The sequence below is a fragment of the Mycobacterium sp. 236(2023) genome (genome assembly GCF_029623955.1).
Taxonomy (GTDB): Bacteria; Actinomycetota; Actinomycetes; order Mycobacteriales; family Mycobacteriaceae; genus Mycobacterium.
The window spans coordinates 1-56240 of record NZ_JARSBP010000003.1 but is presented as its reverse complement, the minus strand read 5'-3'; the positions used below and the strand labels follow the sequence as shown (position 1 = coordinate 56240).

Annotated in this window: 55 protein-coding genes and 2 pseudogenes (1 of these 57 running past the window's edge); 28 read left to right on the top strand and 29 right to left on the bottom strand. The window is 66.2% G+C overall.

Annotated features, from left to right (window positions below):
* On the top strand, positions 1–637 hold the end of the coding sequence (locus P9A17_RS11365) for a DUF58 domain-containing protein (RefSeq protein ID WP_278038749.1). The gene continues 686 nt to the left of window position 1, outside the view; 637 of the gene's 1323 nt are visible here — the last part of the coding sequence; its start codon lies off the left edge, out of view; the stop codon is at positions 635–637.
* Between the two features lie 162 nt (positions 638–799).
* Positions 800–1714: a hypothetical protein gene (locus P9A17_RS11360; RefSeq protein WP_278038748.1), complete on the top strand. Its 915-nt coding sequence runs from the start codon at positions 800–802 to the stop codon at positions 1712–1714.
* Between the two features lie 35 nt (positions 1715–1749).
* Here the strand turns inward: P9A17_RS11360 and P9A17_RS11355 are convergent, their stop codons facing one another.
* On the bottom strand, positions 1750–2742 hold the full coding sequence (locus P9A17_RS11355) for a stage II sporulation protein M (RefSeq protein WP_278038747.1): 993 nt from the start codon (positions 2740–2742) through the stop codon (positions 1750–1752).
* Positions 2743–2770: 28 nt separating this feature from the next.
* On the opposite strand from P9A17_RS11355, the gene P9A17_RS11350 reads away from it, so the two are divergent.
* Positions 2771–3640, top strand: coding sequence for an RDD family protein (locus tag P9A17_RS11350; RefSeq protein ID WP_278038746.1), 870 nt, complete (start codon positions 2771–2773; stop codon positions 3638–3640).
* A gap of 3 nt (positions 3641–3643) precedes the next feature.
* On the opposite strand, the gene P9A17_RS11345 is transcribed toward P9A17_RS11350, so the two are convergent.
* The gene (locus tag P9A17_RS11345) at positions 3644–4135 is read right to left on the bottom strand and encodes an anthrone oxygenase family protein (RefSeq protein ID WP_278038745.1); all 492 of its coding nucleotides are present in this window, start codon (positions 4133–4135) and stop codon (positions 3644–3646) included.
* Between the two features lie 85 nt (positions 4136–4220).
* On the opposite strand from P9A17_RS11345, the gene P9A17_RS11340 reads away from it, so the two are divergent.
* Positions 4221–5186, top strand: coding sequence for an AraC family transcriptional regulator (locus P9A17_RS11340; protein WP_278038744.1), 966 nt, complete (start codon positions 4221–4223; stop codon positions 5184–5186).
* Here P9A17_RS11340 and P9A17_RS11335 read toward each other — a convergent pair.
* Positions 5119–6462 carry a carotenoid oxygenase family protein gene (locus P9A17_RS11335; RefSeq protein WP_278038743.1) on the bottom strand — a complete coding sequence of 448 codons (1344 nt, stop codon included), beginning with the start codon at positions 6460–6462 and terminating at the stop codon, positions 5119–5121. The genes P9A17_RS11340 and P9A17_RS11335 overlap by 68 nt on opposite strands.
* 88 nt (positions 6463–6550) lie before the next feature.
* On the opposite strand from P9A17_RS11335, the gene P9A17_RS11330 reads away from it, so the two are divergent.
* Together P9A17_RS11330 and P9A17_RS11325 are read left to right on the top strand one after the other, a co-directional pair.
* Complete coding sequence (locus P9A17_RS11330; protein ID WP_278038742.1) at positions 6551–7252, top strand: GntR family transcriptional regulator; 702 nt, start codon at positions 6551–6553, stop codon at positions 7250–7252.
* A 61-nt stretch (positions 7253–7313) separates the two neighbouring features.
* Positions 7314–8870 (top strand): NCS1 family nucleobase:cation symporter-1, encoded by a 1557-nt coding sequence (locus P9A17_RS11325; protein ID WP_278038741.1) that lies wholly within the window; start codon positions 7314–7316, stop codon positions 8868–8870.
* A 20-nt stretch (positions 8871–8890) separates the two neighbouring features.
* On the opposite strand, the gene P9A17_RS11320 is transcribed toward P9A17_RS11325, so the two are convergent.
* Positions 8891–10405: an FAD-dependent oxidoreductase gene (locus P9A17_RS11320; RefSeq protein WP_278038740.1), complete on the bottom strand. Its 1515-nt coding sequence runs from the start codon at positions 10403–10405 to the stop codon at positions 8891–8893.
* Positions 10406–10485: 80 nt separating this feature from the next.
* Here P9A17_RS11320 and P9A17_RS11315 point away from each other — a divergent pair, with 80 nt between their 5' ends.
* From P9A17_RS11315 to P9A17_RS11300, 4 genes and pseudogenes are all read left to right on the top strand, one after another.
* Positions 10486–11154, top strand: a complete 669-nt coding sequence (locus P9A17_RS11315; protein WP_278038739.1) for a phosphodiesterase — start codon at positions 10486–10488, stop codon at positions 11152–11154.
* Positions 11155–11207: 53 nt separating this feature from the next.
* Positions 11208–11744: pseudogene (locus tag P9A17_RS11310) on the top strand (PadR family transcriptional regulator).
* A 107-nt stretch (positions 11745–11851) separates the two neighbouring features.
* Complete coding sequence (locus tag P9A17_RS11305) at positions 11852–12559, top strand: PadR family transcriptional regulator (RefSeq protein WP_278038738.1); 708 nt, start codon at positions 11852–11854, stop codon at positions 12557–12559.
* Positions 12560–12657: 98 nt separating this feature from the next.
* Positions 12658–13524, top strand: coding sequence for an oxidoreductase (locus tag P9A17_RS11300; protein WP_278038737.1), 867 nt, complete (start codon positions 12658–12660; stop codon positions 13522–13524).
* Between the two features lie 21 nt (positions 13525–13545).
* Here P9A17_RS11300 and P9A17_RS11295 read toward each other — a convergent pair whose 3' ends face one another.
* Entirely contained in the window at positions 13546–14463 is a 918-nt protein-coding gene (locus tag P9A17_RS11295) for an alpha/beta hydrolase (protein ID WP_278038736.1), read from the bottom strand.
* Between the two features lie 204 nt (positions 14464–14667).
* Here P9A17_RS11295 and P9A17_RS11290 point away from each other — a divergent pair, with 204 nt between their 5' ends.
* Positions 14668–16269, top strand: coding sequence for a peptide chain release factor 3 (locus P9A17_RS11290; protein WP_278038735.1), 1602 nt, complete (start codon positions 14668–14670; stop codon positions 16267–16269).
* 99 nt (positions 16270–16368) lie between these two features.
* Positions 16369–16926 carry a hypothetical protein gene (locus tag P9A17_RS11285; protein ID WP_278038734.1) on the top strand — a complete coding sequence of 186 codons (558 nt, stop codon included), beginning with the start codon at positions 16369–16371 and terminating at the stop codon, positions 16924–16926.
* 34 nt (positions 16927–16960) lie between these two features.
* On the opposite strand, the gene glpK is transcribed toward P9A17_RS11285, so the two are convergent.
* Positions 16961–18463, bottom strand: a complete 1503-nt coding sequence (glpK, locus tag P9A17_RS11280) for a glycerol kinase GlpK (RefSeq protein ID WP_278038733.1) — start codon at positions 18461–18463, stop codon at positions 16961–16963.
* 93 nt (positions 18464–18556) lie between these two features.
* On the opposite strand from glpK, the gene P9A17_RS11275 reads away from it, so the two are divergent.
* From P9A17_RS11275 to P9A17_RS11265, 3 genes are read left to right on the top strand one after another with little or no spacing between them, the layout of a single operon-like run.
* A complete protein-coding gene (locus P9A17_RS11275) occupies positions 18557–18895 on the top strand; it encodes a hypothetical protein (protein WP_278038732.1) in 339 nt (112 codons plus the stop codon).
* Between the two features lie 32 nt (positions 18896–18927).
* Positions 18928–19650: a class I SAM-dependent methyltransferase gene (locus tag P9A17_RS11270; protein WP_278039814.1), complete on the top strand. Its 723-nt coding sequence runs from the start codon at positions 18928–18930 to the stop codon at positions 19648–19650.
* 9 nt (positions 19651–19659) lie between these two features.
* The gene (locus P9A17_RS11265) at positions 19660–21138 is read left to right on the top strand and encodes a glutamate--cysteine ligase (RefSeq protein ID WP_278038731.1); all 1479 of its coding nucleotides are present in this window, start codon (positions 19660–19662) and stop codon (positions 21136–21138) included.
* 60 nt (positions 21139–21198) lie between these two features.
* Here P9A17_RS11265 and P9A17_RS11260 read toward each other — a convergent pair whose 3' ends face one another.
* Positions 21199–22674 (bottom strand): hypothetical protein, encoded by a 1476-nt coding sequence (locus P9A17_RS11260; RefSeq protein WP_278038730.1) that lies wholly within the window; start codon positions 22672–22674, stop codon positions 21199–21201.
* Between the two features lie 493 nt (positions 22675–23167).
* On the opposite strand from P9A17_RS11260, the gene P9A17_RS11255 reads away from it, so the two are divergent.
* The 3 genes from P9A17_RS11255 (at position 23168) to mftM (ending at position 25769) form a co-directional block, all read left to right on the top strand.
* Entirely contained in the window at positions 23168–24010 is an 843-nt protein-coding gene (locus P9A17_RS11255; RefSeq protein WP_278038729.1) for a MerR family transcriptional regulator, read from the top strand.
* 37 nt (positions 24011–24047) lie between these two features.
* Complete coding sequence (locus P9A17_RS11250; protein WP_278038728.1) at positions 24048–24722, top strand: class I SAM-dependent methyltransferase; 675 nt, start codon at positions 24048–24050, stop codon at positions 24720–24722.
* Between the two features lie 129 nt (positions 24723–24851).
* A complete protein-coding gene (gene mftM / locus P9A17_RS11245) occupies positions 24852–25769 on the top strand; it encodes a mycofactocin oligosaccharide methyltransferase MftM (RefSeq protein WP_347403839.1) in 918 nt (305 codons plus the stop codon).
* Positions 25770–25920: 151 nt separating this feature from the next.
* On the opposite strand, the gene P9A17_RS11240 is transcribed toward mftM, so the two are convergent.
* The 7 genes from P9A17_RS11240 to P9A17_RS11210 form a co-directional block, all read right to left on the bottom strand.
* The gene (locus P9A17_RS11240; protein WP_278038726.1) at positions 25921–26559 is read right to left on the bottom strand and encodes a response regulator transcription factor; all 639 of its coding nucleotides are present in this window, start codon (positions 26557–26559) and stop codon (positions 25921–25923) included.
* Positions 26556–27896, bottom strand: coding sequence for a histidine kinase (locus P9A17_RS11235; RefSeq protein ID WP_278038725.1), 1341 nt, complete (start codon positions 27894–27896; stop codon positions 26556–26558). Before P9A17_RS11235 ends, P9A17_RS11240 begins: the two co-directional genes overlap by 4 nt.
* The gene (locus P9A17_RS11230; protein WP_278038724.1) at positions 27893–29080 is read right to left on the bottom strand and encodes an iron-containing alcohol dehydrogenase; all 1188 of its coding nucleotides are present in this window, start codon (positions 29078–29080) and stop codon (positions 27893–27895) included. The genes P9A17_RS11235 and P9A17_RS11230 overlap by 4 nt, the downstream gene beginning before the upstream one ends.
* A 72-nt stretch (positions 29081–29152) precedes the next feature.
* On the bottom strand, positions 29153–30673 hold the full coding sequence (locus P9A17_RS11225; RefSeq protein WP_278038723.1) for a VWA domain-containing protein: 1521 nt from the start codon (positions 30671–30673) through the stop codon (positions 29153–29155).
* Positions 30674–30675: 2 nt separating this feature from the next.
* Positions 30676–31803 (bottom strand): MoxR family ATPase, encoded by a 1128-nt coding sequence (locus P9A17_RS11220; protein ID WP_278038722.1) that lies wholly within the window; start codon positions 31801–31803, stop codon positions 30676–30678.
* Positions 31803–33095 (bottom strand): NDMA-dependent methanol dehydrogenase, encoded by a 1293-nt coding sequence (mdo, locus tag P9A17_RS11215; protein ID WP_278038721.1) that lies wholly within the window; start codon positions 33093–33095, stop codon positions 31803–31805. The genes P9A17_RS11220 and mdo overlap by 1 nt, the downstream gene beginning before the upstream one ends.
* A gap of 132 nt (positions 33096–33227) precedes the next feature.
* Positions 33228–34631 (bottom strand): cation:dicarboxylase symporter family transporter, encoded by a 1404-nt coding sequence (locus tag P9A17_RS11210; RefSeq protein ID WP_278038720.1) that lies wholly within the window; start codon positions 34629–34631, stop codon positions 33228–33230.
* Positions 34632–34766: 135 nt separating this feature from the next.
* Between P9A17_RS11210 and P9A17_RS11205 the strand changes: the two genes are divergently transcribed.
* The 3 genes from P9A17_RS11205 (at position 34767) to P9A17_RS11195 (ending at position 37922) form a co-directional block, all read left to right on the top strand.
* Positions 34767–35342, top strand: coding sequence for a TetR/AcrR family transcriptional regulator (locus tag P9A17_RS11205; protein WP_278038719.1), 576 nt, complete (start codon positions 34767–34769; stop codon positions 35340–35342).
* Between the two features lie 13 nt (positions 35343–35355).
* Positions 35356–36549, top strand: coding sequence for a cytochrome P450 (locus tag P9A17_RS11200; RefSeq protein ID WP_278038718.1), 1194 nt, complete (start codon positions 35356–35358; stop codon positions 36547–36549).
* Between the two features lie 152 nt (positions 36550–36701).
* Positions 36702–37922 (top strand): EAL domain-containing protein, encoded by a 1221-nt coding sequence (locus tag P9A17_RS11195; protein ID WP_347403838.1) that lies wholly within the window; start codon positions 36702–36704, stop codon positions 37920–37922.
* Here the strand turns inward: P9A17_RS11195 and egtE are convergent.
* The 8 genes from egtE to P9A17_RS11155 form a co-directional block, all read right to left on the bottom strand.
* Complete coding sequence (gene egtE, locus P9A17_RS11190) at positions 37912–38991, bottom strand: ergothioneine biosynthesis PLP-dependent enzyme EgtE (protein ID WP_278038716.1); 1080 nt, start codon at positions 38989–38991, stop codon at positions 37912–37914. The two genes, P9A17_RS11195 and egtE, sit on opposite strands and share 11 nt — an antisense overlap.
* A complete protein-coding gene (egtD, locus tag P9A17_RS11185) occupies positions 38988–39950 on the bottom strand; it encodes an L-histidine N(alpha)-methyltransferase (RefSeq protein ID WP_278038715.1) in 963 nt (320 codons plus the stop codon). Before egtD ends, egtE begins: the two co-directional genes overlap by 4 nt.
* Before the next feature lie 2 nt (positions 39951–39952).
* Positions 39953–40642, bottom strand: coding sequence for an ergothioneine biosynthesis protein EgtC (egtC, locus tag P9A17_RS11180; protein ID WP_278038714.1), 690 nt, complete (start codon positions 40640–40642; stop codon positions 39953–39955).
* A gap of 2 nt (positions 40643–40644) precedes the next feature.
* Complete coding sequence (gene egtB, locus P9A17_RS11175) at positions 40645–41934, bottom strand: ergothioneine biosynthesis protein EgtB (RefSeq protein WP_278038713.1); 1290 nt, start codon at positions 41932–41934, stop codon at positions 40645–40647.
* Positions 41931–43205: an ergothioneine biosynthesis glutamate--cysteine ligase EgtA gene (gene egtA / locus P9A17_RS11170; protein ID WP_278039813.1), complete on the bottom strand. Its 1275-nt coding sequence runs from the start codon at positions 43203–43205 to the stop codon at positions 41931–41933. The genes egtB and egtA overlap by 4 nt, the downstream gene beginning before the upstream one ends.
* A gap of 111 nt (positions 43206–43316) precedes the next feature.
* Positions 43317–43934, bottom strand: a complete 618-nt coding sequence (locus P9A17_RS11165; RefSeq protein ID WP_278039812.1) for a sensor domain-containing protein — start codon at positions 43932–43934, stop codon at positions 43317–43319.
* 56 nt (positions 43935–43990) lie between these two features.
* Positions 43991–44422, bottom strand: coding sequence for an organic hydroperoxide resistance protein (locus P9A17_RS11160; protein ID WP_278038712.1), 432 nt, complete (start codon positions 44420–44422; stop codon positions 43991–43993).
* Between the two features lie 8 nt (positions 44423–44430).
* Positions 44431–45540, bottom strand: coding sequence for a GTP-binding protein (locus P9A17_RS11155; RefSeq protein WP_278038711.1), 1110 nt, complete (start codon positions 45538–45540; stop codon positions 44431–44433).
* Between the two features lie 107 nt (positions 45541–45647).
* Here P9A17_RS11155 and rpmB point away from each other — a divergent pair, with 107 nt between their 5' ends.
* The 4 genes from rpmB to rpsR are packed head-to-tail and all read left to right on the top strand — an operon-like array spanning position 45648 to position 46601.
* Positions 45648–45884, top strand: coding sequence for a 50S ribosomal protein L28 (gene rpmB, locus P9A17_RS11150; protein ID WP_278038710.1), 237 nt, complete (start codon positions 45648–45650; stop codon positions 45882–45884).
* Positions 45884–46048, top strand: a complete 165-nt coding sequence (gene rpmG, locus P9A17_RS11145; protein WP_278038709.1) for a 50S ribosomal protein L33 — start codon at positions 45884–45886, stop codon at positions 46046–46048. The genes rpmB and rpmG overlap by 1 nt, the downstream gene beginning before the upstream one ends.
* On the top strand, positions 46048–46353 hold the full coding sequence (rpsN, locus tag P9A17_RS11140) for a 30S ribosomal protein S14 (protein WP_278038708.1): 306 nt from the start codon (positions 46048–46050) through the stop codon (positions 46351–46353). The genes rpmG and rpsN overlap by 1 nt, the downstream gene beginning before the upstream one ends.
* A complete protein-coding gene (gene rpsR / locus P9A17_RS11135) occupies positions 46347–46601 on the top strand; it encodes a 30S ribosomal protein S18 (RefSeq protein WP_278039811.1) in 255 nt (84 codons plus the stop codon). The genes rpsN and rpsR overlap by 7 nt, the downstream gene beginning before the upstream one ends.
* On the opposite strand, the gene P9A17_RS11130 is transcribed toward rpsR, so the two are convergent.
* From P9A17_RS11130 to P9A17_RS11110, 5 genes are all read right to left on the bottom strand, one after another.
* Positions 46598–48043: a catalase gene (locus tag P9A17_RS11130; protein ID WP_278038707.1), complete on the bottom strand. Its 1446-nt coding sequence runs from the start codon at positions 48041–48043 to the stop codon at positions 46598–46600. The genes rpsR and P9A17_RS11130 overlap by 4 nt on opposite strands.
* A gap of 87 nt (positions 48044–48130) precedes the next feature.
* Complete coding sequence (locus P9A17_RS11125) at positions 48131–48583, bottom strand: hypothetical protein (RefSeq protein WP_278038706.1); 453 nt, start codon at positions 48581–48583, stop codon at positions 48131–48133.
* Positions 48584–48657: 74 nt separating this feature from the next.
* Positions 48658–49674, bottom strand: coding sequence for a DUF4185 domain-containing protein (locus P9A17_RS11120; RefSeq protein WP_278039810.1), 1017 nt, complete (start codon positions 49672–49674; stop codon positions 48658–48660).
* A 94-nt stretch (positions 49675–49768) separates the two neighbouring features.
* Positions 49769–50806, bottom strand: a complete 1038-nt coding sequence (locus P9A17_RS11115; protein ID WP_278039809.1) for an aspartate-semialdehyde dehydrogenase — start codon at positions 50804–50806, stop codon at positions 49769–49771.
* Positions 50803–52068 carry an aspartate kinase gene (locus P9A17_RS11110; RefSeq protein WP_278038705.1) on the bottom strand — a complete coding sequence of 422 codons (1266 nt, stop codon included), beginning with the start codon at positions 52066–52068 and terminating at the stop codon, positions 50803–50805. Before P9A17_RS11110 ends, P9A17_RS11115 begins: the two co-directional genes overlap by 4 nt.
* Before the next feature lie 84 nt (positions 52069–52152).
* Here P9A17_RS11110 and P9A17_RS11105 point away from each other — a divergent pair, with 84 nt between their 5' ends.
* Together P9A17_RS11105 and P9A17_RS11100 are read left to right on the top strand one after the other, a co-directional pair.
* Positions 52153–52734, top strand: coding sequence for a nitroreductase family protein (locus P9A17_RS11105; RefSeq protein WP_278038704.1), 582 nt, complete (start codon positions 52153–52155; stop codon positions 52732–52734).
* 99 nt (positions 52735–52833) lie between these two features.
* A complete protein-coding gene (locus P9A17_RS11100) occupies positions 52834–53694 on the top strand; it encodes a DUF559 domain-containing protein (protein WP_278038703.1) in 861 nt (286 codons plus the stop codon).
* 11 nt (positions 53695–53705) lie between these two features.
* Here P9A17_RS11100 and P9A17_RS11095 read toward each other — a convergent pair whose 3' ends face one another.
* On the bottom strand, positions 53706–54689 hold the full coding sequence (locus tag P9A17_RS11095; protein ID WP_278038702.1) for a linear amide C-N hydrolase: 984 nt from the start codon (positions 54687–54689) through the stop codon (positions 53706–53708).
* A gap of 147 nt (positions 54690–54836) precedes the next feature.
* On the opposite strand from P9A17_RS11095, the gene P9A17_RS11090 reads away from it, so the two are divergent.
* Complete coding sequence (locus P9A17_RS11090) at positions 54837–56096, top strand: ammonium transporter (RefSeq protein WP_278038701.1); 1260 nt, start codon at positions 54837–54839, stop codon at positions 56094–56096.
* 27 nt (positions 56097–56123) lie between these two features.
* On the opposite strand, the pseudogene P9A17_RS11085 reads toward P9A17_RS11090, so the two are convergent.
* Positions 56124–56240 (bottom strand): annotated as a pseudogene (locus P9A17_RS11085) (hypothetical protein); the annotation flags it as partial.

Sequence of the window (56240 nt, the reverse complement as noted above, 5' to 3'; positions counted from 1 at the left end):
GGTGATCGTGCTCGACACGGGGCGGACGTCGGCAGGCCGTGTCGGTGTTGACCCCACGGCTCTTGATCCGGGCGGCTGGCCCCGCCTCGACTGGTCACTCGACGCGGCGCTGCTGCTGGCGGCGCTGGCCGCGCGAGCCGGCGACCACGTCGACTTCCTCGCCCACGACCGCGAGACCCGCGCCGCGGTGGTCAATGCATCGCGCACGGAACTGCTGGCCCAGCTCGTCGCCGCGATGGCGCCGCTGGAGCCGTCGCTGGTCGAGTCGGACGCCCGGTCGATGGTGGCGGCGGTGCAGCGCCGGGTGCGACGCAGCGCGCTGGTGGTGCTGTTGACGGACCTGAACGCGTCGGCGATCGACGAGGGCCTGCTCAGTGTGCTTCCGCAGTTGACGGCCAAGCACCGGGTGATCGTCGCGAGCGTCGCCGACCCGCGCGTGGACAAGCTCGCGGCGGGCCGCGCCGACGCCGTCGAGGTGTATGACGCTGCGGCAGCGGAACGCTCGCGCAACGACCGTAGGGCTGTGGCAACGCTGCTGCGCAGGATGGGCGTCGATGTCGTCGACGCGCCGCCGGAGGAGCTGGCGCCGGACCTGGCCGACCACTACCTGGCGATGAAGGCCGCCGGCCGCCTGTAACTCACCCCTTCCCGCGAGCAGACACAAACTTGCACGTTTTCAGCTGAATTCGTGTGAGTTTGTGTCTGCTCGCCACAAGAACTTTGTCCACAGAAGCGATTTCATCCACAGGAACCCGAGTTACCGAGCCGCGAGGGTTCGACACCGGGTGACGATCCGAGTGTGCAGAAGGCTGTCGAAGACCTCTTCAGAAGTGGCGGAGGGTACCTGTCGTCGGCGGCGATTCTCGACGTCATAACCCGCCGGCAGCTTGATGTCCTGGTGCGCAGGCAGGAGGTGATCCGCGTCTGGCACGGCGTCTACGCGATGACGAAACCCAACTACCTGGGCAGGCTTACGTCGCTGGATACCTACCTCGGTCAGCCGGCCGTCGCCTGCATGGGCACAGCGGCCACGTTGTACGGCTTCGACACCGAAGGCACAGAAGCAATCCACATCTTCGATCCTGGGGTTCGGATCAGGCCGACCGTCGGCCTCATGGTGCATCAGCGGTTGGGGGCGCCCATACGCCGAATCCACGGTCGACTCGCGACGACGCCCGCCTGGACCGCGGTTGAGGTCGCCCGCACACTCCGCCGCCCACGTGCCTTGGCCACCCTCGACGCCGCCCTGCACTCCGAGTTGTGCACGCGGGCAGAGCTTGACGCCGCCGCCTTCGAACAGCGCGGCCGACGGGGCATCGTCGCGGTACGCGAACTGCTCGAGCTCGCGGACGGTCGCGCTGAATCTCCTATGGAGAGTGAGGCCCGGTTGGTGATGCACGACCACGGCGTCCCCGGTCCAGAGCTGCAGTACCTCATTGAAGGCGACGACGACTGCTGGCGTGTCGATTTCGCGTGGCCCGGGTGCTTGGTCGCTGCCGAGTACGAGAGCATCGACTGGCACGCCGGCCGGGTCGAGATGCTCAACGACAAGAAGCGGTTCGCTGGAATTCAGCATGCCGGATGGACAGTCATCCCGATTGTCGTCTCAGATGTGCGACTGCACCCCGAGCGCCTCGCCGCACGCATCAATGACCATCTGATGCGCGCCCGGTTCTCCTCGCGAGCAGACACAAATGCACACCATTTCGGCTGAATTCGTGTGAGTTTGTGTCTGCTCGCGGGAGAAATTCAGCCCGTCGGGACGACGTCGGGGGCATTCTCGATGTCGCCGGTCTCCCCCGCAGCGACCGCCTTACGGCCGAAGTAGACGACGTAGCCGAGGAACGCTACGAAGGCCGTGACGCCGATCGCCACCCGTACGAACGTCGGCAACGACGACGGCGTCACGAATCCTTCGATCACACCCGAAATCAGCAGAACCACAGCCAGTCCGATCGCCGCCGCGATCACCGCGCGGCCCTGCTCGGCCAGCACCTGACCGCGTGGGCGGTCGCCGGGCGAGATCACCGACCAACCCAGCCGCATGCCGACGCCGGCAGCCACGAACACCGCCATCAGCTCGAGCAGCCCGTGCGGTGTGATGAGTCCGAGGAAGATGTCACCCCGGCCCGCCTCGAACATCAGCCCCGCGTTCACGCCGAGATTGGCCGCATTCTGAAAGAGGATGTACGGGATGGGGATTCCCAGCAGCACGGCCATCGCGATGCACTGCGCGGCCACCCACGCGTTGTTGACCCACACCTGCAACGCGAACGACGTTCCCGGATGCTCGCTGTAGTAGTTCGCGAACTCGTGGTTGACGATCTGCTCGATCTCGCTGGGCGTCCCGATCGATGCCTGAACCTCGGGCGAGTGCGCGATCCACACCGCGATCACCGCGGCCACGAGATAGAACAGGACGCCCGATGCCAGCCACCACCGCCAGGAGCGGTAGACCACGACGGGGAAGGCCACCGTCCAGAACCGGATGAACTCACGCCACAGCGGAGCGTGCGCGCCGGTCACGACCGCCCGCGCGCGCGCCACGAGTCCGGAGAGCTTGCCCACCAGCACCGCGTCCGAGGATGACGACCGCACGATCGACAGATGCGTCGACACCCGCTGGTACAGATCGACCAGTTCGTCGACTTCCGCGCCGGTCAGACGCCGCTTGTTCTTGACCAGATACTCGAGGCGGTCCCACGTCGAGCGGTTCGCCAGGACAAACGCATCGACATCCACATCCGAGATTTTAGTAGCGTGGCTGATTATGGTCGGCCAGCAACAGCCCGTGGTGACCGGTGACGCGGTCGTCCTCGAGATCCAGATCGCTCAGTTGCCGGTCCGCGCGCTGTCGGCGTTGATCGATGTCTCCGTGGTGCTGCTGCTCTACGTCATCGGCGTCCTGCTGTGGGCGGTCACGCTTTCCGACACCGATCCGGCGTTCTCGGGGGCGGTGCTGATCATCTTCACGGTGATTGCGCTCGTCGGCTATCCGGTGATCTTCGAGTCGGCGACACGCGGCAAGACGCTGGGGAAGATGGCGCTCGGGTTGCGGGTGGTGTCGGAGGACGGCAGCCCGGAGCGGTTCCGTCAGGCCCTGTTCCGTGGGCTGGCCGGCGTGATCGAGCTGTGGACGCTGACGGGCGGTCCCGCGGTGTTGTGCAGCCTGCTGTCCGCGAAGGGGAAACGCGTCGGCGACGTGTTCGCAGGCACGGTCGTCATCAATGAACGCGCGCCGAAGCAGGCGCCTCCCCCGATGATGCCGCCGCAGCTGGCGTGGTGGGCGTCGACGCTCCAGCTGTCGGGACTGAGTCCGTCATTGGCCGACATGTCACGTCAATTCCTCGCTCGGGCATCGCAATTGGACCCTGCGGTGCGTGACCAGATGGCGTACCGGATCGCGTCCGACGTGGTGGCTCAGATTTCGCCTCCGCCTCCGCCCGGGACGCCGCCGGCGATGGTGCTGGCCGCTGTCCTCGCCGAACGCCACCGCCGCGAGCTGAGTCGTCTGCAGCAAGCTCCGGTGGGCCCGCCACCGCCCCAGTGGCCGCCGCCGGCGCCGCCCCCGCACCAGCAGCCTCCGCCACACCAGCCGCCGCCTCCGCAGTCCGGCGGCGGCTTCGCTCTCCCGTCCTGAGCGTCACCGCTGCAGCAGACCGACGAGGACGAGAGCCGACCCCAGCAGCGGCGCCACGGTCCGGACGTGGTTCCAGTTGGTCCACGGCACCAGGTAGGCCTGCCACTCCTGCGCGGCGTCGGCCATCGAGAGGGTTGCCGGGTCGAGTCGATCGAGCGCGTTGTTCAGCGGAATGTTGAACGTCACCGTGACGACGAACGCCACCACGCCCAGAATCGAGCCGGCCAGGATCCAGCCGGCGCCCGGCGTCCGCAGGTGGAACGCCGCGGCGATCCCGACGCCGAGCGCGAGCGCGGCGGATCCGAGGAACAGCGCCAGGAACGGGACATTGGCCTGCGCCTCGGCGTTCATGCCGCGCATCGCGGTGATGGCGTCGAGGGGTTCGGTGCGGTTCAGGCCGCGCATCACAAAGGTGGAGAAGGCGTAGAACAGTCCGCCGGTGGTGGCGGTGACGATCGCAGAGGCGGTCGCGGCGATCAGGAACGGGCTTGTCATGGCACTGAGTCAACCGGGTCCAATTGAGACGATCCATCGTCCATAATCCTGTCTACATACGTGATCGTCTCGTTAGACTGCCGGCGTGGATGCTCTGGGTGGCCTTCTTGATGGGGTGCGGGCACGGGGTGCGTTCGTGTTGCGGATGTCGCTGGACCCGCCGTGGTCGATGCTGATCCGCGACGACGCACCGTTGACGTTGATCTGCGTCACCGATGGATGCGCAGTCATCGTGACCGAATCGGGCCAGACGTTCGACCTGCAGCCCGGGGACGTCGCTGTGGCGCGCGGTATCGAGCACTACCGCTTCGCCGCCGACGCCGACACCGAACCGCAGGTGGTGATCCACCCCGGCAATCGGTGCACGACGCTGCGCGGTGACGATCTGCGCTTCGCGATGTCGGTCGGGGTGCGGACGTGGGGCAACTCCACGGACGGCGCGCACCGCAGCATCATCTGCACCTACGACGGGCACAGCGAGGTCAGCACCCGGCTGTTGGATTCCCTGCCGACGGTGCTGGTGCTGCGCTCCTCCGAGCTGCCGAGCCCGCTCGTGGGTCTGCTGTCGGTGGAGGCCGGCCGTGACGGTCCTGGGCAGGAGGCCTATCTCGACCGTCTGCTCGATCTGTTGCTGATGGACGTGCTGCGCACGTGGTTCGACCGCGACGAGCTGGCACCGACGTGGTGGCACGCCGAACGCGACCCGATCGTCGGCCCGGCGCTGCGGCTGATCTACAACAATCCCGAGCACCCCTGGACGGTTGCCAATCTTGCTGCCGCCGTGGGTAATTCGCGTGCCGTGTTCGCGCGGCGGTTCACCGAACTGGTCGGCGAACCGCCGATCGCGTTTCTGACCAGTTGGCGACTCGCGCTGGCCGCCGACATGCTGCGCGACGGTGACACGACGCTGACGGCGATCGCCCGTCGCGTCGGGTACGCGACCCCGTTCGCACTCAGCAGCGCCTTCAAGCGCGCCTACCGCGTCAGCCCTCAGGGTTACCGGAGATCCAGTTTCCGTGAAACCCGTACGGAACCCGCTGCGGGAGAGTGATTCTGGCGACAGGTGGGCCTGCGAAGTCGGACGCGTCGATGATGACGAGGTCGCTGCCGTTGCGTTCGGGGTCGTAGACGTACCCGAGGTACCAGCCGCTGCTCTCGTCGGCCGGGCCCGAGGCGGACGGCACGAACACTGCCTCGCCGGGTCCTCCGTCGGTGCCGAACCGGTGTTCCTCGGCCGTGCCGGTCGTCAGGTCGTGCCGGATGAGGCTGTGGTCGCCGACGGACACCGCGTAGCGGGCGGGCAGCGTCGCGAGACGGTCGTCGATACGCGGGAACTCGACGATGCGGTCGTCGAGTTGGCTTTCCCGCACCGCGCCGCTCTGCAGGTCGATCATCCACGTCCACATCACGCCATCGGTGTCGAATCCGCCGTTGTCCCGCCACAACTCGGGATACCGGACCGCTTGCACCACCAACGTCCGGCCGTCATCGTGCGCGTTGGCGACATGGAAGACGTAACACGGGTCGATGTCGAACCAACGCACCTCGCCGTACGGATCGTCACGGCGCAGGATGCCGAACCGGGCACCGTAGTCGTCGTCCCAGCGGTAAGGCATGGCACCGGCGCCACTGGTCGCGATGTCGAGGTTGAACACCACCGGCAGGTCCATGAACACGACGTAGTTCGCGGTCAGCGCGAAGTCGTGCATCATCGTCAGCGCGGGAACATCGAGCGGTCGGTCGATGATCAACTGCCCGTTGGCATCTGCCCGGTGATAGGTGACATGTGGAGCGGAGATGCTGCCGTATCCGAAGAAGTGCATCTCGCCGGTGGTCGGGCAGATCTTGGGGTGCGCGGTCATCGAGTCGACGAGCTTGCCGCCGAAATCGTAGGCCCCCACCGTTTCGAGGTCGTTGGTGATCTCGTAGGGCAGCGACGATTCGACGAGCGCCAGGGTCTTGCCCGCGTGGTTGACGATGTGGGTGTTGGCCACGCTGGCGCGCAGGTTGCGGGTGCCGTCTTCGTTGTAGAGCGGGAACGGGTCGACGAAGCTGTCGGTGCGCACCCAACGGTTGCGGTACCACGCGGCGCGGCCGTTCTCGATGCGCACGCCGTGGACCATGCCGTCACCGGTGAACCAGTGCCCGGTCGCCTCACGCGGGTTCGGTCCGTTGCGCAGATACCAGCCGTCGATTTCGGGCGGGATCGTGCCCACCACGGGCAGATCGAAGGCCGTGAGTTCGTCGGCGACGGGTGCGTAGTTGCCGACCTGGAAGAAGTCTCCGGTCCCGAACAAAGTCGAGTCGGTCTCAGTGGTCTCGCTCATGCCTCCACACTGACATCCCACAAATGACATGTCAATAGTGGAATGTCCAGGGCTCGCGGGGACTGTCCGAAGAGCGGAAGATCAGGTAGTGCCTGATCGCCGACACTCCGCAGCGCTGTTCAAGGCCGTGCTCGGTAGGGACGCGCAAAGCATCGTCGACGAGATGCGCCGCGTGATTCTCGACGGCGCGGTACCGCCGGGGACACCGATACCCGTCGGTGAAATCGCCGAGATGTTCGGGGTCAGCCACATTCCGGTGCGGGAAAGCCTGAAAACCCTCACCGGCGAAGGCCTTGTCCAGCACCGCCCTAACGCCGGCTACGCCGTGGCGCAACTGACCGCCAGCGAGCTCGCCGAGATGTACCTCGTGCGCGAGACGTTGGAGACCGCTGCGATGGCTGCCGCGATCACGAACGCCACCGACGCCGACCGCATCCACGTCGGCGATGTACACGAAACCCTGGAGCAGGCGCTGAAATTCGATGATGCGCAGGCCTATCACCGCTACAGCAGGCAGTTCCACATGGCGCTGAGCCGACCGTCGCGCATGCTGCGTCTCGTGCACATGCTCGAATCCGCCTGGAACATCACCGAACCGGTGCAGTTGATGGTGCATGTCGAGCCGTCGCAGCGGGCGCTGCTGCACGAGGATCATCGGGTCATGCTCGACGCGTTCCTTGCTGGAGACGCTGAATCTCTGTTGACAGCCGCGGCAATTCACAACAAACGCCTCAACGTGGTCGTCGAGTCCTTGCCCGCCGATTCCGGGCTCGTGATCCAAGACCGCTGATCTCGAAAATATATTCTGGGCGCAACGGCGGGGAAACACGGCGTTACTACTTTGCTCACCTATGTCAGACACCCGAGATCTGCCTCCGAGCGCCGTGGTCGGCGCCAACGACATCGTCGAAGCCGCGGGCCACCCTGTCGGTGCCGGAGTCATCAAGGACGACTACGACCCGCGCCTGACCAACGAGGACCTCGCGCCTCTGGGCAAGCAGTCGTGGACGTCGTACAACATCTTCGCGTTCTGGATGTCCGACGTGCACAGCGTCGGCGGCTACGTCACGGCGGGCAGCCTCTTCGCGCTCGGCCTGGCCAGCTGGCAGGTGCTCATCGCGCTGCTGATCGGCATCGTCATCGTCAACATCTTCTGCAACCTGGTGGCAAAGCCGAGCCAACAGGCCGGCGTCCCCTACCCCGTGGTCTGCCGCAGCTCGTTCGGCGTGCTCGGCGCCAACATCCCGGCCATCATCCGCGGCCTGATCGCGGTCGCCTGGTACGGCATCCAGACCTACCTCGCATCGGCCGCACTGGATGTCGTGCTGCTCAAGCTGTTTCCCGGCCTGATGCCCTACGCCGACGTCGACCAGTACGGCTTCACCGGCCTGTCGCTGCTCGGGTGGTGCAGCTTCACCGTCCTGTGGATCCTGCAGGCCTGTGTGTTCTGGCGCGGCATGGAGTCGATCCGCAAGTTCATCGACTTCTGCGGTCCGGCCGTCTATGTCGTCATGTTCATCCTGTGCGGCTACCTGCTGTGGAAGTCGGATTGGCATGTCAGCCTGAGCCTCGGTGGTGAGAAGCAGGGCAACACGCTGGTCGTCATGCTCGGCGCGATCGCGCTCGTGGTGTCGTACTTCTCAGGCCCCATGCTCAACTTCGGCGACTTCGCCCGCTACGGGAAGAGCTTCGAGGCCGTGAAGAAAGGCAACTTCCTCGGCCTGCCCGTCAACTTCCTTGTCTTCTCGCTTCTCGTCGTCATCACCGCTGCCGCAACGGTTCCCGTCTTCGGCGAACTGCTCACCGACCCGGTGGAGACGGTCGCGCGGATCGACAGCACCACCGCCATCGTGCTCGGTGCGCTGACGTTCACGATCGCCACGATCGGTATCAACATCGTCGCCAACTTCATCAGCCCCGCCTTCGACTTCTCCAACGTCAGCCCGCAGAAGATCAGCTGGCGGATGGGCGGCATGATCGCCGCCGTCGGTTCGGTGCTGCTGACGCCGTGGAACCTGTACAGCAACCCAGAGGTCATCCACTACACGCTGGAGACGCTGGGTGCGTTCATCGGCCCGCTGTTCGGTGTGTTGATCGCCGACTTCTACCTGGTCCGCAAGCAGAAGATCGTCGTCGACGACCTGTTCAAGATGTCCGAAAGCGGCAACTACTTCTACAAGAAGGGCTACAACCCTGCTGCCGTTACCGCGACGCTCATCGGTGCGGCCCTGGCCATGTTCCCGGTTCTCACAGGCGGCTCGGTGCCCGGCATGTCCGTCGCCGCGCAGTACAGCTGGTTCATCGGCTGCGGGGTCGGCTTCGGGCTCTACTACCTGCTCGCCACGCGTGGCCCGTGGAAGCTGACGGCGCTGCAGCTACCGCAGGGAGCCGAACTCGTCGAGGGGTAGTCGGAATCGGCCCGCGGACGTCAACTTCTGGTGAGTCCGCGGGTCGCCGGTCCTTCGAGCAGCGCCCCGTCCGGCGCGAACCGCGAGCCGTGCAACGGGCACTCCCATGCCTGGTCCGAATCGTTCCACTCCACGATTCCGCCGAGGTGAGGACAGACAGGTGAGACCGTGTTCTCTTCCCCGCCCACCACACTGGTGGCACGCAGGCGCCACGGCTTTCCGCTGACGACACCGTGCCCCTCCGACGGTGGCGATGGCGGGGATGCCAGCGGCGCGACCCAGCCCTTCGCCAGACGCAGGCCGACCTTGGCGTTGGCCTGCAGCATGGTCGATAACCCGCTCAGCTCGTGTGGGCTCCAGCTGGCGAAGGCCGCCGCCCAGTCCATTCGCCCGCCGAGGATGCGCGCCGACAGTGCCAGCGCCGCGGCCACCCCGTTGGTCATTCCCCACTTGTCGAAACCTGTTGCGACAAGGATGCTTTCCAGCCGCGGGAGGAGCGGGCCGACGTAGGGCACCTCGTCTGCGGGGTGATAGTCCTGAGCCGACCAGTAATGCGTCTGAACTGCGCCCGGGTAATGCAGCGTCGCCCAGTGGGCGAGCTCCTCGACGGCACGTCCGGGGTTGTCGCTGCGTCCGACGGGATGCCCGGCCCCGCCCACGATCAACTTGTTCCCCGACGGAGTCGGCGCGTACCGCACCGAGCGGGTGGGCGAATCCACCGACAGGAACATCGCGGTGGTGATGTCTCCGGGCACGTCAAATGCCAAGCAGTAGGACCGTTTCGCCTCCAGCCGGGCGAAGAAGAGGCCACGGTCCAGAATGGGCGTACCGGTGGCCAGCACACACGTGCGGGCGGTGATCGTGAAATGTTCGTCGCGGCTGTCGTCAGCCGGGGCCGTCATGCGCAGTCGCACCTTGACGGGATCGACTCCGTCGACCGTGGTCGCCCGGACACCTTGTAACACCGTGCCGCCGTGCGCCTCCAGTTCGGCGGCCAAGCTGCTGAGCAGCGGAAGGGGATCGATCTGAGCCTGATCGCGAACTCTGACGGCGCCGCGCAACGGGAACGGGACGTCCGCCTCGTCGATCCAGTCAGCCTCCACACGCGCTTCCCGGCAAGCCGCCAAAACCTCTCGGGCCGTGTCGATTCCACCGGGACTCTGTGCGTATGCGTGGTCATCCTCGCGTTGCACGCTCAGCCCGTGATCTTCGCAGTATCGGATCAACCAGTCGCGGCCTTCCTCGTTGCCCGCGACGTAGTCGCGAAGGAGTTCGGCGCCATGCTTGCCTGCGATGCGCGCAAGCTTTCCGCCCTGCAGGACAGTGGCCTTGCCGGTGGTGTTCCCGGTCGCACACGCACCGATATGACGCGCCTCGACGACGACGACCTTCTTCCCCGCGCGTGCCAGGAGCGTGGCGGTCGTCAATCCCGTGATACCGGCGCCGACGACCACGACGTCGGCCTCGGTCACCGCCGCGACCTCCTCTGGGCGCGAAGCGATTTCAGTACGGCCGTCGGCCCATAACGAGGACATGCCGCGCCGAATACCCTGGGGCGGCCGCGACAAACGCAGCTCACTGCGTTTGTCTGTCAGGAAACAGGGCAGTCGTTCGCATGACCATTTCGGAACTCGCGACCCTTCCCTTCCGGGCCGGAGCATCCCTTCGCGACAAGCGGTTCTTCCATCCGGCCGGTGTCCTGTGCGGCGGGACGGTGCGGCGCACCGCCGCGGACGGGGATGGCCTGCCACTCGTCGCCGGTGATGTCGTGGGTCGCATCTCCAAAGGTGTCGGAACCCCAGGATCAGCCCCGGATTTCGCGGGCCTTGCGTGGCGGATGTCCAGAGATGCGGACGGAGAGCGACGGTGGGACGTCCTGACGGTCTCCTCCGCAATGCGCGCCGCGCTTCTCCCTGCCGCTTCATGGCAGTCCGCGACGTTCTCGACGTTGATGCCCCTGGGATACCGCGGTGGTGTGTTCTGGTTGCGGGCTCAGATGATCACCCCATTGCCCGACGGCAAGCTGTCGCTCGACGTGATCGGTGACCGACTGGAGCAGGGCTCCATCGAGTTCGCGGTCGCGCAGGCGCGCGGAACGGGGCGGTTCACCGACCTCGCCACGGTGACGTTCGACCGCGAGTTGCGCGGCGATGAACCGGGTTGCGACGAACCCTTCGATCCGACGGTCCACAGCGGCACCGCCGTGTCTCTGCTGCCGCGGTGGCTCACCACGCTGCGTCGATCTGCCTACCGCAACAGCCGGGAGGGTCGAGGAGCGGAGTAAGCCCACGATCCCGATGCTCCATTTCTGGAATGTGGGGGCCGTACTATGCCGCCATGAGCCTTCGGATCGCAGCACTCGGCCTCCTCTCCGAAGGACCTGCGAGCGGGTATGACCTGCTCAAGCATTTCGAGAAGTAGATGGCCAACGTCTGGCCGGCGACGCAGAGCCAGCTGTATTCCGAGCTGAACAAGCTGTCCGACGGCGGATTGATCGAGGTCCGCGCGATCGGGCCGCGGGGCCGCAAGGAGTACCAGATCACCGACGCCGGCCGTGCCGAGCTGGTGCGATGGGTGACCAGCCCGCAGGACGATCCGCCGTTCCGCAGTGCGGCCCTGCTCCGGGTTTTCCTCCTCGGCCTGATCCCCGCCGACGAGGCTCGGACGCATCTGGAAGCCCTGGCCGACCATTCGGACGCCGAAATCCGCCGTCTTACCGAACTGCGCGAATCCCTGACTTGCGGACAGTTCGTCAGCCCCTCCGACGAGGCCTTCTTCGGTTTGACGGCGCTCGAATACGGGCTGCGGCTCAATGCGATGCAGGCGCAATGGGCCCGTTCTGTGGTCGACCAGATGGATGCTTCCCCCGGCTGATCCGGAATAGAACGTTGCATCACGATAGTTTCCGATATATCGTTGGCATATCGTCAACACATCGGAAGCGCAGATGGTGCTTCCTGTCAGCAAAGGACACAAACACAATGAACACCCCATTCACACCCCCGGAAAATCCCTTCGAGGGACGCGGTTTCGGATTCGGCTTCAGCCCCGAGGACCGCAGAACACTTCACGAACAGCGCAGGCAGGCCCGTCGCGAGTTCCGTGACCACGTCCGCGAACACCGCGGCGACGCCGGCTTCGGACCGGGCTTCGGCCCCGGTTTCGGGTTCGGCCCAGGTGGTCCCGGGCGCGGCTTCGGGTTCGGTCCCGGCGGTCGCCGCGGCGGTCCCCGTGGTGGCGGACGAGGCCGACGCGGCGACGTGCGGGCCGCGATCCTCAAGCTCCTGGTGGACCGGCCCATGCACGGCTACGAGATGATCCAGGAGATCAACGAGCGCAGCCAGCAGCTGTGGAAGCCCAGCCCCGGCTCGGTATACCCGACACTGCAACTGCTCGTCGACGAAGGACTGCTCGTCTCGACCGAGGCCGAAGGCAGCAAGAAGCTCTTCGAGCTGACCGAGGAGGGCCGCGCGGCGGCCGACAAGATCGAGACGGCGCCGTGGGACGCAATAGCTGCCGACCTGAAAGATGAAGCTCCCGGCGCCCTGGGCCTGCGCAATGCCGTCGGTCAGCTGATGGGCGCCGTGGCACAGTCCGCGCACGCGGCGACCGATGAGCAGCAGCAGCGCATCGTCGACATCGTGAACAACGCCCGTCGCGAGATTTATCACGTTCTCGGAGAGAACTGATTTGCCCCGTTTATCGGAGGACTGACGCTCTCCCCTTTCGGCGCGGTTTCTTCTCTGACACAGGAAGAAACCGCGCCGAATCCGTGTAAGCACGAAGTATGGAAACCTTTTCGCTCGGTTCGTACACCGTCGGCCGCGTCGGCTTCGGCGCCATGCAACTACCTGGGCCCGGCGTCTTCGGGCCGCCCCGTGATCACGACCAGGCCATCGCAGTGCTCAAACGCGTTATCGAATTGGGTATCAACCACATCGACACGTCGCAGTTCTATGGACCGAACGTCGCCAACGAACTGATCCGCGAAGCGCTCCACCCCTACCCGGCCGACCTGGCGCTGGTCAGCAAGGTGGGCGGCAAGCGAGACGATCAGGGCAACTGGCTGGCCGCCCAGCAGCCCGACGAGTTACGCGCGGGCATCGAGGAGAATCTCGCGACGCTGGAGACCGACAAGCTGGCCGCGGTGAACCTGCGGGTGTTCGCCGGTGACGACCCCAGCGCACCCGCCGCAGTCGACCGCGAGTTGTTCGACGCTCAGCTGTCGACGATGATCGCCGCTCGTGACGAGGGTCTCATCGACGGAATCGGCCTCAGTAGCATCAGCGTCGATCATCTGCGAATCGCGTTGGACCGCACTGACATCGTGTGTGTGCAGAACGCGTACAACATCGTCGACAGGACGTCGCAGCCCGTGTTGGATCTGTGCGCCGAGAACGGCATCGCGTTCGTGCCGTTCTTCCCGCTCGGTTCGGGATTCGTGCCGGACAACCCGGTGCTCAACCACCCCGCGGTGCTCAAGGAGGCCGAGAAGTTGGGCCGTACGCCGGCGCAGATCGTGCTGGCGTGGACGCTGTCCGTCGCCCCCAACGTGCTGCTGATCCCGGGTACGTCGTCGGTGGCACATCTTGAGGAGAACACCGCCGTCCGCGACATCGTCCTCGACGAAGAGACCAAACAGGCTCTCGCCTAAGCGATTTCGGCACCTTCCGGCTCAACGAGCCGGAAGGTGCCGCCGGTAGAAGTCGGCAAGCCGGTCGACAGCTTGATCGACGTACTGGGGAACGTCGTACATGTCGTAATGCCCGGCACCCTCGACGATCATCAGATCGATGGGATTCGGCGCCAGCCCCCAGAGCCTCATTCCCGCCTCATAGGATCGAGTGACCCCCTTACGGCCGGCGATGATGACCTGCAACGGTTGGGTGAGCAGCTCCTCGACGAGATGAAAGGCGTCGTAGCCCAACAGCATTGAATCACTGCGCGCAAGACGGCGATTGGTCGAGCGCCGGTGCGCCCCGCGCGGTGTCCGGTAGTAGCCGATTGCCTGCATGTTGTCGATGTCGGTGACCCCGGCAGCTGCTGCCTCATCGAGGGTGTCCGGCAACCAGTTGAGGCGGTCCAGTTCGCCGGTTTGATTCTCACGAATCCGCTCATCGGCGAGGCGGTCCAGCGCAGCGGCGGCGCCCTCAGGGGCGAATGCTGCGGAACGCCAGCTTGCACCCATGTTGCCGGCGACCACGGTGCCCACCGCCCGGATTCTGTGGTCGGTGCGCGCGGTATACACCGCGTACCCGCCGCCCGCGCAGATGCCAAGTACACCAATGCGGTTCATGTCGACGCCGGGTACAGCCGCGAGGGCGTCGATAGCGTAGGAGATGTCCTCGCCACGCCGATAGGGGTCTTCGAGGTCCCGCGGCTCACCGCCACTTTCACCCTGGTGTGCTGGATCGAAAACGAGAGCCCCGACTCCGCGGGCAGCCAGTCGTGACGCATAGTTCGCGCCGATCTGCTCTTTCACGCTGCTACCAGGGGTCGACAGCACCACCACGGGGAAGGACTGATTCTCAGCCACGTTGTCGGGACGGTAGAACACCGCCGCGAGGTCGAACGGTCCGCGCGGAATGTTCACCGGTGTCGTCGTCAAAGTTCCGATGGCCTTTCGATGGACGGTACCGGGGTAAACCTCGGTACCTGCTGATCCATTCCGGGCAGGGTCAGCCCTGGGATTTCGGCGTGCGCCGTCGCGCTCAGCGCAACCCAGCACGCCGAAATCACACGTCAGAGCGGTCGCGATTATCGGTTTCGGGGCCGCGGCCAATAAAATCGCCTGATCATGACAGATACCACCGTCACCGCCGAGGCGCGTCGCCGCAGGACGTTCGCCGTGATCAGCCACCCCGACGCCGGCAAGTCCACCCTCACCGAGGCTCTCGTGCTGCACGCCAAGGCGATCACCGAGGCCGGCGCCATCCACGGCAAGTCGGGCCGCCGGTCCACCGTCTCAGACTGGATGGAGATGGAGAAGGCGCGCGGCATCTCGATCACGTCGACAGCTCTGCAATTCCCGTATACGACGCACAGCGGCGACATCTGCATCATCAACCTCCTCGACACCCCGGGCCACGCGGACTTCTCCGAGGACACCTATCGGGTGCTCACCGCCGTCGATTCCGCCGTGATGCTCATCGACGCCGCCAAGGGTCTGGAGCCGCAGACGCTGAAGCTGTTCCAGGTCTGCCGCCACCGCCGCATCCCGATCATCACCGTGATCAACAAGTGGGACCGGCCGGGCCGCCACGCTCTCGAGCTGATGGACGAGATCCAGTCGGAGATCGGCCTGCGCCCGACCCCGCTGACATGGCCGGTCGGCATCGCCGGTGACTTCAAGGGTGTCCTGGACCGCCGGACCGGCAAGTTCATCCGCTTCACCCGCACCGCCGGCGGCGCGACCGCCGCCCCCGAGGAGCACATCGATCCGTCCCGCGCGCACGACGCCGCCGGCATCGACTGGGACACCGCTGTCGAGGAGTCCGAACTGCTGGAGGCCGACGGCGCCGACTTCGACGAGGAGACGTTCCTCGATTGCACGTCGACTCCGGTGTTGTTTACGTCGGCGGCGCTGAACTTCGGCGTCAACCAGTTGCTCGATGTCCTCGCCCAGTTGGCCCCGTCGCCGAGCGGACAGGTAGACATCGACGGACACCGCCGCGAGGCCGCTGATCCGTTCAGTGCCTTCGTCTTCAAGGTGCAGGCGGGCATGGATTCCGCCCATCGGGACCGGATCGCCTACGCCCGCGTGTGCTCGGGCACGTTCGAGCGCGGTGACGTCCTCACCCACGCCGCGACGGGCAAGCCGTTCGTCACCAAGTATGCGCAGTCGGTGTTCGGCCGGGAACGGTCGACGCTGGACACCGCCTGGCCGGGCGACGTCATCGGCCTCGCCAACGCCGCAGCGTTGCGTCCCGGTGACACGCTGTATCAGGACGTCGCCGTGAAATACCCGCCCATTCCCAGCTTCTCGCCCGAACACTTCTCTGTGGCCCGCGGCAAGGACCCGAGCAAGCACAAGCAGTTCCGCAAGGGTATCGAGCAACTCGACCAGGAGGGCGTCGTCCAGGTGCTGAAGTCGGACCGGCGCGGTGACCAGGCACCAGTCCTGGCGGCCGTCGGGCCGATGCAGTTCGAGGTGGCCAGTCACCGGATGGCCGCCGAGTTCAGTGCAGCGATTTCGCTTGAGCCACTTCCCTATACGGTGGCACGCATCTGTGACCCCGAGGACGCCGAGGTGCTCGCCAAGCTGGCGTCGGTGGAGGTGTTCACCCGCACCGACGGCGTCATGCTCGCGGTGTTCTCGACGAAGTGGCGCCTGGAGAACGTGGCACGGGAGAACCCCGACATTGAGTTGCGGTCCCTGGTCGCGGCCGGGAGCAACTAGTTCCTGCTAGCACCACCTCGGAAGTGCCGGTAGCGGCGACGCACGCGACCCCCTCGTCGCGAAAGCATTGACGCATCGACAACCCGAGAGGAATCAGCGATGCGTACCGATGTCCGAGAAGATCTGGTGCTTTCCCATGCGGTGGCGACCGCCGATGTTCAGGCCCCGTTCGACCACGTCGACATTGCCGAATGGTTGAAAACGCTTCCCACACATGAGTATCAGCGGTGCGCCCCCGGCGACCACAAGGCCGCGGGGTACACCGTCGACGACGACGGAACACCGATGTCGATCAACGTCGAGATGATCGGGACGGGTCTGGTGGTGCAGCAGTACCGTTTCGAGACCGCCGAAGCCCACTACTGCCGGATGGTGTCGCTCTCCGATGTGTTGACACCACACGGGTGGACCACCACGCAGGTCGTCTGGGAACTGCAGATGGAACAGATCGACGGAGATCACTGCCGCTATACCAACACGGTGACGTCGCACCCTACGACGCATTTCCTGCAGTTCATTGCCGACCACGGCCAGACATTCGCCGAAGCCGCTGAGGCACGGCAGGATTCGTCAGGCCGTCACTGCCGCGTCGAGACGCCGTTGTATGCGCAGAGCATCGCGCGGTGGGCCCAGGCCCGCCACATGATCTCGGCGTAGTTTGTCACGCAGAGGTTGACAGACCGCACCGAAATCAGTCGACGTCGACCCAGTCCAGGGTGCGCTGCACGGCCTTCTGCCAGCCGGCGTATCCGTCCGCGCGCTGTTCATCGGACCATTGCGGAGACCACCGCTTGTCCTCCTGCCAGTTGGCACGCAGATCGTCGGCGCCGGACCAGAATCCGACCGCCAGGCCGGCGGCGTAGGCAGCGCCCAGGGCCGTCGTTTCCGCCACCACCGGCTTGACGACGTCGACACCGATTACGTCGGCCTGGATCTGCATGCACAGATCGTTGGCGGTGATGCCGCCGTCGACCTTCAGAACCTCAAGGTGCACACCGGAATCGGCGGCCATCGCGTCGACGACATCGCGGCTCTGGTAACAAATCGCCTCCAACGTCGCCCGCGCGACATGCGCGTTGGTGTTGAACCGCGACAAGCCGACGATGGCCCCGCGGGCATCTGAACGCCAGTACGGTGCGAACAGCCCCGAAAAGGCGGGGACGAAGTAGACGCCGCCGTTGTCCTGGACCTGCCGCGCCAGAGCCTCGCTCTGCGACGCACCACTGATGATCCCCAACTGGTCACGCAGCCACTGCACTGCCGATCCGGTCACCGCGATCGAACCCTCCAGGGCATAAACGGGTTTCGCATCACCGAACTGGTAACAGACCGTCGTCAGCAGTCCGTTGTCGGACCGAACGATGTTTTCGCCGGTGTTGAGCAGCAGGAAATTACCTGTGCCGTAGGTGTTCTTGGCCTCGCCAGCCTCCAGGCACACCTGCCCCACCATCGCCGCCTGCTGATCGCCGAGGATGCCGGTGATCGGCAGTTCCCCGTCGGCAGTGACGCCGAACGGCTCCGGCGTCGACGACGGTCGGATCTGGGGCAGCATCTGGCGCGGAATGCCGAAGAACCCCAACAGTTCGTCGTCCCAGTCAAGCGTCTCCAGGTCCATCAGCATCGTGCGGCTGGCGTTGGTGACATCGGTGGCGTGCACGCCGCCGCGTGCGCCTCCGGTCAGATTCCACAGCACCCACGAGTCCGTCGTGCCAAAGATGGCGTCGCCCTTCTCGGCGTCCTCGCGCAGCCCGTCGACGTTCTCCAGCAGCCACTGCAGCTTGCCGCCGGAGAAGTAGGTAGCCGGCGGCAGGCCCGCTTTCTGCCGGATAACGTCACCGCGGCCGTCGCGGTCCAGCGCCGATGCGATGCGGTCGGTACGGGTGTCCTGCCAGACGATCGCGTTGTAGTACGGCCGCCCGGTCTTCTTGTTCCACACCAGCGATGTCTCGCGCTGGTTGGTGATGCCGAGCGCGGCGAGGTCGCCCACGGAGAGCTTGGTGGTGTTCAGCGCGGTCGCCAGCACCGATCCGGTGCGCTCCCAGATCTCGACGGGGTTGTGCTCCACCCAGCCGGCCTTGGGCAGGATCTGTTCGTGTTCGAGCTGGTGGCGGCCCACTTCGGCGCCGTCGTGGTCGAAGATCATGCACCGCGTGCTGGTGGTGCCCTGGTCGATTGCAGCGACGAAGTCGGCCATTGCTCCATGATGGACTACGTGGCTCGGGGTCACGTTAGAGTTCGCTCAGGCGCGACGGGAAAGGTGCCGATCATCAACACTTGTGCGTACAGAGTGGTCGGCGTTGCCGCCACACTCGGGGCCGCAGCCCTCTCGCTGGCCGGAATGGCCCACGCCCAGCCCGGTCCCATCGCCCCACCGTTGGACCCACAAGTGCAGTGCGAGTCGCCCGAGTTCGGTGGCGTCTTCGTTCCCGTGACAGCAACGCATTCCGAGTGTCAGTACATCGTCGCGGGCAACTTCTATTACGACAACTACGACGACGGCGTGTACTCGGGCACGCTCGTGTATCGCGACGGCGGGAAGGTTCCGACGAAGCGGCCGCAGATGCCGGAGACGTTCACCATGCCCGGTGGTGTCCCCCTTCTGGTGCCGTTCGCGGGGGCGCAGTGAAATCCGCTGCCCCCGACACCGACATCTCGACGATGCCGCGCGGCGGGCCTGACGCCTCCTGCCTGGACCGGCTGTTGCAGACGGATCGACAGGAGTACCTCGACCGCGATGATGTCGACGACCGCGTGAAGGCGGGCGTGGTCAAAGCGCTGGACTGGACCGGCGAAGTGTTCGGCAACCACGAGAAATTCGCGAAGATCGTGCTCGACGAGGTGGCCGACGTGCCAGACCCGAAGATCTTGGAATTGGGCGCCGGCCACGGTGCACTGTCCCGAAAACTACTGGACTGGCACCCGACCGCGCGTCTGACGGTCACCGACGTCGAACCCGCGTCGGTCGCGGCCATCGCGGCAGGCGATCTCGGCACGCACCCGCGGGCCGCAGTCCGGGAGATGGACGCGACGTCGCTGGACGCTGCGGATGGCGAGTTCGCGGTGGCGGTGTTCGTGTTGTCGTTCCATCACCTGCCACCCGAGGCCGCCGCCCAGGTCATCGCCGAAGGCACCCGCGTCGCCGACAAGTTGATCATCGTCGACCTGCCGCGCCCACCCGCGCCGCTGCATCTGCTGCGGTTGGCCACGATGCTGCCGTGGGCGCCGTTAGTGCCGTTCGTCCACGACGGTGTCATCAGCTCTCTGCGCGCCTACAGCCCGTCGGCGCTGCGAGCGCTGGCGGCGCATGCCGACCCGTCGATCGAGATCGAATTGCGGGGCGGGTTGTTCAGTCCGCAGGTGGCGGTGGCCTCGCGCCGATAGGCTCGGGTTGTGGGCGAGGAGCTTAAGCAGGCCGAGTTCAGCCGGGCGCACCGCCGCGAGTACCGCCGCAAAGTGCAGCTCTGCCTCGACGTGTTCGAAACGATGTTGTCGCAGTCAAGCTTCGATTTCGAGAAACCGCTGACCGGTATGGAGATCGAGTGCAATCTCGTCGACTCCGCCTATCAGCCGGCGATGAACAATTCGGAGGTCCTGGAGTCGATCGCCGACCCGGCCTACCAGACCGAACTCGGCGCCTACAACATCGAATTCAACGTGCCGCCGCGTCGGCTGCCGGGCCGGGCCGCGCTGGAACTCGAGGACGAGGTGCGGGCGAGCCTCAACGCGGCGGAGTCGAAGGCCAACGCCGACGGCTCGCACATCGTGATGGTCGGGATCCTGCCGACCCTGATGCCGGAGCATCTCACGGGAAGCTGGATGAGCGAGTCCATCCGGTACCAGGCGCTCAACGACTCGATCTTCACCGCCCGCGGCGAGGACATCATGATCGACATCTCGGGCCCCGAACGGCTGAGCCTGCAGACCGCCTCGATTGCTCCCGAATCCGCTTGTACCAGCATGCAACTGCACCTGCAGGTGTCACCGGCCGACTTCGCCAACAATTGGAACGCCGCCCAGGTGATCGCCGGCCCGCAGTTGGCCTTGGGCGCGAATTCACCCTTCTTCTACGGTCACCAGTTGTGGGCCGAGACGCGCATCGAGCTGTTCGCCCAGGCCACCGACACCCGGCCCGACGAGCTCAAAACCCAGGGCGTGCGGCCGCGCGTCTGGTTCGGGGAACGCTGGATCACGTCGATCTTCGACCTGTTCGAGGAGAACGTGCGGTACTTCCCGTCGCTGCTACCGGAGCTCTCCGATGAGGATCCGGTGGCCGAACTGGCGGCGGGCCGTACACCGAAGCTGTCGGAGCTGCGCCTGCACAACGGCACGATCTACCGCTGGAACCGGCCGGTGTATGACATCGTCGACGGCCGGCCGCACCTGCGCGTCGAGAACCGGGTGCTGCCCGCGGGGCCGACGGTCGTCGACATGATGGCCAACTCGGCGTTCTACTACGGGGTGTTGCGGTCGCTGTCCGAGGAGGACCGTCCGCTCTGGACGAAGATGAGTTTCGCTGCCGCAGAAGCGAATTTCGTGGCGGCAGCGCGCGACGGGATGGATGCGCGGCTCTACTGGCCCGGCCTGGGTGAGGTGACGCCCGACGAACTGATCCTGCGCCAGCTGCTTCCGCTGGCCGATGAGGGGCTGCGCCGCTGGGAGGTGTCCGCCGACGTGCGTGACCGCTACCTCGGAGTCATCGAGGGCCGCGCGAAGACGGGCCGCAACGGGGCGACGTGGCAGTCCGCGGCGGTGACGGCACTGCAGGGTCGCGGCCTGAGCAGGCCGGAGGCGCTCGCCGAGATGCTGCGGCTGTACTGCGAACGCATGCACTCCAACGAACCCGTGCACACCTGGGATCTGCCTGGCTGATCCGGGGGCCGCCGAGTAGCGACCCCCGGAATCATCTGTGCTGAAAGGCTTTACAAACTACTAGTCCGCGTCGCCTCCAGTCCCGCCGTCGGAACCGTCGCTGCCGGACTGGCCGCCGATGCCGCCGGCTCCGCCGGTGCCACCTGAGCCGTTGGTGTTGGTGTCACCGCCGGCGGACACAGCTCCCGGACCGCCATCGCCGCCACCGCCGGCGATCAACCCGCCGCGCCCACCGTTGCCGCCGTCGCCACCGATTGCAGAAGGCCCGCCGTCGGTGTCGGCGTCACCACCCGACCCGCCGGTGCCGCCCTCGCCGAGAAGATCGCCGCCCCGCCCGCCTGCGCCACCGGCGCCTCCGGTCGAGGTCCCGCCGTCGCCGTCGGCGGGATCGAACCGGTTACTGCCGGCCGAGCTCGCAGCGCCGCCGTTGCCGCCTGCGCCGCCGGCCTGCGATCCCGCACCACTGCCGCCCGCGCCGCCGTTTCCGCCGGTGGCATCACCTTCGTCGGTAGCGGTGAATCCGCCGTCCCCGCCTCGACCGCCGGCACCGCTGGAGGATGCGCCTCCGTCCCCGCCGTCGCCGCTGATTCCGTTGGCGCCGTTGCCAAACGCGTTGTTTGCGTTGCCGCCCTTGCCGCCGGATCCGCCGGGCGCCCCGCGACCGCCGTCGCCACCGTCGCCCGCGGTAGCCGTCATCGATCCGTCGCCGTCGGACGACGCGCCGCCACCGTCGCCTCCGCTGCCGCCTGTCCCCGTAGAGGCCCGGCCGCCGGCCCCACCGTTTCCGGCGGTGGCGTTGCCGTTGGCTGAATCCGCGAAGCCACCGATGCCTCCGTTGCCTCCATTACCAGCCATCGCTCCGCCGCGGCCGCCGGCACCGCCCGCTCCGGCGGTGGCATCGTTGGCGCCGGCGACGTCGGAGTCGAGAGAGTTGCGGTCGTCGCCGCCGTTGCCGCCATCGCCGGCGTCTCCGAAGAGGAATCCGGCATTACCGCCGGCGCCACCCGCGGTCGCTGCAACCCGCTGCCCCGCGGCGTTGGTGAATGCCGCGACTCCGGCGCCACCCGTGCCGCCGTTGCCGAAGAAGAAGCCGCCATTACCGCCCGCACCTCCGAAGGCTCCGTTGCCGCCGCTGCCACCGAGCAGCCCGCCGTTTTGTCCGGCGCAGTTCGCGGTGCAATCGGGGTCGAGATCCAGCGCATCGAGCCCGTCGCCATACAGCCAGCCACCGGGACCGATCATGGGTCGCATGGCTGCCGAAGGAGCGAGCGCAGTCGTCGAACGAGCCGAACTGTCGGAGGCCGACGAATGATTCGAACCGTTCAGTCCGAACAGCCACAGGTTCGGCTCCGCCGAATCTTGCTGAAGTGGCGTTCCAGTGGACGTCAGTTGTACCTCCGTGCTGCCCAGGGCGGGTTCATCCGTAGGGGACAGCGCGACCAGGACGCCGACACCCACCAATGCCGCTCCCGAAACACTTGTTGCCAGGTAGTGGATGACTGGCGCGCGCGATGCGCGATTGCGGTGTGTGGACATGGACGAACCCTCCGAAAGTAGTGCCGGCTGCCATTGACGACCCGGGTCCCTGACGAGACGAGGCGAACGTAACCCTCCGCTTCCCTGTATTTTCAGAAAACTCATTATGATCTTGAAGCAAACGCAAAGCGTAATTTATTACAGGAAATATGACGCGTAATAATTACAGGAATTACAACACCGAAAAGTCATTTTTTGGCTCTGGGACGAGTCGAGAAGCCAGCTGGACGGCGGCGTCTGGTGGTGAAAGGACCTGTAAATATGATCCTTCCGCTTCCGACAGTCACGGCTCTACGCATGTCCGCGATGTGGAATGTGAGAGATTTCTCGTCTCGACGTGGTCAGTGTTCGAAAGGGAACCAGTATGCGTGCGCGCGTTCAGCAAAAGATTGTGTGGTCGTGAAGCTAATTTACGCGCGCTTTCCGAAATGGCACGAAGCCGGGCTGGCTGGCCCTTGACCTTGCCGCCGCGCTAACTTCTAGCGTGGACGCCATGAGTTGGTCCATCCAGAATGTGGCTCGGTTGTCCGGCGTGACAGCACGCACGCTGCGGTACTACGACGAGGTCGGGCTGCTGCCTCCGGCTGGGGTCGGCGGGAATGGTCACCGCTTCTACGAGCAGGAGCAGTTGCTGCGGCTTCAGCAGATATTGCTGCTCCGTGAGCTCGGGCTGGATCTCGCCACTGTCGCCGACATCGTCGACGCCGCGATCGACCCGGCCGAGGCACTCGAAGGTCACCATCGCCGCCTGCTCACGGAACGGCAACGGCTCGATGACCTCGTCTCAACTGTCGCAGCCACCATTCGCCATGTGAACGAGGGCTCAGATATGCCTGCACAGAACATCTTTGACGGAATCACTCCCGACCGCGCCAACTTTCTCGCGAGCTTGCCGAAGAAGCGCGCTGCTGCCGGAGTGTTGTTCACCGACCAACGCGGCCACGTTCTGCTGGTCGCACCGACCTATCGCCCCCACTGGTTGTTGCCGGGTTCGGTCGCGAACCGCGACGAATCGCCACAGGCGGCAAGCACGCGTGCCGTTCGACGCGAACTCGGATTGGGCATCGAGCCAGGTCGCCTGCTGGTCGTCGACTGGGTGGGGCCGAGTTCGGGTCGGATCGAGGGTCTGCTCTTCGTCTACGAGGGCCCCGCCCTCTCACCCGAGCAGGTGGAATCGATCGAGCTACCGCCCGAGGAACTGAGCGAATGGCAGTGGTGCAGCCCGGAGGAAGTGGCGGAGCGAATGCCCGCCCACATGGGGAGGCGGACCCTGGCTGCGTTGCAAGCACGGACCGACGGGGTGACGCGGTATCTGGAGAACGGCATCGCAGGGTGATGCCGGCTGCACGTTCAGCTCGCGTACGTTGGCGTCCATGACCGATGTGATGGATTGGGACAGCGCCTACTCCGGAACTGGCCACTTCGACGGGCCACCGCCGTGGAATATCGGCGAACCGCAACCCGAGCTCGCAGGCTTGTGGCGCGACGGCAGATTTCGTAGCGAAGTTCTCGACGCGGGCTGCGGGCACGCCGAACTGTCGCTGGCGTTGGCCGCCGACGGGTACACCGTCACGGGCATCGACATCAGCCCGACCGCCGTCGCCGCCGCCACCGCGGCCGCTGTCGAACGGGGACTCTCCGAACGTGCATCCTTCGTCGCGGCCGACATCACCGCCCTCACCGGTCTCGACAACCGCTTCTCCACGATCGCCGACAGCACGTTGTTCCACTCCATGCCCGTCGAATCGCGCGATGCCTATCTGCAGGCAGTCCACCGGGCGGCCGCACCGGGTGCGGGCTTCTTCGTGCTGGTCTTCGCCAAGGGCGCGTTCCCTCCGGAGATGCAGGAGGGACCGAACATGGTCTCTGAAATCGAACTGAGGGAAGCGGTTTCGCAGTACTGGGCGATCGACGACATCCGGCCCGCGCTGATCCATTCGAACGTGCCGAAGGTTGCGGGAATGCCACCGCCGCCGCTGGAGCTCCTCGACGACAAGGGCCGGATGCGCATGCAGGCCTTCTTACTCAGCGCGCACAAGGCTGCCTGACTCCAGCCCTGGAGCCCGAGGTCGCGCCGAAATCCGTGGTCGACAGCCCGCCGGGCGAGTGTTGAAACGGAACTCGCCGATCGGGCAGTCACCGACCCACCCACTCGGTCCCCACATCGCACCCGATCGATGGGCGCACCGTCCCCCTCTGCGCCAATAGCGTTGCCAGGTATGGACGCCGCTGTGCTCAACCCCCTCGCACCGGCACCGCGCGGCGCTTGGAGTGGGCGTGGTGTCCGTGTGACACGGCGGCGCGGGTTGCACCGTAGGCATACCGACAAGGACGCAGTCTGCACAACGCGTTTCTGCGCGCAGCGCATCGGCAGCCTGTTGACCGTCGAGCACAACCTGACGCCCGACGAGTTGTGCGACGAGCTGGCGGTGGTGCTCGCCGAGCAGCTCGTCGATACCGGTGCTCTGCGTGGACAAACCGAATTCGAGCTGGTATTCACCGGCATCATCCGCTCCACCGTCGACGGCGGTCTTCCGGCATGGTTGCGGTTCTACCGCAACTCGCTGAGCAAGCTGGAGTCAGGAAGCACCCCGTTCGCTCCGATCCACACATGGGCAGCAGGGCAGATACAGGGGCACCGGGTGCTCGACCTGGGGTCGTGCTTCGGGTTCTTCCCATTGAGGTTGGCACGCCGGGGAATCCACGTCGTGGCAACCGATCTCAACGGGTCGACGATGCACCTGCTGAAGAAGGTCAGCACCGAGTTACGCAGACCGCTCACGACAATGACGTGCGACGCCACCGACGTCCCGCTAACCGACCGCAGCGCCGACACCGTGACGGCCCTGCATCTGATCGAGCACTTGGAGTCCGACGCTATCGAAGCCGTCCTCGACGAGGCGGTCCGGCTAGCCCGCCGCCGGGTGGTCGTCGCCGTGCCGTTCGAAGAAACCCCGCGCGAATGCTACGGCCACATACAGCGATTCGATCTCAGCGTGCTGCAGCGCTTGGCCCAGGCGGTGGCCCGTCGCCACTCCGGAATCTCTGCCCGCACCTATGAGTTCCACGGCGGCTGGCTCATTCTCGACCGCTGACGTACCGTCCACCGCGAGCGCGCGTGTCTGCACAGCGGCATGCCGCACAGCCTGGCATCCACCGCGCGCTCGTCCGCCGTGAGCGCGCGCACATGCCCACCAGCGCCGGCGCGTCGGCGCGCAGACGCGCGCGCTCGCGGTGCAAAGATCCCTAGATCAGACCGCGCTTACTCGCCGCGTAAACCGCCTCGGCGCGCCTGCTCACCTCGAGCTTGCGCATGATGTTGCTGACATGGAATTTCGCCGTCGTGGCCGAGATGTAGAGCTTCTCGCCGATCTTGTTGTTGGACAAGCCCGCTGCCAGCAAGCGCAGCACCTCGACCTCGCGATCGGTGAGCTGCTGACGCGGTTCGGCCCGGCCGGACAGCGACCGCACCACCGCGGCCGCACTGCGGGAATCGAACGCGCTCTCACCCGCAGATATCGCCCGGATCGCGCGCACCAACTCTGTGGTGTCGACGTCTTTGACCACATACCCACGCGCACCGGCATGGACCGCGCGCACCACCAGGTCTTCGTCCAGGAATGTCGTCAGGATGAGCAATCCCAGGCTCGGATACGCCTCGGACAGCTTGGCGCACAACGTCAATCCCTCGAACTCCGAGCCGGCTGACAGCTTCAGGTCCAGCAGCACCACGTCGGGGTCGGTGGCCCGCACGATCGTCTCGGCCTCGCTCTCCGAGGCTGCCTCCCCGACGACGATCAGGTCGTCTGCGCGCTCGAGCACGGAACGCAATCCCTGCCGCAGGATCGCATGGTCGTCGACGAGGACGAGCCTGATGGGTTTCATGTGATCACACCTTCCGGCCGTGGAATGCGGGCGACCACACGCACCCCGCCGATGCGGGCCTTGTAGACGTCGAAAGTTCCGCCGTGCTCGCGGGCGCGCGCCTGCATGTTGGCCAGTCCGCGATGGTGTCCGTCGACGTCGGTGGCTTCCGCAAGCCTCAGCATCAAACGCAGCTTCGCGGGGTCGCCGATGCCATCGTCGGAGATCGACAGGCTCACGGCGTCGTCCCGGTAGGAGAGCCGCACCAGCGCGCGAGTTGCGTTGCCGTGCATCGCCGTATTGAACAGGGCTTCACCGGCGATCCGCAGGAGCGCGTGTTCGACGTCGCTGGGCAACTCCGCGGCGCCGCCGTCGACACGCAGGGTGACCCGAAGGTCGTCCGGCATGTGCACCGTCGCCAACTGGTCGAGCATCTCCGCCAGACTGGACCGACATGCGTCACCGGGCTGATTGAGCGCATAGATCGCCGAGCGCAACTGCTCGGTCGCCGACCGTGTCAGATTCTTGGCGAGATCGAGTCGACCGACCAGCTCGCCTGCGCCGGCCTGACCGTCGATCTCGCTGCGGCACACCTCGATCTGCATGCCTGCCGACAGCACGGTCTGCGCGACGCTGTCGTGCAGCTCGCGAGCGATGCGGTGCCGCTCGGAGTTCAGCACCTGATGCCGTTGTGCCGCACCGAGTTCCCGCTGAGTCGCCAGCAGTTCGGCGTTTCGCGCTTCGGAATGGGCAAGCAGTGTCACAGATTTGGTGAACAACGCCGAATTCTGGAGAGCCACGGCGGTCTGGCTGGCAAGGATCCGCATCACGACGCCGTCGGTGGCGTCCAGCGTGCGGCGCGCAGGAGTCCACGCGGCGAACGCCCCGATCACCTCACCGTCGAGTTCGATCGGCACGTGCGCATGGTGCTTCTCGATCACCGACTCCCGGAACTGAGCGAGTTGCCCACGCAGAATGTCGTTGAGCCGATTGAGCACCGCATCGGGCAGTGACTGACCGGGATCCTTTGCCCCCGAGAGTCCCTCGAACGCGTATGCCACCCCCGCCGAGTCCAGAATGAGGTGTCGCACGCTGGCTTCGGGCAGCGCTCCGTCGGCCAGCGCGAGAACCACCCAGTCCGCGTCAAGGTTCGCGCGCGCTGCTTCGGCGACGGCGCGCACCAGGTTCTCCGGGCCTTCGATCGTCTGGACCAACGCCCGCGAGATGGTGTCCAGCGCGGCGACGACGCGATCCAATCTCTTTGCAGTGACCCGTAATTCTGAATAGAAGCGTCCCTTGCCGGTACGCAGTCCGGTCAGTGTGGCCAGGTCGGGCGAACGGGCGTCGGCCGCGGTCACATCGCCGCCTTAAACAGCGCCAGCATCTGCGCCTCGTCGGCCTCACGCGGGTTGGTGCTCATGCACGCGTCCTGCAGCGCGGTCTTGGCCAGGATAGGCAGGTTCTCGTCACGCACACCGAGTTCCGCCAATCCGCGAGGGACACCGACGTCGCGGGCCAACCGGTCGATGCGGTCGGCGAGCGCGTGCGCGGCTTCGGCTGCGGGTGCACCCGGATCGGCTACCCCGAGGCATACGGCGATCTCACGGTAGGGCTCCGGGTCGGCATCGGCGTTGAACCGGATCACGTGCGGCAGCAACACCCCGTTGATGACTCCATGCGGCAGGTCGAGGAGACCGCCGACCTGATGGCTCATCGCATGCGCTGCACCCAGGATCGCGTTGGTGAACGCCAGCCCCGCCTCCAGTGCAGCCTGCGCCATCAGCACGCGGGCGGGCATCTCGTCGGGGCGCTCGATGGTCGTTACCAGGTTGTCGGTGACCATCTGGACGGCACGCAACGCATGGTGATCGGTGAGTTGGTTGTGACCGAGCGATACGAACGCCTCGATGCCGTGCGTCAGCGCATCGAGACCTGTTGCCGCACTGAGCCATTGCGGCATCGTTGTCAGCAGGCGCGGATCGATGACGGTGATGTCGGGAACCAGCGCGCGGCCGAGGATCGTGATCTTGGTGTTGCGGGTCGTGTCGGTGACGATGCAGAACTGGGAGACGTCGGCACCGGTGCCGGACGTCGACGGCACGACGACGAGCGGCGGGATCGGCATCTGCGCTTTGTCGACGCCCTCGTAGTCGAGGATGTCGCCCCCGTTGGCGGCCAGGATGGCCACACCTTTGGCGGCGTCGATAACCGAGCCGCCGCCGACGGCCACGATGACGTCGCAACCGTGCTCGGCATACGTTTCGAACCCGGCGGCGATCTCGTGATCCTTCGGGTTCGGTGTGAGGCCGCTCCATACCCGACCCTGCACGCCCTGATCGACGAGGTGTTTGACCATCTCATCGGACCAGCCTGCCTCGATCAGGCCGGGGTCGGTGACGAGCATGGGGCGCAGCGCACCGAGCCGCACCGCGGCGTGGGCGGCCTCGACCATGGAGTCGATGCCGAACACGATTTCGGGGGCGTGGAATTTCAGCAACCGCGGCCCCAGTGAAACCGCTGCTGAGGGTGCCCCTGAATCCACTGCCTCGCCCTGCCTACGCTTCGACAACACTGTCCGCTCCAGCGTACGACCGTTGTCGCCGCACGCGACCCACTAGCGCCCGACCAGTTCGGTCGCGTATTCGTGCGCCGCCCTCTCCAGCCCGGTGAGATCCCGGACCACCCGCACCCGGTCGCAGTACTCGGCGTAGGACGGCAGGTCGCAGCTGCCCAATCCCCAAGAGAAGCGAGGTTCCGGCGTGAGCCAGACCGTCTCCCGCGCGCGCCGAGTGATCTCCTCGAACGCCGCCACATTGGCCGGTTTGCCGTTATTGCGGCCGTCGCCGAGCACCAGCACCGTCGTACGGCGAGTGACCGCTGAGGAATGCTCGGCCAGGAACTCGGCGAACACGCTGCCGTAGTCGGAGTTGGCCGCCACGTCGAGGACGTCGCCGCCGAAGATCAACCCGAGTGCCTTCTCGCTCGGGTGGTCGCGGAACAGTTCGGTCGTCTCGGCGACGCCGGCGACGAACACGAACGACCGAACCTGGGTGAACAGGTCCTGCAGACCGTGCACAACGTTGAGGGTGAACCGGGATGTGGCGCGGACGGAGAGACTCACGTCGGCGAGCACCACGAGGCGGGGCCGGTCCTCGGCACGGCGCACCGTGACGGGCACGAACGGAATGCCGTCGAAGCGCATGTTGCGACGCATCGTCTGGCCGGGATCCACCCGGCCCGCGGCGGCGGTGCGACGGCGGTGGGTCAGCGCCCCATGCAACGTCCGTGACAGCCTCCGCAGGGAGTCTTCGAGCTCGGCGCGTTCATGCTCGCCGATCCGGTCGATGCGGGCCTCACGCTGCTCACGGGACTCGGCGATCTTGCTCTCCAGGGCCAGGAGCGCCTCGAGATGGCGCTTCAGCGCCTGCGGCAGATTCTCCAGCACGCCGGCCAACCGCTGACGTAGCACGGCAGCATCGGATTCGTCACCGTCGGAGGAGAATTCGTCCTCCAACCAGCCGAGGAGCGCGTCCTGCTCGGCGATCGTCAGCTCGGCGTCGACGGGGGTCCCACCGGACGTCGCCAGATCACCCGCCATACCCGCGCCACTGAGCCGGTCGGTCGACAGCTGGATCCGATACGAGTCGTCGGCGCCGGTGCGGCTGTCTTTGGAGAACGCGATCTCGTCGGTCAGCGCAGCGAGGTCGATCTTGTTGGCCTCCTGATGCAGGTTGTAGCGCTGTGCCAGGTCCTCCTGTCTGAAGTAATCACGAATACTCGACGGCTTGCCGTGCTCGTGCCCCTGCTCCGGTGTCTCGCTGGGCTCTTCGGACAGCGTGAACGATTCCAACTCCCCGGAGTCGACGAGGTCGTCGTGCGCATGGGTGTGCCCGTGACCGTTTTGCTCGCCTCCGACACGCACGAGAGCGAAGAAGGCGTCGAAGATTTCGTCGAAGATCGGTTCGTCACGCTGGTCTTTGACCAGTGCGACCCGCAATGCGGTGCGCAGGACAGCCCGGGAGCACAAGACACCGGGCTGCCCGGCGCACCGCATCGCGTCGAGCGCCTCAGGAATCGAGACGCGCACACCGCCGAGGCGGAGCAGCCTGACGAACCGATGCAGGGTCGCCTCCATGGCTACAGCGCCCTGCGCCGGCCCAGTGTCGCCGTCGTCGACCCCTGCCCGGCTTTCTTCGGAGTGCCGTAGTACCCGTCGGTGAAACGCCCCGGCCGGTCCTTCGCGGCACGCACCGCGGGTCCGTCATCACCGTGGTCGTGATCGTGGTCATGGCTGTGCCCGTGATCATGGCCGTGTCCGTGTCCGGGTGAATGACCGAGTGACGGAGGCACTTTCGCATTCGGATCCATAAGACGAGGCAGCGTTTCCAGCGCCTTGCGCACATCCTTGTCGTACTTGACGACCACCGAAACGGTGTCGGAAAGCACCTGGGCGTTGAGCTCGTCGACACCGAGAACAGCCAGCGTACGTGCCCAGTCGATGGTCTCCGAGATACTGGGCGCCTTGCGCAGTTCCAGTTCCCGCAGTCCGCGGACGATGTCGACGAGCTGCGCCGCCAACGCATCCGACAAGCCCGTGTTCTTGGACCGCACGATCTCCAGCTCGCGTTCGGCGGCCGGGTAATCCAGGAACAGGTGCAGGCACCGGCGTTTCAACGCGGCAGCCAGATCACGAGTGTTGTTCGACGTGAGGATCACATACGGGGCGTGTCTGGCGCGGAACGTACCGATCTCCGGCACCGAAACCTGGTACTCACCAAGGAGTTCCAGAAGCACCGCTTCCAGTGCCTCGTCAGCCCGGTCGATCTCGTCGACGAGCAGCACCACCGGCTCCTCGGAGCGAACAGCTTCCAGCAGCGGGCGCGGTGCCAGGAATTTATCGGAGAAGAAGACGCTCTCCTGAGCCCCGATGCGCTCGACAGCATCCCCGAGATCAGCAGCGTCGGAAACGATCTGGCCGATCTTCTCCTTCAGGATCTGCGTGTAGAGCAGCTGCTTGCCGTAGTCCCACTCGTAGAGCGCCTTGGTCTCGTCCTGACCTTCGTAGCACTGGAGTCGCAACAGTCGCCGACGACTGGCTGCCGCAAGCGCTTTCGCCAGCTCCGTCTTCCCGACCCCGGCCGGCCCCTCGATCAGGAGGGGCTTGTCCAGCCGGGTCTGCAGGAAAACCGTGGTCGCCAGACGCTCGTCAGCGATGTAGCCCTCGTCGGCGAGCGCCTCGCGTACCGCGTCCACAGAGGGAAACATCAGGGCAGCAGTTCGTCGAGGTTGCCGTTCATGCAGTGCTCCACGACCGGACGAACCGTGTCGAAGGTGCACTCCTTGGCGTTGCCGGGGGTGCAGGCGTCGCCGAGGACATGGTTGGTGATGCGGTCCACGTCGGCCTTGTCGCCCAAGATGGCCGGCGCATTCTTGTAGAACTCGGTGGGCCCTTGGCCGAGGCGGTTCTTCGAGTAACTGTCCTGCTTGACGTCGACGAAACGCTCGATGATGTTGACGTCGCGCAGCAGCCGGATCGCCGCTCCGAGGGCGGCGTCGGCGGCCTGCACATCGGTCATGCCGTAGGTGTCCACGCCCATCGCCTCGGCGATGTCGGCGAAGCGCTTGTACGCGACAGGCATGTTGAACGCCCACACGCGAGGCAGCGCGATCGCATTGTTGAGGCCGTGGTGCGTGTCGTAGAACGCGGACACCGCGTGCGAAATGGAGTGGATGATGCCGAGGCCACCGGAATTGAAGGCCTGGGCGGCGATGTACTGCGCGTACATCATCCCTTCGCGGCCCTTGAGATCTGTTCCGTTCCAGGTGGCTTCGCGCAGATTCTCGGCGGTCAGCTTGATCGCGCGGATCGCGTTGCCCAATGACGGCTCGAAGTTCAGCCGCGACACGTAGGGCTCGGACGCGTGCGCGAGGACGTCGAATCCGCACTGTGCGGTGTAGTCGACGGGGCATTCGTAGTACAGCACCGGGTCGTCGACGGCCAGTGTCGCCACCGAGGCGTCGTCGAACGCGACGTACTTGTGCGGGTTGTCGGGGTCGGTCGTGGTGTCGGTGATGACGTAGGCCCACGAGGTCTCCGAGCCGGTGCCTGCCGTCGTCGAGATCGCGATGTGCGGGGGGTTCTTGGGGTTCTCGCTCTTGTTGAAGCCCTCGAAGTCGTTGACATTGCGGCCGTCGTGCGCGATGGAGATGCGGGCGCCCTTGCAGGCGTCGTGGGTGGAGCCGCCGCCGATGGAGATGAAGCTGTCGCATTCGTTTTCCTGGTAGAGCTTCACCGAGTCCATGACGTTGTAGTCCTTGGGATTGGACTCGACCTTGTCGTATACGACAACCTCCAAGCCGTGCCACTTCAGCGACTCGGCCATGTTGTGGACGATGTCGGTGCCACGCAGACCCGAGCTCATCAGCAGCACGCGCTTGAAGCCCATCTTGAGGGCTTCGGGCCCAACCATCTCGTGGGCGCCCGGGCCCATCATGGCGCGCGGGAACGGATGAAACTCCTTGATGGGGAAGGGCTTGAGGAGGTCTTCGACCTTCATGGCTGGTCCTCTCTGGCGATGCAGCACGTGTCGGCCACCAAAGTAGGCACGCAACTGTGAGCCAAGGAACAGGTGGAGAGCAAGACCGAATTGTCGGGCAGCGCAAGTGCGCTCGACCGGGCAGGAACCTACCTACCCGGTTGGAGAGGTACCGGAGCGCGCGGGCTGCTTCGGCTCCCGGGCCTCTCGGCCGTCGGAGTCATCGTCGTCGTCGAGCATCGTGGCTTCGTCGAAGGGCCGGTCCCCGTCGAGAACCTCGTTGAGCCGCTTGCTGTCCACGGTGTCCGTCCACGACCCGACCAGGACCGTCGCGACGGCGTTGCCGGAGAAATTGGTCAGTGCGCGGGCCTCGGACATGAACCGGTCGATACCGACGATGATGCCGACGCCGTCGAGCAGTTCGGGGCGGTGGCTCTGCAATCCCGCGGCCAGCGTGGCAAGGCCGGCGCCGCTGACGCCCGCGGCGCCCTTGGACGCGATGATCATGAATGCCAGCAGACCGATCTGTTCCCCGATGGACAGCGGATCGCCGAGTGCGTCGGCGATGAACAGTGAGGCCATCGTCAGATAGATGGCGGTGCCGTCGAGGTTGAACGAGTATCCCGTCGGGACGACGATGCCGACCGTCGCCGGTTTCACGCCGGCGTGTTCCATCTTCGCGATCAGCCGCGGCAGCGCCGATTCCGACGACGAGGTCGCCACGATCAGCAGGTATTCGCGAGCCAGGTAACGGGCCAGCTTGAAGATCGAGACCCGCGCGACCACCCACAGCAGCGCACCCAGCACGCCGAAGATGAAGATGACACACGTGATGTAGAAGGCCGCCATCAGGACGCCGAGCTGGATGACCGCATCAAAACCGGTGTCGCCCACCACTTCCGCAATGGCTCCGAACGCGCCGATCGGCGCCAGCCACAGGATGCCGATCAGGATCTTGAACACCAGCTTCTGGACCTTCTCGATGCCGTTCAACATCGACTCTCCCTTGGCCCCCATCGATTGGATGCCGAAGCCGACGAGGAGCGCGACGAACAGCGCCTGCAGCACGTTTCCTTCGGTCAGCGCCGAGAACAGCGACGTCGGGATGATGTCGGCGATGAAGTCCATTGTGCCGCCTGCAGATTCGGCATCGCCGGCGAGCTCGGCACCCTTGCCCGGATCGCTGCTGACATTCAGCCCGGTTCCGGGGCTGATCAGGGTGCCGACGACGAGGCCGATCGCCAGCGCGACGGTCGACATGATGAGGAAGTAGGCGATGGCGAGCCCACCCACCTTGCCGACCGACGCGGCAGCGCGCACCTTGCCGATGCCGAGTACCACGGTGCAGAAGATGACCGGGACGATCATCATCTTGATCAACTTGACGAACAGCTCGCCGAGGATGCCGAGCGATGCCGCGGTCTCGGGCGCCAGGAGACCGACGACGATGCCGGCGACGACCGCGACGATGACCAGGATGTAGAGCCAGTGTGTGCGGTCCCGCTTTTTCGCGGGCTTCTTGTCGGACTCGTCGTCGTCGGTCTTGGCGGCAGTCATCGGGCAGTCCCTCCACGTGTGGTGGAGGGGGAGTAACCCGAAGTGCGCTCCATCACACCCAGTGCTTGACCTGGTCCGACAGGAGTGCTTTGATCCGAACAACGTTCGAAACCGAACAGCGTTCGAAAGGGTGTCGTGGCACCGAGAACTCGCAAGGCCTCGTCCGTGCTCCCCTACGGCGCTCTGGACCGCGAACACCTGGTCAAACACCTGCTCGAGCTGGCTCGTCGGGTCGGGGTGGCGAACGTGACGATGCGCGCGCTGGCGACCGAGGCGGGCACGTCAGCCTCATCGGTGTACTACCACGTCAAAGACAAAGCGGCGCTGCTCGAGCTGCTGGCCGAATCGGTGCTGGGCGGGATCACCATCCCCTCCGACGGCGAGTGGGAGCAGCGGATCGCCGAACTCCACACCAACGCATGGCGCGCGTTGGTCGAAGTCCCCGGCATCGCCGCCCTGCTTCAACAGCGTCCGCTCGCAGGGGCAGCCGGCGCGATGGACACGGCCGCGAAAACCATCATGGCCGAATCCGGCTGGTCCGCCGAGGATCTCGACGCCGCCCACGTCGTCCTCTATATCCACCTGCTCGGGTCCGTGCAGCTGGAACACCATTTGAACGGCACCGGCTCCGATGCGGCGCACGACCGCTTCCTGCAGGGTCTACGCGTCATCCTGACCGGGCTGCGCACCTGTCGTCCGTCCACGGCCTGAGAAGGAGACCGCCATGCCCAATCCGCTGCATTCCCCGGCCTTCTATGCGGGCGATCCGTACCCGACCTATCGCGAGCTACGGGCCACGGACCCGGTGAGCTGGAACGACGAGCACGGGTTCTGGGCGCTGCTCAAGTACGAGGACGTCCGGTACGTCTCGACCAATCCGGCGCTGTTCACCTCGACACGGGGCATCACCGTTCCGGACCCGGCGATCGAGAACCCCGTGCTGGACGGCAGCCTGATCTTCACCGATCCGCCTCGGCATCGGCAGCTCCGCAAGCTGATCAACTCCGGCTTCACCCGTCGCCAGGTCGCCATCCTGGAACCGAAGCTGCGTGCGTTCGCGAGGACGGCACTTGATGCCATCGACTCGAAAGGGGGCACCGAGTTCGCCGAGCAGATCGCCGCACCGCTGCCGACCCGCATGATCGCCGAAATTCTGGGCGCCCCCGACGAAGACTGGGAACAGTTCCGCCGATGGTCCGACGCGGCGGTGGGCATGGACGACCCGGACGTCGAATTGGACACCTTCGCGGCGATGGGCGAGCTCTACCAGTACTTCGAGCACCTGGTGTCGCTGCGCCGCACCGGCGCACTGCGTGACTCCGATGACCTGCTGTCGATCCTGGTCGCTGCCGAGGTCGACGGAGTGCGGCTCAGTGACCAGGACCTGCTGCAGTTCTGTCTGCTGCTCCTGGTCGCCGGGAACGAGACCACCCGAAACCTCATCGCGCTGGGCACTCTCGCGCTCATCGAGAACCCCGACCAACTGCAGTTGCTCCAGAGGCGTCGGGACCTGATACCGATGGCGGTCGAGGAATTGCTGCGGTTCACCTCACCGGTCGCCAACATGTCGCGCTGTGCAACACAGGATGTGGAGATTCGCGGCCGGCTGATCCGGGAGGGCCAGTACGTCACGATGATGTACGGCTCGGCCAACCGCGACGAGGACGTGTTCGGGCCCAGGTCAGAACACCTCGACATCACCCGGAACCCCAACCCGCACTTGGCTTTCGGGTGCGGTGAGCACTCCTGCCTGGGGGCCCAGTTGGCGCGGCTGGAGGCCTGCGTCTTGTTCGAGGAACTACTGGCGCGCTTCGACCACATCGAGCTCGACGGCGACGTCCTGCGCATGCAGGCGACGATGGTACCCGGCGTGCGGCAGATGCCGGTGAAGCTCATTCCTGCCAGGGTCACCGCGTAGAGCCGATACGTCTGGCCCGCCCTGAATGGCGCTCGGCGGTGAGGGTACACAATGATGTACAAGCAAACCCACCGCGACGAGACGAGAACGCCATCCAGCCCACCAGCAAACATTCGGCAGCAACGCTCGATGCCGCTGCGTTGGGTGACGGCTTGGCGCCGGCGTTTCAACCCGTCGTGTCGCTGCCGGACGAGACCGTCGTCGGCTTCGAGGCACTCGCACGCTGGCCGTCCCTGGACCATCCCTCACCGGCAGCCGTGTTCGCACACGCCGCGGCGACCGACAGAATGGATCAACTCGACCACGCGTGCATCCACTCAGCGGCCCGTGCAGCGCTCGATGGACCTTCGACGAAGGGCATGCTGCTCCTGGTCAACTGTGAGCCCACCACTGGGAACATCCACATGCCGGCGGGCACTGCGCTGTCGGAAGCGGCCAGCACCTTCAACCTGACCTTCGAACTGACGGAGCGGGGACTGCTACGGGATCCACCGGCGCTTCTGCGGAAAGTGGCGGCGCTTCGAGCGCTGGGCGTACTGATCGCGCTGGACGACATCGGGGCTCATCGCGATTCTCTTGCGCTGCTGGACATCATCGCGCCCGACGTGATGAAGATCGACCTCAGACTGGTTCAGCGACAACCCGATCAACTCCAGGCGCGCACCATCGCGGCGGTCATCGCCCATCACGAGCGCACCGGGGCGACAATTCTGGCCGAGGGGATCGAGACCGAGGAACATCTGGAGCAGGCGCTGGCCTACGGTGCCACCCTCGGACAGGGCTACCTGTTCGGGTACCCCGGCAGTCTCCACACCGCGCCGCAAGGCCCGGCCCTCCCCGTGCGTGCAAGTCCGGCGAACGAGCGGGCGGCTGCTCACACACCGTTCGAATTGGCCAGCGCCGACACCGCACCCCGAACGGTGCGCAAGAAGACCCTGATCGAACTGTCTCGCCACATCGAGCGGTTGGCGGCAGCTGCCGAGAGCCCTCCGATCGTGCTGTTCACCCTGCAGAGTCATGACAATTTCCGGGGCGCCACCCGGCAGAACTACATCTCGCTGGCCGAGAGCTCCCCCCTCGTCGTGGCCTTCGCGGTCGGCGTGCCTGAAGTTCCTGAGCCGCTTTTCAGTTGGGTCGACGTCGACTCCAGCGATCGGCTGGCACTGGAGTGGACCGTCGTGGCGATCGGCCCCGATACCGCTGCGGCGCTGATCGCCCGTGAGCTCGAGCCGCCCGGCACCGCCACCGCCGAACACGATCGCCGCTTCGAGGCAGTGATCACCTTCGACCGCTCGCGAGTGGCCGAAGCGGCCCGAAGCCTTCTCTACCGCTGCCCGACCTACCCGCGAGGCGGCGACGCGGTCAGCGTGTAACTGCGGCCAGCGCTTTGGCGACGGTCGCCAGATCGTCGTCGGTGACGTCGACGTGCGGGGAGATGCGCAGTGCCGGGTGCGCCATATGGCGCGGCGCGCGTTCGATACCGAGATAGGTCGTGACGATGCCGAACTCCGCGATCAGGCGGGCCCGCACCTCGGCAGCGTCGATGCCGCCGGGCGGCCGCACCGTCGTGATGGCGCTGGGCTCGTGGACATGTTCGAGTACCCGCCAGCCGGGCACCTCTGCAAGAGCCGTGCGCGTGGCCACACCCACGTCTCGCAACCGCGCCTGCACCGCGTCCGGTCCCGCGGCGACGTGCTCCCCGAGTGCGACCGAGAACGCCACGTGGAGGCCGACATTCGTCTCCGCGTGACCAAGACGTTCACGCAGAGAATCAGACAGCACACCCGGCCGCGTCGCCAGCACCCCTACACCGCGCGGACCCGCGCTCCACTTTCGCGATGACGAGTACACGGCGTCGGCGCCGATCCCCTGCACATCGAGATGCGCGAAACCCTGTGCGGCGTCGACGATCAGCGGAATCCCGTGACCGTGACAGGCGCTGGCCATGTCGTGGACCGGCTGGACGATGCCGCTGTGGCTGCCCAGAACCGTGAAATGTACGAGTGCGGGCGGGTGATGTCCGAGTGCGGCGCCCAGAGCGTTGACATCGAGCCTGCCGAACTCGTCCACGGGAAGCATCCGGATATCGAAACCGTGGCGGGCCATGATCGCGAGGTTCGGTCCGAATTCCCCGGGGAGGCACGCGATCGTTCTGTCGCCCTTCCAGTCGCTGAGCAAGATGTCCAGCGAATGGTTCGATCCGGTCGTGAAAGACACACCGGCATCGGGCATTCCGGTCAAGGCCCGCACGGCGGCACGGCCCGCCTCGAGCACGGGCGCCGCAGCCTCGGCGGCGATGTAGCCACCGACCTCCGCTTCGTGCCGGGCATGCTGGGCAGACGCTTCGATCACCGCGAAGCTCTGCCGCGAGCAGGCCGCGCTGTCGACGTGGACCCCGGCGGCAGGCGGCCGCGCCACACGCCAGGCCTCCGCGAGACTCATTTGATCGCCAGCGACAAGCCGAAGTCACCGGCGTCGTCTGTCCACCAATGGGTTCGGCGTAAGCCGGCGGCAGACAACTCGGCCTCCACCCTGTCCGACGTGAACTTGCAGGACACCTCGGTCAGCATCTGCTCACCCTCAGCGAAGTCGACGTCGAGTTCCAGCGCAGCGATGTGAACCCGCTGCGCCCGAACCGATTTCAACCACATCTCGATGCGTTGCTCGACGTCGTTCCAGATAGCGACATGCTCGAAACTCTCGATGTCGAAATCGGCGTCGAGTTCCCGGTTGACGACCGCGAGCACGTTGCGGTTGAACGCCGCCGTGACGCCCGCGCTGTCGTCGTAGGCGCGCACCAGTCGGTCGACGTCCTTGACGAGGTCTGTGCCGAGCAACAGCGTGTCGCCGGGCGCCATCATGTCCGACACCGAGGCCAGAAACTGCGCGCGCGGACCCGGCGTCAGGTTCCCGATCGTCGAGCCCAGGAAGGCCACCATCCGGCGTCCGACCTGGGGGATCTTCCCGAGGTGTTCTTCGAAATCGCCACAGACAGCGTTCACTTCCACGGCGGGGTACTCGGTCTGGATCGCGGCGCCTGCCGCGCGCAGCACGGTGGGGTCGACGTCGAACGGGATGAACCGGCGAAGGGAGCCGCTGTCTCGGAGCGCGTCGAGCAGCATCCGAGTCTTCTCGGAGGTTCCGCTGCCGAGCTCGACGAGGGTGTCGGCGTTGGAGGCCGCGGCGATCTCGGCTGCTCGCGCCTTGAGGATCTGCGCCTCCGCACGCGTCGGGTAGTACTCGGGCAGCCGGGTGATCTGATCGAACAGGTCACTGCCCACGGAGTCGTAGAACCATTTCGGGGGAAGCGTTTTCGGGCTCTGCATGAGCCCATCCCGAACGTCGCGCCGTAGCGCCTCGTCGGCGGCGTCATCGGCCAGGTAGTTCTCCAGCGAGAACATCGTCACGATCCTTTCAGCGGTGTCAGGTGCACTCGGGTGTCCACGACCTCGACGAGGTGCCGGTCGGGCACCTCCTGCCAGGCGGGATCGTCGTCATAGGGTTCGCTCGCCACCACGGTGCCGTCGTCACGCCTGAGCACCGACAAGGTGTCGCCCCAGGTGGTGGCAAGCAGCCGGGAACCGTTGGCGGCCACGATGTTCAGCCGAGCACTCGGGTCGCCCTCGGCCACTTCGACGATCGTCTCGCCGAGAGTGTCGAGTCCGCGGTCGAAGATCAGCGCCGCCAGCAGCGCGCTGTCGTTGGTCGATTCGGCGTTGCGTGAGGTGGGCAGCACAGACCGGTCGACGACGCCGTTGTGCGACAGCAGCCACGTCCCGTCGCTGAACGGCGCGGACGCCGACGGTTCGATCGGCATGCCGACCGTCGCCGAGCGCACCGCGGCGACCACGCACCCACTGGTCAGCGCCGGCGCGACGGAGGCGAACGACGCGTCACCCCACAGAGGTGCGGCACTGCGCCATCGCCGCGCCACTCCGTCGTCGAAAAACCCGACGCCCCAACCGTCGGCGTTCATCAGCCCATGCTTCTGCCGCCGCGGCGAATACGACTGCACCAGCAGGCCCGATGGGGGATCGAGCACCAGCGATGCCACCGACACAGGGGCGCCGAGCCACGCCAGATGCCTACACATGCCTACGCGTCCCAGGCCAGCCGGACGCCGGAGAAGATCTGCCGGCGAATCGGATGGTCCCAGTTGCGGAAGCTGGGCCGCAGAATGCTCGACGCCACCGCCCACGAACCACCTCGCAGCACGCGGTACTCCCCCGATGCGGTGCCTTCGAAGAACGGCTCCGAATACTGTTTGTAGACCATCGGGCTGAAGCCGGGCCAGGGACGCAGCGGCGACGTCGTCCATTCCCATACGTCGCCGAGCATCTGCTCCACCCCATAGGCCGACGCGCCCGACGGGTAGGCGCCGACGGGTGCAGGCCGCAGACCTTCGCCGCCCAAGTTCGCCACCGATGCGTTAGGTTCGCTTGCACCCCAAGGGTATCGGCGACGGCTGCCCGTCGCCGGATCCCAGGCGCACGCCTTCTCCCACTCGACCTCGGTGGGCAACCGTGCTCCCGTCCACGCCGCGTACGCCTCGGCCTCGTAATAGGTGACGTGCTGGACGGGTTCGTCACCCGGAATGTCCTCGACGTGCCCGAACCGGGTGCGTGTGCCGTCGCCATTCCAGAACAGCGGCCCTGTCAGGCGGGCCTTCTGTCGATGAGACCAGCCGGCGGCCGACCACCAGCGCGGCTGCTCGTAACCTCCGTGGGCGATGAACTGTCGCCACTCGGCGTTCGTGACCGGCACTTGCCCGATCCTGAATTCCGGTACGTGAACCGTGTGGGCAGGGCGCTCGTTGTCGAGCGAGAACGGCTCTGTCGCCGCGTCGACACCGAGCGTGAACTCGCCGGCCGGAACCAGCACCGACGTGCCCGCCAAGCCGGGGCGGCCCCGCGGGAGCTCGGAGCCACGGTCGAGCAGCGGCGCACCGGTACGCAAGCTCAGCGCCTGCAGCATCGTCTCGTCGTGCTGGTTTTCGTGGCTGATCACCAGTCCATACGTGAAGGCGTCGGGGTGGCCGTCGGGTAGCGCTTCCAAGGTGTCGAGTGCCCGGCCCCGCACGGTTGCGCAGTAGTTGCGGGCGTCGGTGGGCGGCAGCAGCGGCAGGTCGACCCGGGCGGCACGCGAGTGGACGAAGGCGTCGTAGAGCTGGTCGACCTGGCGCGTCAGGAGCCCGGGCCGGTCTGGATCGCCGCCGCGCAGCAGCCAGAGCTCCTCCTGTTGGCCGATGTGCGCGAGATCCCAGACCAGCGGGCTCATCAACGGGTCGTACTGGCGTCGCAGCTCGGCATCGTCGAAGTCGACGAGCCGCAGCGTGCGGTCCCTGGCTTTGGTCAGTTCACCGGCGAGCGTCTCGCGCGTCGTCACAGCTCTCCTCGTGCCAATTGGGTGACCGCATGCTCGATTCCGTAGGTCACCACCCGGTCGGCGAAGTCGTCGGCTGGACTACGCCCCTGCTCGACCGAACGCATCAGCAGCGACATCGATTCCTCGATGCCGGCCGGGACGCGCTCGGCGGCGGCCTGCACACACCGCGTGGCGGCCTCGTGCAGCCTGCGATCCTCGAGTCCGAGCTGGGCTGCCCGATCCCACGCCGTCGCCACTGATTCGGTGGCCTCCGCGGCGATGTCGGCCGCGGCCGGGTCGTCCAGCAGCGCGGCGAGCGTGAAGACGACCGCGGGCCAGAGGGAATCGGGCACGCTGTCGAGATAGCGGATTTCGAGGAAGCCGCGTGGCCGCACGGGCGGAAACAGCGTCGTCAGGTGATATTCGAGGTCGGCGATGGTCGGTCGGCGGTCGCCCAGCAGCACCCGCCCGTCGGCCCAGTCCGCGAACGGCACCCACTCCGTCACCGCCGTCGCGTCGGGGTTGTGGACGAGCATCACGGGTGCCCGCAGCGCGTACCGGGCCCAGTCACTGGCCGGGTCGTCGGCGGTGTCGCCGAGAATCGGGCCGGAGCGCGCCGAGTCCAACTGACTCCACACCAGCTGGCGGGTGGACCGCCATCCGGTGAAGCGGCCACCGAGGACGGGAGAGTTCGCGGTGATCGCGATCATCGTGGGGCCCAGCGCGTGCGCGAGCCGCACCCGCTCCGCCCACGCCGACTGCGGACCGGCTTCGAGATTGACCTGAACCGACGCCGTCGACGTCATCATCGCCCCGCCGGCCTCACCGGTGCCGCTGTCCCGGAAGAACCGTTCCATCGCCGCGTACCGCGCGCCCGGGTTGACCCGCTCCGCCGGCCGCAACGGATCGGCACCGAGAAGGACCAAACCGAGGCCGGCCTGGGCGAACGCCCCCCGCAACAGCGCGCGGTCCGACGCCATCGCCGAAATCGCGCTGACCGTGTCGGCCATCGGCGGGCCAGACAGCTCGACCGCGCCGCCCGGCTCCACCGTGACGAGGCTGCCGCCGGGCAGCGCCGGCAGGCCGGCGATTGTCTCGGTGAGCTCGGTCCAGCCCGGCCGCCGGGACGGATCACTCATGTCGTAGCAGTGGGCCTCGATCTCCAGCCCCACCGGTCCGACGGGACCGTCCTTCAGACATGCGTCGGCAATGTGTTGCGCGGCGGCTTCTGCGCTGCTCAGCGGCGCGCGACAGTGTTCAACGGCACCATCGGATGCCATGGTGTGCGCCATCGCCGCCCCCTCGGGTGTGGACCGAACGCTCTCGTCTGTACCCATCTTGCAGAGCCGACCGACAAAGTCCCCCGTTTTAGTCAGGGACATCCCTGTGACGTTGGATCCCCGTCATTGCCCCAACGTGTTCTGCATCGCACCGGCGAGCACGTTTACGGCGGGGCCGCCGTTGCCGGACTGACACACTTTCGCCTGCAGCAGAACGTTTTCCCGCAGGCGCGTCGTGACGAAGCAGCGCCGGTCGGTGCCGGCTTCCTGCTTGACCCAGTTCGCGTCGGTTGCCGACGTCGGCCCGCCGGTGAACGTCCACACCTGCGTGATGAAGTTGTCCAGATGCATGGCCGTGGTCTGGCCGTTGCACCCGACGGTGCGGTCGACGAGCCGGTAGAACGCGCGGTTGGCGGCGTCGGTGGTGGCGAACACCCCGACCGTCTGCTTCACGAAATGCGTCATGTCGCTCGGCGACTCCTGCGCCACAGCACCGCTGAACGACGCGAGGTCGGGGTCGTTGTAGACGTCGGGCAGGCCGATGTCTGCCCAGTTGTTGCACGCCGGGTTGTCGACCCGGAACGCCTGGAACGGCGCGCTGAACGCCGACTCGAATCCCAACCGGGCGCCCACGATGTTGCCGACGGACCCCTTGTTGAGGACGGCGTAGTTGACGACGCCGGGATCCGACGGGCGCGCGGCAACCGGAGCCGCCAGTGCGAGTGCCGCGCCGACGGCCATGCCGAGGGCGAGAAACTTGCTCACAAGACTGTGCCGGCTCACAAGACGGGGCCTGCTCACAAGACTTTGGCCCTGAGCTTGACCTCGATGTTGCCGCGGGTGGCCTTCGAGTACGGGCAGACCCCGTGCGCCTTCTCCATCAGGTCGTCGGCCACACCCTGCTCCAGGCCGGGCAGATAGCCGATCAGCTCGGCCGTCAGTCCGAAGCCACCCTCGGAGTCTTTTCCGAAACCGACCTGGGCCGTGATGCCGCTCGCATCGTCCAGGCTGATTTTCTCGTTCTTCGCCACGAGCCGGAGTGCGCCGAGGAAGCAGGCGGCGTAGCCGGCCGAGAACAGCAGTTCAGGGTTGACTCCCTCACCGCTGCCACCCATCTCCTTGGGTGGGCGCGTGTCGAGGTCGATCTTGCCGTCAGTGGACTTCACATGGCCGTCGCGACCACCTCCGGTCGCGGTCGACTCTGCGGTGTAAACGACTTCGATGCTCATTCATCCGATCATGCCAGCCGGGCCTCGTCGGCATGCCAGTCACCGAAGGGGTCGTCGAAGCGACGCCAGTCCTGGGGACGCTCCATCTCGTCATCGGTGAGCAGCGCGTTGCGCAACTCCTCGGTGACCGCCTCGGGGTCGGCCCCGCAGGCGAGCACCGTCATCGACGTGTGCCTGTCGCCGTGGCGGGTTTCCCACATCAAATCGGCCATCGCGCGCCGTTCCGGGCCGACGTAGGCGACCTCACGAGAAGACATGGCGGCCAACCACTTTCCCGCCTGTGCGACGCGCAGTCCCCCACCTGCGGATTCCAGCCACATCGCGCGGTCGGGCTGGTTGGCCAGCCACAGGCGGCCACGGCTGCGGATCACGCCGTCGAGCAGTGCGTCGACAGCGGTGTACAACCGCCGCGGGTGGAACGGCCGGCTGGCCGCAAACTCGAAGAGCCGGACCGGGCCCGCGGAGTCCAGCGGCGGCTGACCTGCGAGCAGGGAGCCGTGCAGGTCGTCGCTGCGTCCCCGCCGGGCATCGACCTCCAAATTCGCCAGAGCCAGTGCGAGCCTTTCCGTCCCGACGGTCACCCGCGCCCGCGGCGCGAGCCTGCGCGTGACCGCCAGCGTCTGCGGGTGCGGTCGGGTGAGGACGACGACGTCGGCGAACTCGACCTGCGCGACGACGACCTGAGCGACGGTGCGCCCGTCGTCGAGCACGTCCTCCCCGAGGGCCTCGCCGAGCCATGTGGCGGTGTCGAGAGCCGTGACCACCGCGGCGATCGTCACGTCGCGCGCGGCGGTCGAGTGGGTGATGGCGAAGCAGACGGGCTCGGGTTCCATCCACGGCCCCAACCGCACCGCGATGCGGTCGACGTCGGGTCTGCGGTGCAGATGCTGTAGATGCTGCAACAGGTCTTCGCGCACAGTGCAGGTCACGCAGCAGTTCGTCAGCTCCAGCACGGCGTCGGCGACCACTTTGACGCCCCGCTGCATCAGCGTTGTCATGCGATGCACGACATGACCGTCGAAATGGTGCTCCACCAGCGCTGTTCGCCCGCCCAGAAGTTCGCAGGCGACATCGTCGGTGGAGCTCTGGCCGGTGATGACGACGACGGGCGTGCGCATCGAGCTCTCCTCCAATTGGGAATGATTTTCAATAATCGGGTGTTGACGCTACAGTCTGAAAGTCAGCTTGTCGAAAATCATTTTCATTAAGTTCGTGAAGGAGCGCGATGTCCGCCCACTGCCAGGTCACCGGGCGCGCACCCGGATTCGGCAACACGGTGTCCCATTCGCATCGCCGCACGCGCAGGCGCTGGGACCCGAACATCCAACGCAAGACCTATTACTTACCGTCCGAGGAACGCCGCATGACGCTGCGCGTCAGCACCAAGGGCATCAAGATCATCGACCGCGACGGCATCGAGTCCGTCGTCGCACGACTCCGCCGAGAGGGACAGAAAATCTGATGGCACGCAACGAGATACGCCCATTGGTGAAGCTGCGGTCCACCGCTGGTACCGGCTACACCTACATCACCCGCAAGAACCGCCGCAATGACCCTGATCGCATCGTGTTGCGCAAGTACGACCCGGTTGCGCGCAAGCACGTCGACTTCCGCGAGGAGCGCTGATGGCGAAGAAGTCCAAGATCGTCCAGAACGAGCGGCGCCGCGAGATCGTCGCGCGCTACGCCGAGCGCAGGGCAGAACTGAAACGCCTCATCAAGTCACCGTCCACCACGCCGGAGGTGCGCGTCGCGGCACAGTCCGAGCTGAATCGGCAACCGCGCGATGCCAGCCCGGTCCGGGTGCGCAACCGTGACGCGGTCGACGGCCGCCCCCGCGGCCATCTGCGCAAGTTCGGGTTGTCTCGTGTGCGCATGCGTGAACTCGCGCACGAAGGCCAGCTGCCCGGCGTCCGGAAGTCGAGCTGGTGAAGCGCACCCGCCGCGAAGTGGCACCCGCGAAGAAACGCCGGAACCTGTTAGCCACCTTGGGATTGGAGCGCGTCGACTACAAGGACACGTCGACCCTGCGGCAGTTCCTGTCCGACCGCGGCAAGATCCGCTCGCGCGCGGTCACGGGGTTGACGGTCCAGCAACAGCGCCAAGTCACGACGGCGATCAAGAACGCTCGTGAGATGGCGCTGCTGCCGTACCCAGGTCAAAGCCCTTCGGGCCGTTAGCCGCCCGCCCGCACGCCTTCCTCGACCTTCTTCCCCAGGTCGGGGTCGATGTTGCGCCAATACTCGAACACCCGTGAGAGCACCGGCTCCTTCACACCGTCCAAGACGTGCCCGACGATGTTGTTCACCAACCGATCCCTCGCTTCATCGTCGAGAACCTCTCGGACCAGCGTGCCGGCCTGACCGAAATCGTCGTCGTCCTGGCGTAGTGCATACGCCGAGCGGACCATGTCGCCGTCGGACGCCCAGTGCACCTCGGACGCGCGCTTGGGGTCGGCCTCAGGCCCACCCATCGAGTTCGGCGTGTACACCGGGTCGGTCGCATTGCGGATCCGCATCGCGCCGTCCTTCGAGTACGCCCGAACCTCGGTGTGCGGCTCGTTGACGGGAATCTGCTTGTAGTTCACGCCGAGTCGCGCGCGGTGCGCGTCGGCATACGAGAAGCCGCGGGCGAGCAGCATCTTGTCCGGGCTCAGGCCGGTTCCCGGCACAACGTTGTTCGGCTCGAACGCTGCCTGCTCCATCTGCGCGTGATAGTCGACGACGTTGCGGTTCAGCGTCATCTTGCCGACCTCGTGGAGCGGGTAATCGCTATGCGGCCACACCTTCGTCAGGTCGAAGGGGTTATAGCGGTATGTCTTCGCGTCCTCGAACGGCATGATTTGCACGTGCAGCGTCCAGCTCGGGAAGTTGCCGTCCTCGATGGAGTTGAACAGGTCGCGCTGGTGGTAGTCGCCGTCCTCACCCGCCAGTTTGTCGCCCTCGTCCTGGGTGAGGAATTCGATGCCCTGGTCGGTCTTGAAGTGGTACTTGACCCAGAACAGCTCGTCTTTGTCGTTGAGCCAGCTGTAGGTGTGGCTGGAGTAGCCGTTCATGTGTCGCCACGTCTTCGGAATGCCGCGATCACCCATCAGCCAGGTCACCTGATGCGCGGACTCCGGCGACAGCGTCCAGAAGTCCCACTGCATGTGGTGATCGCGAAGGTTGTTGGCGGCCATGCGCTTCTGGCTGCGGATGAAGTTCTGGAACTTCATCGGATCGCGGATGAAGAACACGGGTGTGTTGTTGCCGACCATGTCGAAGTTGCCTTCGGGCGTGTAGAACTTCAGCGAGAACCCGCGCGGGTCACGCCAGGTGTCCGGGCTGCCCCGCTCACCGGCCACCGTCGAAAACCGGGCCACCATTTCGGTTTTGGCGCCCGGCTGCAGGAACGCGGCCTTCGTGTACGCGCTCAGGTCGTGCGTCACCTCGAACTGCCCGAACGCGCCGCCGCCCTTGGCGTGCGGCTGGCGCTCGGGAATGCGCTCGCGGTTGAAGTTGGCCATCTGCTCGATCAGGTAGTGGTCCTGGAGCAGGATCGGCCCGTCGGATCCAACGGTCAGTGAGTGCTCGACGCTGGGGATGGGTGCGCCGGCGTCAGTAGTCGCGTACTTCTCAGACATGCTCTCTCCTCGGCGAAGGGCAGCACGAATGGCTGGGGCTGCCGTCCTCGAGGGCGGTGTACCCCTAACCCCCCGAAAATGAAACGGTCAGGGGCGTGGAGCCGGCGACGCCGGCGCCTGGGCGGGCGGGCCGGGCGGACGCGGGACCTCAATCATCGGCCCGCCGGGGCCGAACGGGCCGGCGAAGCCGGGACCGCGCTCGAGGCCGCCGGGAGGCGGACCCATCGGAAACATCGCCGGGCCGGGGCGCAGCATCATCTCGGATCCGCGGTGGTGAAAGCGGGGGCCGTCGTCGCCGACGTTCTTGCCGACGACGAACCCCGTCCCGAAGATGACGGCGACGGTGAACACCGAGCCGGCGACGATGCCGACCCACACGGCGATCTTGTTCAGTCTGCTGGGCGGCTGCGGCACATAGACAACCTGAGGGGCCACCGGCGGCGGAGGGGTGTGCGCCGCCGGTGGCGGTGTCAGGACGGGGCCTGTCGCGGGTTCTGACAGTTCGGGCTGCTCGGGCTGTTCGGGCCTCACGTCGTTCATGGCTCGATCATTCGCCGGTTTCCACAGCGCTGATTAGGTGCCAGCTGTGAATCAGCTTTGAGGCCGGCCGCAGCTCACCACGGCTTGATCGGGTTTACTGCGTACTGGATGACGCGGTAGGGCGTGCCGCCACGCGGCATGGTGTTCCACTGGCTGACGAAGACCCGCACGGCATCCGGCGTCGACCCCGGCGAGATGTATCCGCCGTAGGGCTGGGCGAGCCGGTTGTCCTGCGGTGGCGGCAGGACTTCTGCCGGCTCGGGCCACGGCGCGGCCACGACCACTGTCGTCATCGGCGCGGTGCCGAGCTGTGTCGGGTCGTTGGCGACGCGGATCTCCATGTTCCCGTTGGTCGCGTTGAAGTACGACAGCATCGTCATGCCGTCGATCTGCCGCACACTCATCTCGCCGACCTTGTCGGACCACAGAGGCGCGGGCTCACCTCCCCAGTCTGTGCCCGTCCACCCCTGCCATGCCGCGCGATCGGTGAAGGTCTGCGGCGTCGCGCGATAGAGCACCGCGGGTCCGCTGCGGTCGAAGTTGTTGGCCACGATGTAGACCCAGCCGCGTTCGGAGTCTGCGGTCGGGATCGGGTCGTAGTAGCCGCTGATCTGCGTCTGCCTGCCACCTGCGTACCCGGCGTCCCGCTTCGATCCGGGCACTGTCTCCCAGTTGCCCTGTCCAGCTTCGGCTTTCACCAACCGCGACGACTGGGGCCTCAGATCCTTGGTGTTGGTGACCATCATCCAGTTCTCGCGGTTGATCTCGATGATCCCCGCGGGAAGCTGCGACTCTCCGGGCGGTGTCGGCTCGGCCAGCAGCGGCGTGTCCACGCCGGTCACCCCGTCGTAGCGCACACCTGCCGGATCTTCCAGCGAGTCGCCAACCACGTGCAACGCGATCGGTGAGTACCAACCACCGAAGCCCACGGCCTGGCCGGCGAAGCTGTCGCCGCACACCTGCAGGGTCCCGCTGGGGAACTCCATGAACTCGCACAGGTCGGTCGCACCGATGCCGTAATCGGCTGTCGCCGTTCCTGTCCCGGCCGCGGCCGCCAACCGGAACACCTGCCCCGGCATCAGCGGCGGCATCGGCACCGGGGTGGCCAGCGCCGCCGGAATTGCATTCCAGCAGAGAAAGGCCGAGAGCAGGCCTGCGGGAATGCAGTTCCGGCGCAAGAGGATGCTAGAGCTCGGCGGCCAGCAGTTCAGCGATCTGAATGGTGTTGAGCGCCGCGCCCTTACGCAGGTTGTCGCCGGAGACGAACAGTGCGAGGCCGCGACCCTCGGGCGCGCCGGGGTCCTGCCGGATTCGACCGACGAGTGAGTCGTCAGCGCCCGCGGCCGCCAGCGGCGTCGGCACGTCGGTCAGCGTCACACCCGGTGCGCTGCCGAGGATCTCGGTGGCCCGCGCCACCGACAACGGCTGCGAGAACTCGGCATTGATCGACAGTGAGTGTCCGGTGAACACCGGCACCCGCACGCAGGTGCCCGACACCAGCAGGTCGGGGATGCCGAGGATCTTGCGGCTTTCGTTGCGCAGCTTCTGGTCTTCGTCGGTCTCACCGGAGCCGTCGTCGACCAGTGCCCCGGCGAGCGGGACGACGTTGAACGCGATCGGTGCGACGTACTTGTTCGGCGCCGGGTAGGCCAGCGCGGAGCCGTCGTGCACCAGCTGCTCGACCCCGTCGATGACGGCACGCGCCTGTGTCGCCAGCTCTTCGACGCCGGCCAGCCCGCTTCCCGAAACCGCTTGGTAGCTCGACACGATCAGCCGTGTCAGGCCCGCCTCGTCGTGCAGCGGCTTGAGCACCGGCATAGCAGCCATCGTGGTGCAGTTCGGGTTGGCGATGATGCCTTTCGGTCTCGTGCCGGCGTCGCGCGCGAAGTTGACTTCGGAGACGACGAGTGGAACGTCGGGGTCCTTGCGCCACGCCGATGAGTTGTCGACGACCACAGCGCCTGCGGCCGCGAACCGCGGTGCCTGCACCCGCGACATCGTCGCACCCGCCGAGAACAGGGCGATGTCGAGACCGGACGGATCGGCGGTCTCGGAGTCCTCGACCTCGATCTCCTGGCCGCGGAACTCCAGCTTCTTGCCCGCCGAGCGCGCCGAGGCGAAGAACCGGACCTCGGTGGCGGGAAAGTCTCTCTCCGCCAACAGGTTTCGCATGACCTGGCCGACCTGCCCGGTCGCGCCGACGACACCGATCCTGACCATCAGCGTCCCGTCCCCGCGTAGACGACAGCTTCCTCGTCGCCGCCCAGCCCGAAGGCCTCGTGTAGTGCCGCGACGGCGCCGTCGAGCTCGGTGTCCTTGATCAGTACCGAGATCCGGATCTCCGAGGTCGAGATCAGATCGATGTTGATGCCCGCCTGCGCCAACGCTTCACAGAATGTCGCCGTCACACCGGGGTGCGAGCGCATACCGGCGCCGATCAGCGACACCTTGCCAATGTGGTCGTCGTAAAGCACACGGGTGAAACCGATTTCGTCCTGCAGCGAGGTCAGCTTCTCGACGGCGCCGGGCCCGCTCTCGCGCGAGCATGTGAACGTGATGTCGGTCTTGCCGTCTTCGACCTTCGAGATGTTCTGCAGCACCATGTCGATGTTGACGTCGGCGTCGGCGCACGCGCGGAATACCTGCGCGGCGTACCCGGGGACGTCGGGAAGGCCGACGACGGTCACCTTCGCCTCGCCGCGGTCGTGGGCAACTCCGGTGAGGATGGCGTCTTCCATAGGGATGTCCTCGATCGATCCTTTGACGATGGTGCCCGGCTTGTCGGAGTACGACGACCGGACGTGGATGGGCAGGTCGAAACGGCGTGCGTATTCGACGCAGCGGAGCATGAGCACCTTCGCGCCGGCGGCGGCCATCTCCAGCATCTCCTCGAAGGAGACGGTGTCGAGCTTCTGAGCGTTCGGCACGATGCGCGGATCAGCGGTGAAGATGCCGTCGACATCGGTGTAGATCTCGCACACGTCGGCGTTGAGCGCAGCGGCCACCGCGACGGCGGTGGTGTCGGAGCCGCCCCGGCCCAGTGTGGTGACGTCCTTGGTGTCCTGGCTGACACCCTGAAAGCCCGCGACGAGAACGATCTGGCCCTCGTCGAGCGCCGAGCGCAGCCGGGTGGGGGTGACATCGATGATCTTGGCGTTGCCGTGCGTGCCGGTGGTGACGACGCCGGCCTGCGATCCGGTGAAGGACCGCGCCTGGGCGCCGAGCGACTCGATCGCCATCGCGACCAGTGCATTGGAAATGCGCTCGCCCGCCGTCAGAAGCATGTCGAGCTCGCGGACCGGCGGGGCCGGAGACACCTGTTTCGCCAGGTCAAGCAGTTCGTCGGTGGTATCGCCCATCGCCGAGACGACCACGACGACGTCGTTGCCCGCCTTCTTCGTCTCGACGATGCGCTCGGCCACACGACGGATGCGCTCGGCGTCGGACACCGAGGATCCGCCGTATTTCTGTACGACGAGCGCCACTGAACAGCCTTTCCGGGTGTTGGGGAGATCCCATAAAGGATAAAGGCTGCGCGCATGTGATTTTCCCGCCGGTAGCGTCGTGGAATGCCTGACGCACCGACCGGGCGGTTGGCCGACACGTCGGTCCCCATCCATCCCCCCATCGCCGCCCGGTGGAGTCCCCGCGCATTCGACCCCACGGCCGAACTCCCCCGCGAAGACCTGGCCGCCTTGCTGGAGGCGGCACGCTGGGCACCGACCTGGGGACAGCGCCAGCCGGTCCGCTTCATCGTGGGGCTTCGCGGTGACGACACCTTCGAGGCCCTGTCGGGCCTGCTCAGACGCGGTAACAGTTACGCCAAGGCGGCCAGCGCACTGATCCTGCTGTGCGCTGACGAAGGCGAGGACGACAAGACGAAGCTGTACTCGTCGGTCGACGCGGGCGCGGCGATGAACAGTCTGATCATCGAGGCCGTATCCCGCGGCCTGATCGCCCACCCGATGGCCGGATTCGACGTGCCGGCGGCGGCCGAGGCGTTCGGTCTCCCCGCGACCCTGCACCCGCTGGTGATGATCGCCACGGGGCGGCTCGGCGACTACGCCGACGTGCCGCCCGAGATCGCGGAGCGCGACTCCCGTCCGCGCGAGCGCCTGCCACTGGAACAGATCGTGCTCAACTGGGCTTGAGCCGCCGTGAATGCACGGTTTCTGACGCATTTTGGCTGATTTTCATCAGAAACCGTGCACTCGCGGAACCGTTCGGCATTTCGGTGCGCCTAACGTTATGTGCGCGAAATCGTCGTTGCCTCCGAGGCACTCACCGCCGGAGAGCTGACCCGCCAGGACCTTCGGCGCCGATTCGTCAAGGTGCACCACAACGTCTACGCACCGGTCGGGCTCACGCTGACTGCTCAGGACCGGGCCTACGCAGCGTGGCTGTGGTCGCGACGGTCGGCCACGCTGGCGGGACTGTCGGCTGCGGCGATGCACGGTGCGCGGTGGATTCCGCCTGACGCCCCCGCTGAACTCACCCGTGTCCGCTGCGGCGCTGCCCAGGGAATCGTGGTCCACCGGGAGAAGCTTCTCGACGACGAGGTCTGCCTGGTGCAGAGCATCGACTGCACGACCGCGGCGCGCACCGCCCTCGATATGGGCCGGCGAATCCCCGGGGACGAAGCGATCATTCGTATCGATGCGCTCCTCAATGCCACCCGCTGCCCGATCGCGGAAGTCAGCAAGGTCCTCGCGCGCCACCCCGGTGCACGGGGAATCCGTCGTCTACGGGAAGTCCTGGAGTTGGTCGACGGCGGGGCGGAGTCACCGCAGGAGACACGCGTGCGCCTGCTGCTCGTTCGAAGCGGGGCGCCCAAGCCGCAGACTCAGATCCCGGTCAGAAACGCGGCGGGAAGGGTCATCCGGCGTATCGACATGGGTTGGCCCGCATACCGAGTCGGAGTCGAATACGACGGCGAGCAGCACTGGACCGACTCGGCCAATCACGCCGACGACATCACCCGTCTGGAGTTCCTTGCAGAGCGAGGGTGGACAATCGTCCGAGTCAGCGCACGTCATCTGCGACGCGAGCCCGACAACATCTGGCGGCGCGTCGACCGCGCATTGCGGCTGCGCGGTTGGCCCGGCCCGTGAACTCCGGACGGCTAAGTGATGCCCAGAAACGTGAACGGATCCGCCTTCTCGAACTGGCCGCTCGTCTCGCCCGTGTAGACGGTCTTCTGCCCCTCGCCCAGATCGAGCTTCAGCGTCGGGGCACCGTCGCCGAGGTCCAGGTTCGCCAGGTCAACCCAGAATGTGCTCGGAGACAAGGCCGATTCGAAGAAGTACCGCCGCGCGGTGTGGTCGATCGCGGTGCGCCAGCGCGTCGACGATATGTTGGGTTCGCCGGGCGTGGTGATGCCGTAGGGCACCGACGCGTTGCGGACGACGCCGAGCGTCACGGCGACGGCCTCCAGTGGATCAGCGGTTTTCGGGACGGCGTCGATGTAGAACGATGCGCGGACGAATCGGTCTGCGGCGCGGTTGGTTCCGGGCAGCATCACGGTGCCGCCGATCTGGTTCCAGTATTCGGTGATCGCGAGTTGCTTGTCGAAGGTCGGCGAGTTCGTCATCACCTGGTAGTCGCGGCCGTGGTGGATGACCTGCCGGCCGTCGATGTACTCGATGATCGCGCTGTCGCCGGTGGCATCCGACAGGGCCAGATGCACAGTCGCCATGCGTTCCTGCCCCGGGACCTCGGCCGTCACGACGTTCACCGGAGTCGCCGTCAGCGCCCCGACGGCTTCGTCGACCGTCGCGAAGTTGTCGAGGATGTACTGCGCCCACAGCGCGATCGACAACGCAGGGGCTTCTCCGTTGCCGGGCGGATACTGGGACTCCGCGAGCCACAACAGATTGGCGCCCAGGCCGGCCTCGTTGAGACCGTCGGTGGTCGAGATGTCATAGCCCGTCGCGACGACGCTGCCGTACTTCGACGTCCACTCCATCGACCCGGGGCCCGCCTGACCGGTACGTGCCACGCCCCGCGGCAGCACCCACAGATTGGTGCCGATCTCGACCACCCAGTCCATCGACCGCCCCGTGACGATCCGTTCGCCGGTGCCGAGGTAAACGACGCGTGTGCACATGCAGTTCACCGTAGTGCCTGCACACAGCGTTCTTACAGAAGCTCGTTACGTAGACGCAACACTGCGGGATGGTCTGCGTAACAGACGCGGCAGTAACTGTCGGGTGAACGGCTCCGCCTCGGAGCCGCACCACCTGCAGGAGAACGAATGGACCCAGTTGACACCGGCACCACGGCCTTCATGCTGTGTTGCATCATCGGGCTGACCCTGATGATTCCCGGCCTTGCGCTGTTCTACGGCGGCATGGTCTCGGTGAAGAGCTCGACCAACATGATGATGATGACGTTCGGCGCGGTCGCGGTCGTCGGCGTCCTGTGGGTGCTGTTCGGATTCTCGATGGTGTTCGGCACGAGTTACGGCGGGTTCGTCGGCAGTTTCACCGAATTCGCGGGCATGAAGGATCTCCTGGAATCGCAGACGACGATCTCGGGCCTGCCGATCAGTTTGTTCTCCATCTTCCAGGCACTGTTCGCCGCGATCACCGTTGCGCTGATCTCGGGCGCGGTGGCCGACCGCATGAAGTTCGGCGCGTGGATGGGGTTTGCCACGCTGTGGGCGGTGCTGGTCTACTTCCCAGTCGCCCATTGGGTTTTCGCCTTCGACGGGGTGGTCACCGAGAATTCGGTCGGCGGTTGGATCGCTAACCAACTCAAGGCGATCGACTTCGCCGGCGGCACCGCGGTGCACATCAACGCGGGCGCGGCCGCACTCGCGGTGGCGATCGTGCTCGGCAAGTCCGCGATGTTCGGTTCACGCAAACCGCACAACGTTCCGCTGACCCTGCTCGGTGCCGGCCTGCTGTGGGCCGGGTGGTACGCGTTCAACGGCGGCTCCGCGCTGGCTGCCGGTAACTCGGCTGCCATCGTCATGGTCACCACCTTCGTCGCGACCTGCGCGGCCACGCTGGCCTGGCTCGCCGTCGAAAAGATCAAGGACGGCCACGTGACGGGCGTCGGCGCAGCTTCGGGCGCGATCACCGGCCTGGTCGCCATCACCCCTGCCTGCGGCGCGGTCACTCCTATCGGCGCGATCTTCGTCGGGGCCATCGCCGGCGCGATCTGCGTGTACGCGGTGAGCTTGAAGGAGAAGTTCGGCTACGACGACTCCCTCGACGTCGTCGGCGTCCACCTCGTCGGCGGTGTCATCGGCACCCTGCTGATCGGCCTGTTCGCCAGCGAGACCATGCCGAACGCCACCAACGGCCTGTTCTACGGCGGCGGCATCGAGCAGCTGTGGAAGCAGGCGGTGGCCGCGTTCGCCGTCATGGCGTACTCGTTCGTGGTCGCGTTTGCCATCGCCTTTGTCCTGAAAAAGACTGTAGGAATCCGCATTTCGCCCGACGAAGAGGAGAAGGGCATCGACGCGTCGTTCCACCGCGAGGCGTCGTACGAGTTCACCGCTTCCTGATCGACAGCCGGCCGCCGCGGGAGTTCCGAGGGTGATGATGTCCTTGTTGCCGGTCGACGTGATGACGATGTCGGCGTCGCCGATCGCCTGCTCGACGGTCACGACGTCATACCCGTCCATCAGCGCCTGCAGCGCGTTGATCGG

Excerpts from the sequence above, each read along its gene's own strand:
- P9A17_RS11155 (WP_278038711.1), bottom strand. The coding sequence starts at position 45,540 with ATGCGCACGCCCGTCGTCGTCATCACCGGCCAGAGCTCCACCGACGAT.
- P9A17_RS11105 (WP_278038704.1), top strand. The coding sequence starts at position 52,153 with ATGCCTGACGCACCGACCGGGCGGTTGGCCGACACGTCGGTCCCCATC.
- P9A17_RS11220 (WP_278038722.1), bottom strand. The coding sequence starts at position 31,803 with ATGTTTCCCTCTGTGGACGCGGTACGCGAGGCGCTCGCCGACGAGGGC.
- P9A17_RS11125 (WP_278038706.1), bottom strand. The coding sequence starts at position 48,583 with ATGAACGACGTGAGGCCCGAACAGCCCGAGCAGCCCGAACTGTCAGAA.
- P9A17_RS11160 (WP_278038712.1), bottom strand. The coding sequence starts at position 44,422 with ATGAGCATCGAAGTCGTTTACACCGCAGAGTCGACCGCGACCGGAGGT.
- P9A17_RS11165 (WP_278039812.1), bottom strand. The coding sequence starts at position 43,934 with ATGGCCGTCGGCGCGGCACTCGCACTGGCGGCTCCGGTTGCCGCGCGC.
- P9A17_RS11315 (WP_278038739.1), top strand. The coding sequence starts at position 10,486 with ATGACCATTTCGGAACTCGCGACCCTTCCCTTCCGGGCCGGAGCATCC.
- mdo (WP_278038721.1), bottom strand. The coding sequence starts at position 33,095 with ATGAAGGTCGAAGACCTCCTCAAGCCCTTCCCCATCAAGGAGTTTCAT.
- P9A17_RS11270 (WP_278039814.1), top strand. The coding sequence starts at position 18,928 with ATGCCGCGCGGCGGGCCTGACGCCTCCTGCCTGGACCGGCTGTTGCAG.
- egtC (WP_278038714.1), bottom strand. The coding sequence starts at position 40,642 with ATGTGTAGGCATCTGGCGTGGCTCGGCGCCCCTGTGTCGGTGGCATCG.
- P9A17_RS11260 (WP_278038730.1), bottom strand. The coding sequence starts at position 22,674 with ATGTCCACACACCGCAATCGCGCATCGCGCGCGCCAGTCATCCACTAC.
- P9A17_RS11095 (WP_278038702.1), bottom strand. The coding sequence starts at position 54,689 with ATGTGCACACGCGTCGTTTACCTCGGCACCGGCGAACGGATCGTCACG.
- P9A17_RS11225 (WP_278038723.1), bottom strand. The coding sequence starts at position 30,673 with ATGGAGGCGACCCTGCATCGGTTCGTCAGGCTGCTCCGCCTCGGCGGT.
- P9A17_RS11210 (WP_278038720.1), bottom strand. The coding sequence starts at position 34,631 with ATGACTGCCGCCAAGACCGACGACGACGAGTCCGACAAGAAGCCCGCG.
- egtD (WP_278038715.1), bottom strand. The coding sequence starts at position 39,950 with ATGTTCTCGCTGGAGAACTACCTGGCCGATGACGCCGCCGACGAGGCG.
- rpmG (WP_278038709.1), top strand. The coding sequence starts at position 45,884 with ATGGCACGCAACGAGATACGCCCATTGGTGAAGCTGCGGTCCACCGCT.
- P9A17_RS11285 (WP_278038734.1), top strand. The coding sequence starts at position 16,369 with ATGCGTACCGATGTCCGAGAAGATCTGGTGCTTTCCCATGCGGTGGCG.
- glpK (WP_278038733.1), bottom strand. The coding sequence starts at position 18,463 with ATGGCCGACTTCGTCGCTGCAATCGACCAGGGCACCACCAGCACGCGG.
- P9A17_RS11250 (WP_278038728.1), top strand. The coding sequence starts at position 24,048 with ATGACCGATGTGATGGATTGGGACAGCGCCTACTCCGGAACTGGCCAC.
- P9A17_RS11305 (WP_278038738.1), top strand. The coding sequence starts at position 11,852 with ATGAACACCCCATTCACACCCCCGGAAAATCCCTTCGAGGGACGCGGT.
- egtE (WP_278038716.1), bottom strand. The coding sequence starts at position 38,991 with ATGAGTCTCGCGGAGGCCTGGCGTGTGGCGCGGCCGCCTGCCGCCGGG.
- rpmB (WP_278038710.1), top strand. The coding sequence starts at position 45,648 with ATGTCCGCCCACTGCCAGGTCACCGGGCGCGCACCCGGATTCGGCAAC.
- P9A17_RS11325 (WP_278038741.1), top strand. The coding sequence starts at position 7,314 with ATGTCAGACACCCGAGATCTGCCTCCGAGCGCCGTGGTCGGCGCCAAC.
- P9A17_RS11290 (WP_278038735.1), top strand. The coding sequence starts at position 14,668 with ATGACAGATACCACCGTCACCGCCGAGGCGCGTCGCCGCAGGACGTTC.
- P9A17_RS11090 (WP_278038701.1), top strand. The coding sequence starts at position 54,837 with ATGGACCCAGTTGACACCGGCACCACGGCCTTCATGCTGTGTTGCATC.
- P9A17_RS11350 (WP_278038746.1), top strand. The coding sequence starts at position 2,771 with ATGGTCGGCCAGCAACAGCCCGTGGTGACCGGTGACGCGGTCGTCCTC.
- P9A17_RS11130 (WP_278038707.1), bottom strand. The coding sequence starts at position 48,043 with ATGTCTGAGAAGTACGCGACTACTGACGCCGGCGCACCCATCCCCAGC.
- rpsN (WP_278038708.1), top strand. The coding sequence starts at position 46,048 with ATGGCGAAGAAGTCCAAGATCGTCCAGAACGAGCGGCGCCGCGAGATC.
- egtA (WP_278039813.1), bottom strand. The coding sequence starts at position 43,205 with ATGGCGCACACCATGGCATCCGATGGTGCCGTTGAACACTGTCGCGCG.
- P9A17_RS11255 (WP_278038729.1), top strand. The coding sequence starts at position 23,168 with ATGAGTTGGTCCATCCAGAATGTGGCTCGGTTGTCCGGCGTGACAGCA.
- P9A17_RS11335 (WP_278038743.1), bottom strand. The coding sequence starts at position 6,462 with ATGAGCGAGACCACTGAGACCGACTCGACTTTGTTCGGGACCGGAGAC.
- mftM (WP_347403839.1), top strand. The coding sequence starts at position 24,852 with ATGGGCGCACCGTCCCCCTCTGCGCCAATAGCGTTGCCAGGTATGGAC.
- P9A17_RS11200 (WP_278038718.1), top strand. The coding sequence starts at position 35,356 with ATGCCCAATCCGCTGCATTCCCCGGCCTTCTATGCGGGCGATCCGTAC.
- P9A17_RS11320 (WP_278038740.1), bottom strand. The coding sequence starts at position 10,405 with ATGTCCTCGTTATGGGCCGACGGCCGTACTGAAATCGCTTCGCGCCCA.
- P9A17_RS11120 (WP_278039810.1), bottom strand. The coding sequence starts at position 49,674 with ATGCCGCCGCTGATGCCGGGGCAGGTGTTCCGGTTGGCGGCCGCGGCC.
- P9A17_RS11345 (WP_278038745.1), bottom strand. The coding sequence starts at position 4,135 with ATGACAAGCCCGTTCCTGATCGCCGCGACCGCCTCTGCGATCGTCACC.
- P9A17_RS11240 (WP_278038726.1), bottom strand. The coding sequence starts at position 26,559 with ATGAAACCCATCAGGCTCGTCCTCGTCGACGACCATGCGATCCTGCGG.
- P9A17_RS11300 (WP_278038737.1), top strand. The coding sequence starts at position 12,658 with ATGGAAACCTTTTCGCTCGGTTCGTACACCGTCGGCCGCGTCGGCTTC.